General features: G+C 56.8%; 46 protein-coding genes and 2 pseudogenes (2 of these 48 cut by a window edge). 25 read left to right on the top strand and 23 right to left on the bottom strand.

What is annotated here, in order from left to right:
- A protein-coding gene (locus tag OZX74_RS01095) for an ABC transporter permease (RefSeq protein ID WP_277156767.1) crosses the window boundary here: on the top strand, positions 1-965 show its 3' end. It extends 2,287 nt beyond the left edge of the window; 965 of the gene's 3,252 nt are visible here — the last part of the coding sequence; the start codon falls outside the window, past its left edge; the stop codon is at positions 963-965.
- A 266-nt stretch (positions 966-1,231) separates the two neighbouring features.
- Here OZX74_RS01095 and rplI read toward each other — a convergent pair whose 3' ends face one another.
- The 4 genes from rplI to rpsF form a co-directional block, all read right to left on the bottom strand.
- Positions 1,232-1,678, bottom strand: coding sequence for a 50S ribosomal protein L9 (gene rplI, locus OZX74_RS01090; protein ID WP_277156766.1), 447 nt, complete (start codon positions 1,676-1,678; stop codon positions 1,232-1,234).
- A gap of 17 nt (positions 1,679-1,695) precedes the next feature.
- Positions 1,696-1,944: a 30S ribosomal protein S18 gene (gene rpsR, locus OZX74_RS01085; RefSeq protein WP_277143412.1), complete on the bottom strand. Its 249-nt coding sequence runs from the start codon at positions 1,942-1,944 to the stop codon at positions 1,696-1,698.
- Positions 1,945-2,017: 73 nt separating this feature from the next.
- Positions 2,018-2,659, bottom strand: coding sequence for a single-stranded DNA-binding protein (locus OZX74_RS01080; protein WP_277156765.1), 642 nt, complete (start codon positions 2,657-2,659; stop codon positions 2,018-2,020).
- Positions 2,660-2,741: 82 nt separating this feature from the next.
- Positions 2,742-3,038 carry a 30S ribosomal protein S6 gene (rpsF, locus tag OZX74_RS01075; protein ID WP_277146104.1) on the bottom strand — a complete coding sequence of 99 codons (297 nt, stop codon included), beginning with the start codon at positions 3,036-3,038 and terminating at the stop codon, positions 2,742-2,744.
- A 276-nt stretch (positions 3,039-3,314) separates the two neighbouring features.
- On the opposite strand from rpsF, the gene OZX74_RS01070 reads away from it, so the two are divergent.
- The 8 genes from OZX74_RS01070 (at position 3,315) to OZX74_RS01035 (ending at position 14,156) form a co-directional block, all read left to right on the top strand.
- Positions 3,315-5,366: a zinc-ribbon domain-containing protein gene (locus OZX74_RS01070; RefSeq protein WP_277156764.1), complete on the top strand. Its 2,052-nt coding sequence runs from the start codon at positions 3,315-3,317 to the stop codon at positions 5,364-5,366.
- Complete coding sequence (locus OZX74_RS01065; protein WP_277156763.1) at positions 5,276-6,451, top strand: hypothetical protein; 1,176 nt, start codon at positions 5,276-5,278, stop codon at positions 6,449-6,451. The genes OZX74_RS01070 and OZX74_RS01065 overlap by 91 nt, the downstream gene beginning before the upstream one ends.
- A 252-nt stretch (positions 6,452-6,703) precedes the next feature.
- Positions 6,704-7,717: a ribose-phosphate diphosphokinase gene (locus tag OZX74_RS01060; RefSeq protein WP_277156762.1), complete on the top strand. Its 1,014-nt coding sequence runs from the start codon at positions 6,704-6,706 to the stop codon at positions 7,715-7,717.
- Positions 7,718-7,973: 256 nt separating this feature from the next.
- Positions 7,974-8,939: a ribokinase gene (locus OZX74_RS01055; RefSeq protein WP_277156761.1), complete on the top strand. Its 966-nt coding sequence runs from the start codon at positions 7,974-7,976 to the stop codon at positions 8,937-8,939.
- A gap of 190 nt (positions 8,940-9,129) precedes the next feature.
- Complete coding sequence (locus OZX74_RS01050) at positions 9,130-10,179, top strand: LacI family DNA-binding transcriptional regulator (protein ID WP_277156760.1); 1,050 nt, start codon at positions 9,130-9,132, stop codon at positions 10,177-10,179.
- Between the two features lie 277 nt (positions 10,180-10,456).
- Positions 10,457-11,410: a nucleoside hydrolase gene (locus tag OZX74_RS01045; protein ID WP_277156759.1), complete on the top strand. Its 954-nt coding sequence runs from the start codon at positions 10,457-10,459 to the stop codon at positions 11,408-11,410.
- A gap of 23 nt (positions 11,411-11,433) precedes the next feature.
- Positions 11,434-12,840 carry an MFS transporter gene (locus tag OZX74_RS01040; RefSeq protein WP_277156758.1) on the top strand — a complete coding sequence of 469 codons (1,407 nt, stop codon included), beginning with the start codon at positions 11,434-11,436 and terminating at the stop codon, positions 12,838-12,840.
- 287 nt (positions 12,841-13,127) lie between these two features.
- Positions 13,128-14,156, top strand: a complete 1,029-nt coding sequence (locus OZX74_RS01035) for a YwiC-like family protein (protein ID WP_277156757.1) — start codon at positions 13,128-13,130, stop codon at positions 14,154-14,156.
- An 8-nt stretch (positions 14,157-14,164) separates the two neighbouring features.
- On the opposite strand, the gene OZX74_RS01030 is transcribed toward OZX74_RS01035, so the two are convergent.
- Together OZX74_RS01030 and OZX74_RS01025 are read right to left on the bottom strand one after the other, a co-directional pair.
- Positions 14,165-14,734, bottom strand: a complete 570-nt coding sequence (locus OZX74_RS01030; protein ID WP_277156756.1) for a DNA-3-methyladenine glycosylase — start codon at positions 14,732-14,734, stop codon at positions 14,165-14,167.
- A 12-nt stretch (positions 14,735-14,746) separates the two neighbouring features.
- Positions 14,747-17,215 carry a phosphomevalonate kinase gene (locus tag OZX74_RS01025; RefSeq protein ID WP_277156755.1) on the bottom strand — a complete coding sequence of 823 codons (2,469 nt, stop codon included), beginning with the start codon at positions 17,213-17,215 and terminating at the stop codon, positions 14,747-14,749.
- 345 nt (positions 17,216-17,560) lie between these two features.
- Between OZX74_RS01025 and OZX74_RS01020 the strand changes: the two genes are divergently transcribed.
- A complete protein-coding gene (locus tag OZX74_RS01020; protein WP_277156754.1) occupies positions 17,561-17,914 on the top strand; it encodes a phenylpyruvate tautomerase MIF-related protein in 354 nt (117 codons plus the stop codon).
- Positions 17,915-18,105: 191 nt separating this feature from the next.
- Here the strand turns inward: OZX74_RS01020 and OZX74_RS01015 are convergent, their stop codons facing one another.
- The 7 genes from OZX74_RS01015 to topA form a co-directional block, all read right to left on the bottom strand.
- Entirely contained in the window at positions 18,106-19,671 is a 1,566-nt protein-coding gene (locus OZX74_RS01015; RefSeq protein ID WP_277156753.1) for a formate--tetrahydrofolate ligase, read from the bottom strand.
- A gap of 261 nt (positions 19,672-19,932) precedes the next feature.
- Positions 19,933-21,549 carry a C69 family dipeptidase gene (locus OZX74_RS01010; protein ID WP_277156752.1) on the bottom strand — a complete coding sequence of 539 codons (1,617 nt, stop codon included), beginning with the start codon at positions 21,547-21,549 and terminating at the stop codon, positions 19,933-19,935.
- Between the two features lie 57 nt (positions 21,550-21,606).
- Positions 21,607-22,164, bottom strand: a complete 558-nt coding sequence (locus OZX74_RS01005; protein ID WP_277156751.1) for a YbhB/YbcL family Raf kinase inhibitor-like protein — start codon at positions 22,162-22,164, stop codon at positions 21,607-21,609.
- 126 nt (positions 22,165-22,290) lie between these two features.
- Positions 22,291-23,442 (bottom strand): DNA polymerase III subunit delta', encoded by a 1,152-nt coding sequence (locus tag OZX74_RS01000; RefSeq protein ID WP_277156750.1) that lies wholly within the window; start codon positions 23,440-23,442, stop codon positions 22,291-22,293.
- A gap of 230 nt (positions 23,443-23,672) precedes the next feature.
- Positions 23,673-24,299 (bottom strand): dTMP kinase, encoded by a 627-nt coding sequence (gene tmk, locus OZX74_RS00995; protein ID WP_277156749.1) that lies wholly within the window; start codon positions 24,297-24,299, stop codon positions 23,673-23,675.
- Between the two features lie 367 nt (positions 24,300-24,666).
- On the bottom strand, positions 24,667-25,029 hold the full coding sequence (locus OZX74_RS00990; RefSeq protein ID WP_277156748.1) for a hypothetical protein: 363 nt from the start codon (positions 25,027-25,029) through the stop codon (positions 24,667-24,669).
- 432 nt (positions 25,030-25,461) lie between these two features.
- A complete protein-coding gene (topA, locus tag OZX74_RS00985; protein ID WP_277156747.1) occupies positions 25,462-28,491 on the bottom strand; it encodes a type I DNA topoisomerase in 3,030 nt (1,009 codons plus the stop codon).
- A gap of 406 nt (positions 28,492-28,897) precedes the next feature.
- Between topA and OZX74_RS00980 the strand changes: the two genes are divergently transcribed.
- Positions 28,898-31,531, top strand: a complete 2,634-nt coding sequence (locus OZX74_RS00980; RefSeq protein ID WP_277156746.1) for a BspA family leucine-rich repeat surface protein — start codon at positions 28,898-28,900, stop codon at positions 31,529-31,531.
- Between the two features lie 902 nt (positions 31,532-32,433).
- On the opposite strand, the gene OZX74_RS00975 is transcribed toward OZX74_RS00980, so the two are convergent.
- Positions 32,434-32,577: a hypothetical protein gene (locus OZX74_RS00975; RefSeq protein WP_277156745.1), complete on the bottom strand. Its 144-nt coding sequence runs from the start codon at positions 32,575-32,577 to the stop codon at positions 32,434-32,436.
- Between the two features lie 711 nt (positions 32,578-33,288).
- On the opposite strand from OZX74_RS00975, the gene OZX74_RS00970 reads away from it, so the two are divergent.
- The 4 genes from OZX74_RS00970 (at position 33,289) to OZX74_RS00955 (ending at position 39,375) form a co-directional block, all read left to right on the top strand.
- On the top strand, positions 33,289-35,619 hold the full coding sequence (locus OZX74_RS00970) for a BspA family leucine-rich repeat surface protein (RefSeq protein WP_277156744.1): 2,331 nt from the start codon (positions 33,289-33,291) through the stop codon (positions 35,617-35,619).
- 185 nt (positions 35,620-35,804) lie between these two features.
- On the top strand, positions 35,805-37,196 hold the full coding sequence (locus tag OZX74_RS00965; protein ID WP_277156743.1) for an MATE family efflux transporter: 1,392 nt from the start codon (positions 35,805-35,807) through the stop codon (positions 37,194-37,196).
- 200 nt (positions 37,197-37,396) lie between these two features.
- Positions 37,397-37,948 carry a MarR family winged helix-turn-helix transcriptional regulator gene (locus tag OZX74_RS00960; RefSeq protein WP_277156742.1) on the top strand — a complete coding sequence of 184 codons (552 nt, stop codon included), beginning with the start codon at positions 37,397-37,399 and terminating at the stop codon, positions 37,946-37,948.
- A 17-nt stretch (positions 37,949-37,965) separates the two neighbouring features.
- Positions 37,966-39,375: an MFS transporter gene (locus tag OZX74_RS00955; RefSeq protein ID WP_277156741.1), complete on the top strand. Its 1,410-nt coding sequence runs from the start codon at positions 37,966-37,968 to the stop codon at positions 39,373-39,375.
- A gap of 248 nt (positions 39,376-39,623) precedes the next feature.
- Here the strand turns inward: OZX74_RS00955 and OZX74_RS00950 are convergent, their stop codons facing one another.
- Both OZX74_RS00950 and OZX74_RS00945 read right to left on the bottom strand, forming a co-directional pair.
- On the bottom strand, positions 39,624-40,181 hold the full coding sequence (locus OZX74_RS00950; RefSeq protein ID WP_277156740.1) for a type 1 glutamine amidotransferase domain-containing protein: 558 nt from the start codon (positions 40,179-40,181) through the stop codon (positions 39,624-39,626).
- Between the two features lie 128 nt (positions 40,182-40,309).
- Positions 40,310-40,870, bottom strand: a complete 561-nt coding sequence (locus OZX74_RS00945; RefSeq protein WP_277156739.1) for a hypothetical protein — start codon at positions 40,868-40,870, stop codon at positions 40,310-40,312.
- A 158-nt stretch (positions 40,871-41,028) separates the two neighbouring features.
- Between OZX74_RS00945 and OZX74_RS00940 the strand changes: the two genes are divergently transcribed.
- The gene (locus OZX74_RS00940) at positions 41,029-41,400 is read left to right on the top strand and encodes a hypothetical protein (protein WP_277156738.1); all 372 of its coding nucleotides are present in this window, start codon (positions 41,029-41,031) and stop codon (positions 41,398-41,400) included.
- Between the two features lie 207 nt (positions 41,401-41,607).
- Here OZX74_RS00940 and OZX74_RS09080 read toward each other — a convergent pair.
- Both OZX74_RS09080 and OZX74_RS00935 read right to left on the bottom strand, forming a co-directional pair.
- Positions 41,608-42,156: pseudogene (locus OZX74_RS09080) on the bottom strand (DUF6541 family protein); the annotation flags it as partial.
- Complete coding sequence (locus OZX74_RS00935) at positions 42,060-42,497, bottom strand: DUF6541 family protein (RefSeq protein WP_277156737.1); 438 nt, start codon at positions 42,495-42,497, stop codon at positions 42,060-42,062. The gene OZX74_RS00935 and the pseudogene OZX74_RS09080, both read right to left, overlap by 97 nt.
- Before the next feature lie 456 nt (positions 42,498-42,953).
- On the opposite strand from OZX74_RS00935, the gene OZX74_RS00930 reads away from it, so the two are divergent.
- Positions 42,954-44,363: an ABC transporter permease gene (locus OZX74_RS00930; protein WP_277156736.1), complete on the top strand. Its 1,410-nt coding sequence runs from the start codon at positions 42,954-42,956 to the stop codon at positions 44,361-44,363.
- The gene (locus OZX74_RS00925; RefSeq protein ID WP_277156735.1) at positions 44,360-45,736 is read left to right on the top strand and encodes an ATP-binding cassette domain-containing protein; all 1,377 of its coding nucleotides are present in this window, start codon (positions 44,360-44,362) and stop codon (positions 45,734-45,736) included. The genes OZX74_RS00930 and OZX74_RS00925 overlap by 4 nt, the downstream gene beginning before the upstream one ends.
- Positions 45,737-45,947: 211 nt before the next feature.
- Here the strand turns inward: OZX74_RS00925 and OZX74_RS00920 are convergent, their stop codons facing one another.
- From OZX74_RS00920 to OZX74_RS00915, 3 genes and pseudogenes are all read right to left on the bottom strand, one after another.
- Entirely contained in the window at positions 45,948-46,706 is a 759-nt protein-coding gene (locus tag OZX74_RS00920) for an HD domain-containing protein (protein WP_348519558.1), read from the bottom strand.
- Positions 46,707-46,784: 78 nt separating this feature from the next.
- A pseudogene (locus OZX74_RS09075) lies at positions 46,785-46,964 on the bottom strand (phosphohydrolase); the annotation flags it as partial.
- Positions 46,965-46,995: 31 nt separating this feature from the next.
- A complete protein-coding gene (locus OZX74_RS00915; protein WP_348519557.1) occupies positions 46,996-49,347 on the bottom strand; it encodes a KUP/HAK/KT family potassium transporter in 2,352 nt (783 codons plus the stop codon).
- Between the two features lie 828 nt (positions 49,348-50,175).
- Here OZX74_RS00915 and OZX74_RS00910 point away from each other — a divergent pair.
- The gene (locus OZX74_RS00910; RefSeq protein ID WP_277156733.1) at positions 50,176-50,814 is read left to right on the top strand and encodes a hypothetical protein; all 639 of its coding nucleotides are present in this window, start codon (positions 50,176-50,178) and stop codon (positions 50,812-50,814) included.
- Positions 50,789-51,049, top strand: a complete 261-nt coding sequence (locus tag OZX74_RS00905; protein WP_277156732.1) for a hypothetical protein — start codon at positions 50,789-50,791, stop codon at positions 51,047-51,049. Before OZX74_RS00910 ends, OZX74_RS00905 begins: the two co-directional genes overlap by 26 nt.
- A 153-nt stretch (positions 51,050-51,202) precedes the next feature.
- Here OZX74_RS00905 and OZX74_RS00900 read toward each other — a convergent pair whose 3' ends face one another.
- On the bottom strand, positions 51,203-51,466 hold the full coding sequence (locus tag OZX74_RS00900) for a hypothetical protein (RefSeq protein ID WP_277156731.1): 264 nt from the start codon (positions 51,464-51,466) through the stop codon (positions 51,203-51,205).
- On the bottom strand, positions 51,463-53,961 hold the full coding sequence (locus OZX74_RS00895) for a KUP/HAK/KT family potassium transporter (RefSeq protein WP_277156730.1): 2,499 nt from the start codon (positions 53,959-53,961) through the stop codon (positions 51,463-51,465). Before OZX74_RS00895 ends, OZX74_RS00900 begins: the two co-directional genes overlap by 4 nt.
- Positions 53,962-54,796: 835 nt before the next feature.
- On the opposite strand from OZX74_RS00895, the gene OZX74_RS00890 reads away from it, so the two are divergent.
- From OZX74_RS00890 to OZX74_RS00870, 5 genes are all read left to right on the top strand, one after another.
- Positions 54,797-55,270 (top strand): hypothetical protein, encoded by a 474-nt coding sequence (locus OZX74_RS00890; protein ID WP_277156729.1) that lies wholly within the window; start codon positions 54,797-54,799, stop codon positions 55,268-55,270.
- A complete protein-coding gene (locus OZX74_RS00885; protein WP_277156728.1) occupies positions 55,270-55,575 on the top strand; it encodes a hypothetical protein in 306 nt (101 codons plus the stop codon). The genes OZX74_RS00890 and OZX74_RS00885 overlap by 1 nt, the downstream gene beginning before the upstream one ends.
- A 57-nt stretch (positions 55,576-55,632) precedes the next feature.
- Complete coding sequence (locus OZX74_RS00880) at positions 55,633-55,896, top strand: hypothetical protein (RefSeq protein ID WP_277156727.1); 264 nt, start codon at positions 55,633-55,635, stop codon at positions 55,894-55,896.
- Between the two features lie 106 nt (positions 55,897-56,002).
- On the top strand, positions 56,003-57,166 hold the full coding sequence (locus OZX74_RS00875; RefSeq protein WP_277156726.1) for a hypothetical protein: 1,164 nt from the start codon (positions 56,003-56,005) through the stop codon (positions 57,164-57,166).
- 2 nt (positions 57,167-57,168) lie between these two features.
- A protein-coding gene (locus tag OZX74_RS00870; RefSeq protein ID WP_277156725.1) for a hypothetical protein crosses the window boundary here: on the top strand, positions 57,169-57,671 show its 5' portion. 160 nt of this gene lie beyond the right edge of the window; 503 of the gene's 663 nt are visible here — the first part of the coding sequence; its start codon is at positions 57,169-57,171; the stop codon falls past the right edge of the window.

Genomic DNA, 57,671 nt, shown 5'->3' with positions numbered 1-57,671 from the left:
CGCAGCGGCCCGATATCAAGCCAGACCAACAAACGGCAATCAATAAAAAGCTCCATAGCACCGCCGTCAAAAACTACAAGGACATCCACTACGAGCACACTACGATGAATGCAGGCCCGCGTGATTCCAAACAGGACATCACCCTCATCGCAGTACCGCCGAAATCTAATCTCGACGGCTTTGTCAGGCTCCAGGAACGTAGCAGGCACACGCCACTCGCACTTAAAAACACGGGTGCGGTTATCTCCGAGCACCTTTCCAAGATGACCGGAGCAGGCGTCGGCGACGACATCATCGTCAAAGACAGCGAAGGCAGCACGCATGTTATACCGATCAGCGGAATCTGCGAGATGTATATCGGACATTTCATTTTCATGAGTTCGAATGCCTATGAAAAGATCTTCCACGAAAAGTACGCAACGAACGCGACCATGACCGAGCTGAAGGACCGTAGCCCGGACAATGCACGGCATGAGGCGGCACAGTTCATGCATATCGACGGCATCGCTTCGGTCGCCCAGAATTCGATGTTCATCAACCAGACACAGGTGCTGGCCAATGCCCTGACGATTCTGATGGAAGTGCTGACACTGGCCTCGATACTGCTGGAAGTAGTCATCCTTTACAATCTCAACAATCTGAATCTTTCCGAACGATTGCGAGAATTGAGCACCATCAAGGTTCTGGGCTATTCGAACGCCGAAACGACACTGTACATTTACCGTGAAACCATAATGCTTTCCGTTCTCGGCATCGTCACGGGAATAGGCCTTGGCATGGGACTCCACCGCATCATCATCGGCCGAGTGGCGCCAGATACCATGATGTTCGACCCCAAGTTCACCTATTCGGAATTCATCGTGCCCCTCATCATCATCGTCCTGGTGGCCTTCGTTCTCGGACTTTATGTGATGCGACGCATACGCCAGGTCGACATGTTGAAGGCCTTGCAGGCCCGCGAATAAGTTTCCACGTCTCTTCCTTGAGAGCAGGTAAAGTACTGCCACGTTGAACGTCTGAATCGATAACACGGCTATTTAAGGTTTTATGGCAACGAATTCACTGAACACAGGCAAACGCCGAACAAAAGTACATAACGGATAATCAATAGAAAAGAGGCGGTTTCCAATCATCATGATTGGAAACCGCCTCTTGCTTAAGCCAGAATAATCAAGCTACATGGTCGTGCTGCGTTTGTGCGTCACAATCATACAGCTTTCTGTGTTTGAAATTACTCGGCAACGACCTTCACGGTGAAGTTCGCGGAGATTTCGGGATGCAGGGCCACGGTGGCGGGGAACTCGCCGGTGGTCTTGATGGTCTCGACCTTGATCGCCTTCGGATCGACGGCGGCCTTGGACTCGAGCGCGGTTGCGATGTCCATGGTGGAAATGCCACCGAACAGCTTGCCGGACTCGGAAACCTTGGCGCTCAACTCGACGACGGTGCCGTCGATGGCGGCCTTGGCGGCCACGGCGTCTTCACGGGTGGCTACGGACTTGGCCAGACGTGCGCGCTTCATCGCCTCGATCTGGGAGGCAGCGTTCTTGCTCCACGCGAAGGCGAGGCCCTGCGGGATCAGATAGTTGCGTGCATAGCCGGGCTTGACCTCGACAACATCACCCGAGTGACCGAGATTCGCGACGGACTTGGTAAGAATAACCTTAGTTTCAGCCATTTTCCTTGCCTTTCCTATCAGCGACCGTTGGTGGCGTAAGGCAGCAGGGCCATCTCACGCGCGTTCTTGATGGCGCGGGAAATCTCGCGCTGCTCCTGGATGGTCACGCCGGTGATACGACGAGAACGGATCTTGCCGCGATCGGAGATGAACTTGCGCAGCAGAGCGGTGTCCTTGTAATCGATCTCGGTGATCTTCGCAGCCTTGAGTGGATTCGGCTTCTTCTTAAACGGCTTTACCGGTGGTTTTGGCCTTTTACGTGACATATCAATGTCTCCTTAACACTTGTTTCAACGTCTATTGCTTGGCTTCTTGCGGTTTCGCGTTTCTAGCGGCTATCTAGAACTCGGGTTCGTCGGAATCCCCGCCGAAATCGGAGCTGCCTCCGAAGCTCGAGAATCCATCGCCCGAGTTGGCAGAACTGCCCCATGGGTCGTTGCCGGTGGCTGGGGACTGTCCTTGCTGGGATTGACCAGCCGAGGCACCTCCCGAGTAACCTGCACCGCCTTGGTATCCGCCGTTGCCGCCACGGTTATAACCGCCGCCATTGTTGCCGGCACCGCCGTTATAGCCTCCGTTGTTGCGGGAACTACCCTGGAACCCGCCGTTCGAAGAGGACTGGCGTTGCACCTGGGCGGTGGCATAGCGCAGGGACGGGCCGATCTCGTCGACCGTCATCTCCACGACCGTGCGGTTGCTCCCGTCGTTGGCCGTGTACGAGCGCTGCTGCAGACGGCCCTGCGCGATCACGCGCATGCCCTTGGCAAGGCTGGACGCGCAATGGTCCGCCATGTCGCGCCACGCCGAGCAGCGCATGAACAGGGCGTTGCCGTCCTCCCACTGCTGGGTCTGGCGGTTGAACGTACGCGGCGTCGAAGCGATCGTGAAACTCGCGACCGATGCCCCGCTGCCGATGGTACGTAGCTCCGGATCAGCCGTAAGGTTGCCGATAATCGTGATAACCGTATCTCCTGCTGCCATGACGTGCCTTCCTCACCAACTTTGCCTCAAATGCTCGAAGCAAAAACCAATAGACTAAAATTCAATATTCCCGCGCAGGGACTTACTTGACATCCTTGCGAAGAATCTTCGTACGGATTACGGACTCGTTCAGGTTCAGAACACGGTCCAGCTCGTCGCTCGTCGCCGGCTCGCAGCTGTAGTTGACCACGACGTAGTTGCCTTCGTTCTTGCCATCGATTTCATAGGCAAGCTTGCGGCGTCCCCAGATATCGGGGTCGGAAACGGAACCGCCCTCTTTGGTGACGATTTCCATATATTCTTGGGTCAGCTTCTTCAGGGCTCGTTCGTCAAGCTCCGGATCGGCAATGAACATCAGTTCATACTTGTGTGCAGACATCACCCACCTCCTTCGGACTACAGTCGGCCGCGGTCTTTCCGCGACAGGAGTGTGTATGCGTGCCATATCACGACGCAAAACCGCGTCAGACATAGCTTTTCTATAATAGTGGTTCCGGCCGACTTCACCGGCCAGTCAATCCGAACCGATATAAGCACACATTTTCCGATAAATACGGCCGAAAAGCCCTATGGTTGTTGGCCCTGCGACATATTGTTGACTAATAAAAGTAATACCCCGACAATGGGGTCAAGAACAGCAGAAGCGGGGAGAAAAATGATTTGCCCTCACTGTGGTGCAACAATATCGGAAAACGCCAAATTCTGTCCGCGTTGCGGGCAAAGCACGGCACCTGCCGGCTCACGGCAGCCGCAGAATCCCAATGCTCCGACGGGCAACGTGGTTCCCAGTGGTCAGACGCCCGGTACCCCGGCATCTTCCTCCTCGGTTCCTTTGCCAGGCGCGAACGGGAAGGTTTCCGGTTTTCCTGCGGCAACCGGGACTCCCACGGGCGGCCCGGGAATGCCTTTGCCTCAGAACTCAGGCCCGCAAGCGATGCCTTCCGGGCAGCCGACAGGAGCCATTCCCCCTTACGGCACAACACCCAATGCCACCGGCAACGTCCCGGTGGGGACCATGCCTACGGGCAATATTCCCACTGGCAGCATCCCGACCGCCGGCATTCCTACAGCGGCCATGTCCAAAGCCGGCCAACCCTCGCATGTTCAACGGCTTTACAAGGAAATCGTCACTCCCGCAAGTCTCAAGACGATGGGATCATCCTTGGGCTTCGGTATTGGCGCGGCATTCGTCTTCGCCACTCTCAACGCGGCGATGCTCTCGGCCATCAGCAGCAACGCGATCTCGTCGATGATGAACAATCTCGGTAATGCCTCCCAGCTGCTCGATGTCAAATCCAGCAATTTCTTCTATACCATCATCACCATGCTCATAGCAGGCGTTTCGGGGTCGTTCTCCCTGAAGGCCTCGGCGTTCGGAATCTCGACCGACGCCCTCGGAGCCAGTATCTCGATGTGGCTGCCGATGAGCCTTTCCGGCGTCGCGCTTCTGGTCGGGGCCGCGTTCGGCGCCTACTTCATCGCGCACCGCGTCGGCGTCCGCTTCAAGTTCACCGGTATGGTAAGCGCGGCTGTCGTGGGACTTGCCACAGGCTTGATCTACGTGATCCTCGGAGCTCTTTTCCCCATGAATTCCTCGACTTCCATAGGCATTCTGGAAGGCAAAACCGCACTCAACGGGGCCACGGCACGCACCTTCATCATGGCCTTCCTGATTTCCGCCATCGGCTCGTTGCTTGGGCTTGCATTGGCACAATACGCCTCCGACAGCACCAACGTGTTCGTCGCCGCTTGGCGCTGGGGCCACCGTTTGCGCGGCCCGGCACGCACCTTCGTAGAGGCTTTCTTCATCTACATGGTCAGCTATACGCTCATCGCGTTGATCGCCCTCATCATCGTTTCAATTGCCGCCAACGTGCCTTCGGCCATTGTGCTGATTCCTATTATTATGCCGTATCTGCAGTTTGTGCTGCTCTCCTTCTCCTCGTTCGGAGGAATTGCCACCGTAGGTGACAACGCGATTCCCATCACCTTCGGCAGCCTGTTCGCCGCCAAGCCATGGGTTTTCATCCTCGGGGCAGTCATATTCATAGCCATCACGCTCTATATCGCGTTGAGGGCCTCGGCACGCGCCCTGCAAGACAAGTACTACGCCCGTTGGGAGCACACTTGGAAAGCTCCGGTGGGCACCCTCGTCCTCTGGCTGCTGATCGCTTTCGTGCTTACCAGCATGGGCGCCTCAAGTTCAGGCTCCAGCTCCGGAGCAGTGACCATCGTTTCGTGGTATCCCCTGCTGGCCGCAGTCTGGGCATTTGCCATCGAGGTGGTCGCCATGACCTTCGGACCGGCAATGCTCACCTCCATCCCCGGCCTCTGGCAATTCGTGCGTGGAGGCTGCGTGGAACCGACACCACAAAACGTCAACGCCTACGTGGATGCCTGCGGGGCTCGGTTCAGGCATATCGGCGGCAATAGCGCCAACAGCGCCGGTACAACCGGGGTGCCCCGATGCTGCAAACCCCAAGCCAGAACGAGATGCCCGGTGCAGCCCCGGCTTCGGCTGCTCCGATGCCCGGTCAGGCCGCTGCCGGTGGCGCCCAACCGTTCCCGCAACCTGGCCAGAACGGAGCCAATCCCCAGGCTTATGCCACCGGTGAGGTGCCCGGAGGCGCATATCCTGCGACGAATCCTTCCGCACCGGCGTACGCAAGCCCTGACAATGCGGTCAATCTTGAAGACTTCAACGTAACGGCACCCGTCGCCCCTGTCTCCGGTGCCGCCGCAAAGCCGATGGATCCCAAACAAAAGCGAATCATCATCATTGGCTCGGCCATCGTCGGGGCATGCGTGCTTCTCGGCATCATCTACAGCGTGCTGAACGCGACCGTATTCAGCCCCAAAACGGTGGTCGACCAATACACCGCAGCCATCGCCGCCGGCGATTTCGATCATGCCAACGCCATTGCCGATCCGCAGGTAAGCGGCAAAAAAGCCGCGCTGCTCACCAATAAGGCCGCCAAGCAAGGCTCGACCATTTCCAACGCACGCGTGACCTCCACCGCGAGGAACTCCGACGGCTCGACGTCGGTGGCCATTACCTATACCCTTTCGGGCAAGACGCACAACGAAACGCTGAATCTGGCCGCCAAGAACCGGGAACTGCTCGTTTTCAACAAATGGACGATCACCACACCACTGGTCGCAAATCTACGAGTTTCCGGACCGAGCGCGGTCAAGGAACTGAATATCAACGGAATAGGCATCTCCGCAGAGAACTCGAGTGACACCGGCAGCTCAAGCTCGGACTCACAATCGATCAAGGCATACAATTTCAAGGCGTACCCCGGAACCTACACCGTCAAAGCCGCGGCAAACGAATATATGACCGGCAATACCTTGACGTTGGAACCGATTTCTTCCAATGACATGTCTTCTGTTTCAAGCTACGAAAACACCATTACGGTCAAGGCGACAGACAAGCTCAAAAATGCCCTGAACGAAGAGGTCAAGAAGAAAGTCGACGATTGCTCCTCATCCACAGATGCCGATCCTGCCGATTGCCCATTCGGCGATTCGTTCTATGAGGACAATTCGGATTATTCGAACTTCTCGTGGAGTGTAAGTTCCTATCCGGAAGTCGATGACGTCAACATGAGCGACTCATCATTCTCCACCGCATCCGACAGCGGCGAAATGGATCTCTATTATCAATACCGTTTCTTCTCTGGCGACGATTGGCAATCGGATAACGACAAACGAAGCATCTACGAAATGAACGGAACGTTCAGTATCGACGGCAACAAGGTGAATGTGAAGTTCGACGACTTTGACTGATGGGCCTTGCGTTCATACGACTTGAAGACGTCGGATCATGTCTGCTGATCGAAGCAGGTTGGTGCACTGATCTAGGTCTGATCCGACAAAGCCCATCGATTCCAACCCTGCGCAACCCGCCTTTGAGCAATTTGCTCGGGGTTGCTTGTATCATGGAGACGGTTTCTTGTATTTCCTTTGTCTCGATGCGCTCGAAACGTAAGATATGGAATCGACGTTCGAAGACAAAGCAAAACTATCGGAAGGCGAGATATGTCGGCGATTCTCGAAGGTAAGTCCAAAAAACGACTGGCGTTGGTGACAGGTCGGGCATACCCGGAGCAGGCGGCGGCTACGGCCGAGTGTCTTGGTACCGTACCGCTGGAGACCACAGCCTATGACTTTGCCAACGGCGAGATGTACGTGCGCTATACCGAACCGGTACGCGGCGCCGATGTTTTCGTGCTGCAAAGCCACACTGACCCGATCAACAAGTGGATCATGGAGCAGCTGCTGATGATCGACGCGCTGAAGCGCGCATCCGCCCGTTCCATCACCGTCGTGGCGCCATTCCTCGGCTATTCGCGTCAGGATAAAAAGGGCCTGGGCCGCGAGCCCATCACCGCCCGCCTGATGTTCGACCTCTTCCAGACCGCCGGTGCCGACCGCATCATGACCGTCGACCTGCACGCCTCGCAGGAACAAGGCTTCTTCGACGGACCTGTCGACCATCTGACCGCGATGCCGGTGCTGCTCGACTATGTCAAGAACTCAATGCCGCTTGAAAACGCGACCATTGTCTCCCCTGACGCCGGACGCATCAAGGTCTCCGAGCGTTGGGCCGCGAAGCTCGGCGGGCTGCCGCTAGCCTTTATCCACAAGACGCGCGACGTCACGCGTCCGAACCACGCCGTGGCCCATGGCATTATCGGCGAGGTGCGCGAGCGCGACTGCGTAGTCGTCGACGACATGATCGACACTGCTGGCACCATCTGCGAGGCCGTGCGCACACTGCGCGAAGCGGGCGCGAAATCCGTGACGCTCGTGGCGACCCACGGACTCTTGTCCGGCCCGGCTACAGAACGGCTGCGCGACTGCGGCGCCCGCGAAATCGTCTTGATGGACACTGTTCCGATTCCTGAGGAGAAGCGTCTGCCGAATATGACAGTGCTTTCTATCGCCCCGCTCCTGGCGGCCGGCATCCGCTCGGTCTTTGAATCCGGGTCAGTCTCGGGCCTGATGGACGGTCTGCCAGAAGACATGCACCCGCGCAACATGTACGCGTGAGCGCATTATCCGACTCTCCGATTCGTTGATAACAAATATGGCGTGGAATTGATAGGGAATAATTTCCAGAGATTTGTCATGTCTGTTGAAATTCCGAAATCGCCTCTTACAACAGCGGTTACGACAACCCGAAATATTAGGAAATTAACCTGATAGTTACTTCATTTGACTTCTTTGATAAAGCGTTTTACCATATAAGACAAGTCAAACGTTGTTGCTTATGAACCTATAAATTTTGACGCGAAACGAGGATGAGATGAACGCAAAACCCCTTTCCCTGCTGGACAGCATTTCCGGATCGATCAGCATTGTCGGATCGATGAACGCGGATTACACCGTCACAACCGAACGCCTGCCCAAGCCCGGCGAAACCATCAACGGCGGCCCGTTGCGGATCCTGCCTGGCGGCAAGTCCGGCAATCAGGCTGCAGCGGCCGCACGTCTCGGTGCGAAAGTCAATATGTTCGGGGCCGTAGGCAGCGATGACAACGCGGACTTCCTGCTCGGCAAGCTCAACGACGCCGGTGTCGATACCTCGCACGTCCTGCACGTCGAAGGTGCCAGCGGCACCACGGTGATCACCGTTGACGATAACGGCGAAAACACCATCGTCTACTCCGCAGGGTCCAACGGCAAGGTAAGCACCGACTACATCAACGCCCAGAAAGACGTTCTGCTGCAGTCCTCAGTGCTCGGCCTGTGCCTGGAAAGCCCCATCGACACCGTCACGGCAACGGCGAAAATGTGCCACGACGCAGGCATCAAAGTGCTCCTGAACGATTCGCCGTTCACCGATAAGCTGCCCGACGACCTGATCGAGTACTCCGACGTGCTGCTGGTCAACGAGCACGAAATGGCGCAGCTGCTCAACATCGCCGAACCCGGCAACGGAGACTGGCTGGGAATGGACTGGAACTACATCGCACGCTCGATGCACGAGTTCGGTTTCAAAGAAGCCGTGGTCACGCTCGGTGGCGACGGTGCCATGGTCATCGAAAACGATCGGACCTATCATGTCAACGCCGCCAAAATCGATGCCGTCGACACCACCGGCTGCGGCGACGCCTTCATGGGGACGCTGCTGGCCGGTCTGTCCTCAGGATTCTCGCTGAACGATTCCGCCTCTTTGGCTTCCTATGTGGCGGCCTACGCGGCGACGGATTACGGCGCGCAAGCCTCATACGGCACCAGCGATCAGATCGAGGCCTTCTTCAAGGACTAAGGACTAAAGTCCATCGTTTTCGCCATCAGGCGGATGTCCGTAAGGCAACGTTGTCTGCGGCATCCGCTTGGCGGCGATGGAACACAGACGGCACGGGACGGCTTGAGGCACACCTTTCCTTATACTCCCGGTTGTATAAAATGGTTGACGCTTGACAGCCAGACGCCGACGAAAGGTGAAACCAGAGAAGATGAACCGCAAAGTCACCCTCAAAGACATCGCCCACGCCGCCGACGTCTCCATCACTGCGGTCTCCCTGGTGCTCAACGGCCGTCCGACACGGATGACAGAAGAAAAACGACAGCTGATCCTCGACACCGCCAAACGTTTGAACTACATTCCCAACCAAGCGGCACGCAGTCTGGCCACCAACCGATCAATGCTTCTGGCATTGCTCGTACCGGATATCGAAAACATGTTCTTCGCCTCACTCGCCAAGGCGCTGGAGGATGTCAGCAGCGAAGACGGATATTCCCTGCTCATCGCCAATTCGGACGATTCGCAGCAAACCGAATTGCGTCTACTCAACCAGTTCGCCTCGCGTGGCGTCGACGGCCTCTTCCTGATTCCCTCACGCGAATCCACCGAAGATTCCACCGTGTTGCGCACAACGGTCAGCCATCTGGATTTTCCCGTGATACTCACGGATCGTCTGGTCAGCGAAGGCTGGTGCGATGCGGTCGGGTCGGATAATTTCAATGGCGGCATGCTGGCAGCGAAAACCCTCGTTTCGCAGGGGCACGTCCGAATCGGTTGCATTTCCGGAGGCGAACGCAGCGACAATACGGACAAGCGCATGGCGGGTTTCACCGAAGGTCTGCGTCAGGCCGGCATATCGCTCGATCCGGCACTACGCCGTAAGGGCAATTATCGCTTCGACGGAGGGTACCAACAGGCGGATAGCCTCATCGACGCCAATGTCACAGCGGTTTTCTGCGGCAACGACCTTATGGCGATGGGCTTCATGCAACGCCTCAGTGAACGCGGGCTGCGCTGCCCCGAAGATTGCTCGGTAATCGGGTATGACAATGTCTCCGAACGGTTCGGCTTCGACACGCAACTGACCACCGTGGACCAGAACATCGAAGCTGTGGCGCAAGCCTGCCATGACTGTCTGACACACCGCCTGCACCAGACGAACAACCGTATTTCGATACGCCCTTGGCTGGGAACTCCCGAACGCCGTTTCATCGAACCCGTGTTGATCGACCGATTGACCGTGACCTGCCCACATAGCTGACGGACGGCACGAAAGCTCCGGGGAATCTACAATCTGTACAAAGTGCGCTGTTCGCTTTTCCTTTGATGGCGTAAACGCGATACGCAATTGACACAGCCATCCTTTTTGCGTAATTTGACTCAGGAAATAAAGCGTTTTATCATGGGACTTGATGTTGATAAAACGCTTTATCGATATTTACAAATTAAGAAACGGTAACGCAAAGGCGCACAGCGCCCAGGGACGTTCTGGACACTGCCTCAACGATGAACCGTAGCGATTTGGAAAGGTACTTTCTATGAAAAAGGTTATCCTGGATCTTGATACCGGCATCGACGACACCCTCGCGCTGTCGTATATCCTGGGTTCCCCGGACGCTGAGCTTATCGGCATCACCGGAACCTATGGCAACGTCGTCGTCGAACAGGGCGTATCCAACGACCTGAACCTCCTCGCGATGTACCACCGGGAAGACATCCCCGTCTTCAGCGGCGTGCCCTACCCCACCGGGGCCACCAGTTTCCAGCCCGAATGGTTCGTCTATCACGGCGAGAACGGCACGGGCAACATCACCATCCCCGCGACCGCGACGCGTAAAGCCGAAGAGAAATCAGCTGTCGATTTCATCATCGAATCCGTGCGCGAATATGGCGATGACCTCGTGGTCGTACCCACCGGAGCTTCCACGACCATTGCCGCGGTCTTCGAAAAGGCGCCTGACATCATCGACAAGATCCACATCGTGCTCATGGGCGGATCGCTGACCCAGCCGGGCAACTGCAATCCTTTCCAGGAAGCCAATATGGGACAGGACCCCATCGCTTCGAACAAGATGTTCGCCACCGATGCCGATATCACCATGGTCGGCCTTGATGTCACCACCCAGGCGCTGATGAGCCGTGAAGACACCCAGAAGTTGCGCGACACCGGCACCACCAGCGGCAAGTTCCTCGCCGACATGACCGATTACTACATCGGCGTCAGCGAAAAGGACGAAGGCGCTCTGCCAAACGTATGCAATCTGCACGACCCGCTTGCCGCGGCCGTCGCCCTTGACCCGACGCTGGTCAAGACCTTCCCGATCAACATCAAGGTCGAGACGGAAGGCGTGAGCGTCGGCCGTACCATCGGAGACCCGAGCAGACTGCTGTCCCCGGTCAAGAACACCAAAGTCGCGTTGGAAGTGGATACCAAGCGTTTCACGGAACGTTTCATGGAACGTCTGCTTTCACTCGTTACCACCATCGGCTGAAATAGAGAGGAACAAAAATCATCATGACCGATTCAACCCCACAAACCGCGACCGCCGAGGCGGACGCCCTGTTCGAGGAGAACAGGCAAAAAACCAAGAAGGCCCTGCCCAGCCTGCTGATCGTCTTCACCCTCGGTACCCTGATGATCCAGGCCTTCAACCTGGTCTTCCAGAACATCGGTGACTCGCTGCATATGTCTTCCAGCGCCTCGCTGATCAGCACCCTGCCCGGCATTGTGCTCGGCGTGGTCTGCATGCTTTACGGCACGCTCTGCGATTTCATCTCCCCCAAGCGCATCACCATCGCCGGCGTCACCGCCCTCATCCTGGGCAGTCTGCTTGGCTTCTTCGGCGCATCGAACTTCTGGGTCATCCTCATCGCACGTATGATCCAGGTCGCCGGCGCACAGGTCGAAGGATCCGTGTTCCTCGTGATGGCCATGAAGTACCTGAGGGACAATGAAAAGGCCATCTATCTCGGCCTGTTCAACGCTGTGTATTACCTTGCGGCGGCCATCGGTGTCTTTGCCGGCGGCTTCATCACCTCCTTCGACTGGAAGTACCTCTTCCTCGTTCCCGCGCTCTCGATCTTCTGCCTGCCGTTCATCATCAAGAACACCCCGGATATCAGCGCCAAGGGCGAAAAGATGGATTACATCGGCATCGCCATCTTCGCCGTCTTCGCGGCGCTCATCGCGATCTACTTCTCCTTCCCGAGCGTTTGGTACATCGTGGGCATCGTCGTCTTCGCCGCGATCTTCGCCTGCTGGGTCATTTTCAGCAGCCACCCGTTCCTGTCCAAGAGCTTCATCACCAATGGCAAGTTCATGTCCATCGTGCTGCTGCAGTTCGTCTACTACTTCTTCAACTTCGCCTGCGTGCCGATCTATAACATCATCGGCGACAAGATCTATCACATGCCGCTCACCACGATTTCGCTGTGCCTGACCATCGTCTACGTGGTCGCCACCATCGTGGGTATGTTCTCCGGCCCGGTGATCAACAAGCTCGGCCGCACCACCACGCTGACCATTGCCTCGATCATGCTCATTGTCGGCTTCGCCGGTTCCGCCATCTTCATCAAGACGAGCTTCTGGCTGCTGACCGCTCTGGCCTGCATCTTCATCGCCGGCATCACCGCCGTCTACACCCCGCTCTACGACGCCGCCTCTTATGCGTTGCCGGTTGACGAGAACGGCCGCGGCGTGGGCATCCTCGACCTGGTGATGAACACCTCCGCATCCATCGGCATGGCCGTGTATTCCGCGCTGATGGCCAACCCGGCACTGTCAAAGGGAAGCCTCTTCCATGTCGGTACAGGTGCCGTCGCCGCAACCTCGAACATGTTCTGGATCATGGCCGCGGCCGCGCTGCTCGCCTTCATCCTGTTCCTCGTCTTCAGGAAGTCGGTCGCACCACAGAAGAAGTAATCGTCTGATTGCTCCCTGAATAGAAACAAGGTGTGCCCCGCTACTCATCTGGCGGGGCACACCTTTATGTATATAAAGCCACATACTGTATGGCCTATATCGTATGGACATAATATTTGGAACGTATACGATGACATCAGCACACCGACGCCAACCTTCAAAGTCGAAAACCTTCACGCGTAGGTTCGCTGTACAATCAGATGCATATAGGCGCGTAACCAAACAGACCGTACAGGACAACCAGCACATTGACTGCAAGTAAGCGCAAAATCCACTATGCTATAAGTATGATTGAGACTAAAAAGCATAAAAACGTCGCGAAACTCTGGCTTCCGGACCAGCCGGGGGCTTGGGTTATGGCGCTCTTCCCGGCACTCGGAGGAATCGTGGTCGGCGGGATTTCGTGGCGCAATGTCTGGCTGCTGGCGGCTTGGACGCTATGCTACTGCTTCCAATTCTCGGCCGCCCGCTGGCTCGGCGTGCGCTCGCACGAAGCCAAGGACGCCCGAAAAGCCGACGAAAAAGTCAAGGCCGGTTCGTCATCATCCAGCTCATCTGCCGACCGTATCCCCCAGCGCTCGGTTCGTAGCAAAAAGCGTCATTCGAATATCTACTTCGTTCCAGCGGCGGTTTATTTGCTCGCCACGGCAATCGTCGGCATCCCCGTTTTCATATTCGCACCGAGACTGCTCTGGTGGATTCCGGTCTACGCCGTACTCGCCATGCTTTCGTTCGTCGCAGCGTGGCTGAGACGCGAACGAACGCTCTGGGGCAACGCCGTCTCAGTCATTGCTGCGGGCGGGATGGCACTGCTCGCCACTTCGCTGGGCTCGAGGTTCTTCGTGGAAGCAACCCCGCAGGAAAGCCTTGCGTCCAGATTGTCACCAACCGGCCTTCACATTACTTTGATGACGCCATATTCGTCACGGTATCTCCTGGATTCGCCATTGCTGCCGGAAGCCGGCGTCGTTGCCGCGGCCGCATTTATCCTCACCGAATATGCTTCGGTCGTTTTCGTCAAGACCATGTTCCGCAAATATGGCGATTCCCGCTATTATGCACTATCGATTATCTACCACATCGCCCTTGCTGCGCTTGGTTTCGTCGCACCCATAGCGTTGCGAAACTTCGCCGGATTCATACCGGCTCGGGGCGTGACGGCCACCACCCTGCTTTGGGGCATCGCCGCCACCATACTGCTGCTAATTGCCATCGTTTTCCCACGCCTCAAGCGACTGAAGGCCATGCAGGTCGGCGGCATCGAGGCCTTCACCAGTCTGATGAACCTCGTCATCATCACCGTTGCACTGGCGTAAGTGACAGTTTAGCGCGAAAGATACGGGTTGCCAGCGATGATGAAACGACGCGGCCGGTCCTTGGCCTTGGTGATGCCGATACGCTGTGTGGTCTCGACACGTTCACCGGAACGCAACGAGCCCGCTTCCAGCTTGAGCGGAGGCGTGCGCAGGTCGTGGCCGTACAAATCCATGGTGATGCCAAGCGACTTGCAGATTTTGCCCGGCCCATTGAGGCAGTCCTTGATGCGCCTTCCACCACGGCGTTCTTCGATAATTTCAGCGGTTCGCATATCCATCGGTTCGGCGGCACGGATAAGCGCACCCGCGCCGAAACCCTCCTCGAATGCGGTGACGTTCATGCACAGATTCGTGCCATAGACCAGGTAGATATAGGCGTGGCCGGACGGACCGAACATCGCTCGATTTCGCTCGCTTTTCCCGTGGAACGTATGGCTCGCGGGGTCAAGCTGGTCGTAAGCCTCGGTTTCGACGATGCGAACGGTCAAAGTCTCGCCGTCGATCTCGCGCGCCAACGTGCAGCCGAGCAACCGCCGCGCCACGGTTTCAGCGTCCTCGTTCAGAAATGCAGGAAACATGCTTCTGCACCATCACAGCGAACGGTTCGCAAGAGCCGCCAAATCGACCCCCAGCAAACGCGCCTCTTCGGCGGTTTTGCCGGTGACCAGCAAACCGGTATGCCGCAAATCCGCAACGGTTTTTGCGCCGAGCAACGCCATCAGCGAGCGCACCTGACTCTTCCATCCGTTGATTTCGGCGATCAAGCCGTCTTTCCCGCCTGCGTTGAGCACCTGCAGGAAATGGCCGGAGACACCGACAGCCCGCGCCCCCAAGGCGAGCGCCTTCACCACGTCGAGCGGGTTGCGCACACCGCCGGAAGCAACCACGGCTACGTCGGCCTCGTTGAAATGAGTTAGCTTATTTCCAGCGTTATTCGCGTTATCGGCATTTAATGTATTGCTTTCAGCGGGCAACAGCGTTAGCAGGCATAAGGCCGTCGACTGACCCCAACCGGCCATATAGCTGTATTCATGACCCTGCCGACGCGCGTTTTCGATACGCGCAAAATCGGTGCCGCCGCGACCACTGACGTCAACGGTCTTTACACCCAGCTCAGCAAGCCGCTGTACAGTTCGTGCGCTCATGCCGAAGCCGACCTCCTTGGCCATCACCGGCACCGGCGAGGCCTTGACGATGGCGGCGATACGCTCCGGCCATGTCTCGAAATCGCGTGCGCCCTCGGGCATCACCAGCTCCTGGGCGGCATTGATATGAACCTGCAGGGCATCAGCCCCAATCATCTCGATAGCACGCAGAGCTTGCTCGACGCTCACGGAAAGCCCGACATTGGCGAAGACAAAGCCAGAGGGGTCATGCTTGCGGATCGCAGTGAACGTCGGCTCGAGCTGCGGGTCACGGATGGCGGCATGCTGTGAACCGGAGGCCATGGCCAAGCCGGTCGCGGCAGCGGCACCGGCGAAGGCCGCGTTGATGACACCGGTTTTCGCCGACCCACCGGTCATCGCGTTGATATAGAACGGCACGTTCCAGGTCGCGCCGCAAACTCGCGTGGACAGGTCGACATCACTGACGTCCACACTGCCCAGGCTGTGATGGACAAAGGCCAGATCGTCGAAAGCGTTGCGCTGGCTGTCACCGTGCTCGGCGAGAGCGAGACGAACGTGGTCATCCTTGCGATTCGAGCCGGCACCGGAAACCCGCGAATCCGCACCGAACAACCGGCCCACACCGCCGGCAGCAATCGAATTCGAAACCGCCAAATCACTTGTTGCGCAGTCGCCGCCCGGGTTGACGCCGACTTTACTTTGAAAATTTCGATAGGACCCCACACCGCCGGCACCTTCACCAGGCACGAAATCCCCGGCTCCACCCATCCAATCGGCAAGCTGAATCCGGGGGGCCTGCACCGACAAATCCAGCGGAACGATGCTTTGCTCCTGCCAACCACGCGTGACGGCGGCCCTGTCAGCACTGGGCCCAGCAATCGCGATGCCGCAGTCGCCGCCGCCCGCACCGGAGCTTTTCGCCGCAGCTCCATGGTTTTCGGCCACTTCGACCAAAGTACGCAAGGCCGGCGTCTCGATGGTCACGCCGGTGAACGATGAAAGGTTCTGCAGCAGCTTGCGAGCCTGACGCACATGCGCGATGACGGCCTGCTCATCATCGGCGACCAACGCCTTCGCCAACGCGTCGACGCACGCATCGCTGCCGTTCAAAAAGTCCTGATACAACCGTTCATGTTCGGCCGCGCTCTGTTGCTGGACATGACCGACCAGCGACGGCGTGGAAGCCGGGTTCCCGGTCCATCCGATCATCAGATGCAGGTTGCTGCCGGGCTCGAACGCACGAAGCCGCGCAATGCTCAGCCCGGGCCAGGGCATGTTAATCAGGTCGCCCAACGCCGTGTCCTGCAATCGATTGGTGACCCACTGACGGTCGACCGCTGTGAAACGGATGCAACCACCGAACAGGCTCGCAGCCAAATCGCCGCCGGAGCCGACTTTCTGCGCCCGGCTGGCCGAGACAAAGGCGAGTTTATATTGCTGCATCGGCTCGAGCTCAAGTCCATAGAACGCGGTCAGCGCCTTCATCATGGCCACCGTGACCGCGGCTGACGAGCCGAGGCCATACTTGCGGCCGGAAGCGTCGTCAAGCTCGCTTTCGATATTGACGTCGTAGATTTTGAGGTCTTTGCCCTGTTGTTGTGCCAATTCCTCGACCGCGTGGATGACGGAAAGCACGAACGCCGCACCCGGCTGCTCCACGTCGGGCACCGCGCGTCCGGCCCGACGCCGCCACGTCACCGACGCTTCGGGGTGGCCCGCGGAATGGATACGGCCGACGGGATCGACGCCGAAGGGCTGAAGCTGGGCGGCGGAAGTGTCGTGTTCGGTGATGCGGGCGGTCAGGAGCCGATTAACGGCGATGAGGATTGCGGGATGGCCGTGCTCGACCACGGCATATTCGCCGGCGATATACAGCTTCCCAGGGGCCGTCGCTACGCTGCTGCCTGGTTCCTGGGCTCGCCTACCGCTCATCGTTATGCCGTTCCTTCCTCTCATCATTCGTCGACTGCGTTCCTGCAGCGCAATTGGCCTTCCAAAGCTCGAATATCGTCAATTGATGCTTTTCAGTACATTGCGACATGCCATCCAAAGCCAACAACTTCAATGTACGCATAATACGGCCGAAAATGGCCGCTGCGGGCATACTCTGCACCAAATACCCCGATAATCTGCGCAGCACCACCACATTACCGACAGCTATTGCGCCGTAAACGCAACGAACCAAACCCGGAAATGGAATACTGACCGGTCATTGCGCGGCACCTGTCATAAGATACCAGTGACGATAATGAATCATCGCAGAACGAAGGAGCCATCATGCCAGTCATCCATACCCACGTTTCCGTTTCCACCACTCCCGAGCAGCGCGAGGCGTTGAAGGCCGCGTACGGCAAGGCCATCACCGCCGTCCCCGGCAAGACCGAGAGCTGGCTGATGTGCCCGTTCGAGGACAACATGCCGATCTATTTCGGCGGAACCAGCAGCTTGCCGGCCGCCTACGTCGAGGTCAACGTCATGGGAGAGCCGGGAAGCGTCGACCGCGCTGTTTGGGAATCGATGTCGAAGCAGATCATGACCGCGCTTCACGATGAGCTCGGCGTCCCGGAAGACCGCACCTACATCCGCTATACGGCCACCGGCGACTGGGGATGGAACGGCGGGAATTTCTGATACGCTTCACCGCAGCTTAACGCTACCGGCAACAAAAACCAAAGGCGATAAACCCATCTGATTTCATCAATCGGATTCGGTTTATCGCCTTTTTATTGGCTTCGCTTTTAGGCGCCGTCGTATTTATCGCTTCTGGCTACACGACAGTCTCTGCCATCTCTGTTGTATGACGGCTCTGACCGCACAGGGCTTCAGACGATCTTGGGCATCGGGGTCGTGAGCGAGGTGGTGAGATTGACCTGCACCACGCCGGCGCCGAAATGCGGCTCGACTTTTTTGAGCGTGACAGTGCGCTCGTCGGCTGCGGCGGAATCGTTGTCGGTCATCGTGGCCGGGGATTTCACCGCCACCACCGCAAGGTCGTCGACGCTCGTGCCGACGCCGTTGCAAAGCTCGGTCGCGGCGGCAAGGGACTCGGCAAAACCCTCTTTGAACAACACACGGTCGGCCGGCACGCCGTAAGCGTTGTCGGCAATCCACTTCACGTCCTCGACCAGGCCCATGCCCTTGTGGCTGGCACGGTTATTGCTCGCTTCAGGGTCGTTGGCATCGGCAGATGCGTTGATCGCGTCGGCGGCATCATTCGCGCCATCAAGCGCACCTACAAACGCATCGAGCTGCGGGGCCAGCGCCTCGCCGCCGTCGCGGAAGAGGTTGCCGATGATGGGCTCACGGAAGTCGAGCGATTTGGCCGTATCGCGCAGTGAAGCGATCTGATCGTCCTCGCCGTCCCAGAGGTTGACCAAGGGGAAGGTGGGGATGCCAAGGCTTTCAAGGCGATGGACATGGAAGGGATAGCGCCAGGCGAGCTTCGGGTCGTCGCGCCAGGTCGAGGCGCGGGTGACCACCACGGCGGCGGCGGGCCATTGCGCTCCATACTCGCGACAAGCGATATCGAGCCATTTTTGTGCGCCGGCGTCGGCACCGTACCCGGCCTCAACCACCACCACGTCATGCAGGGCGCAGGCCATCTCAACGGAAATCAGGCTGGGGATGCCCAGCGACACGTTGGCGAACGGACCGCAGTGCACGTAGACGGGCGAACCGTTGACCGTCTCGGTCTTGGCGGGCTTCACCGCGTCGGCAAGGATGCCGGTGATGCGCCACAAATCGATGAACTCTCCGAAGGTAACGGGGCTGCCTTCCTTGGTACCGGCGACCATCTTGGAGACGCGTTCGGCGATCTCATCCATGGAATGCGAAAGCACGACGATCTGCATCAACTCGCAGGTCGGGGTCAAAACGACGCGCTCAGGTACGTTGCCCTTATTGCGGTCGACGGTGATCTGGCGCAGCGAGCGCGACGGCACTTCGGAGACGCGCGGGACCAGAATCGTGTCGATGCGTCCCTCGTCCACGGCCTTCTCCGCGAAGGAAACCAGCAGGTTCTGCGCGTTTTCGATGGCGGCCATCTCCCCGCACAGCCCCCAGTCGATCAGCTCAGGGTGCGAAAGCGAGGACTTGCCGCCGCCTGAGGCCCCACCTTTGGAACCGGCCGCGGTGATGCCCATGCTCGGCTGGCGCAGCACGGCGGTCGCATCGATGCCACGGGCACGCAGCGCATCGATCAACGCGATGGTGGTGGTGGTCTTGCCTTCACCGCGCGAGGCCTTCAACGGGGTGTCGGCGGTGACGAGAATGACCTGCCCGCGCTTGCGCGGTTCGTCGGCGTGGTTTTTCAAATAATCGAGGTACCCGAACGCGTCGATTTTCTGGACCAGCCCGTACTGGGTCGTGAATTGATCAATCAATGCCATGCCATACCTGCTTTCAATGCGCGTATAGATTATCTCAAGTTACGAGATTGTATCGTTACTTATTTCAGCTATACCAACCAATGAACCGTGCCGATAAACCCGCAGCCAATACTGTAAGCCTATCAGCAACCGCGTCCGCAGATGTCAGAGCCGTCAAAAGCAGAGACCTCGAAGATAACAAAAAGGTCGGTCAATAGAAAAACGAAAATGGCGGATTCATGCCGTTCATCGATTTCTATCGACCGACCTTTGGCTGATGCCTCAGTTGTCGGAACGGTCGAAGCCGTTGGACATGCCCATCGAGACCGTGTAGAGCACCGTGTCCAACAGCGAATCGGTCTCCTTCTTGATCTGGTCGGCCATCGACTGGTTGGCGGCGCACAGGATCTCGCGCACCTCGGCGTTGCGGGTGGCGGCGATGACCTGGTCGGGCTCCATCGGCTCGACGTCGCCGTCCGGATTGCCGGCGTTGAGTTCGGCCTGGGCCATCGATTCGGCAGTGGCCTCCTTGTCTCCGCCGAGCTTGGCGACCTGCTCGTCGGTGGCGGCGACCATGCGATGCGCCATGCCGCCGGTCAGCTCCTGATAGCGCTCGATGGCGTTGGCGGTCTTGGCGAACGCGGAATCGCAAAGCGCCGCGATGATGCGGTTGGCCCAGTAGAAGTTCTCACTGGTCACGCGGGTGGTGGTGGCCTCAAGATAGGCCGGTGTGGTGTCGACGTTCGGATAGAGCGGCACCAGCGCGTTGAACGGATTGGAACCGTAGGAAATCCACTGGATGGCGCGGTCGGACTGCGGACGGTACGGGCGAATCTGAATCACCGAAAGCTGCGACTGGCGGTTGATGCCGATGGTGCGGTACATGTGGCGCGTGTGCTCGTCGCCGCGGTGGCCGTACGGATCGTAGGGCGTGCCCTGATAGTGCGAGCTCAGCACGTACTTGACATCCTCGATGGTCACCTTGCGCTCAGGCTGGCGCGCCCACGGAATGTCATCGGACTCCGGGGTATGGTCGGCTTCGGGGCCGTCCCAGACCTCGTCGTAGGGGTTGAGGAAACGCTGCATGAACCAGGCGCGCGGGGTGTTGTAGACGTGGTCGGAATCGGAGTGCGAGCCGAAGGCGTCGCGTGGGTTGAACGGCGTGGTGGCCTCGACGGCGAGGTCGAGATGATTGGCCTCGATGAACTCGTTCAGGTCGGCCGAGCACATGCAGTTCTCCTGCTCGCCCAAGGCATCCTCAAGATCGAATTCGTCGATGCCCAGCTGGTTCGGCATGGTGACGTAGGCCTCGTCCGGCACACGCTTGGCGATCCAATGGTGGCCGCCTACGGTCTCAAGCCACCAAATCTCGTTCGAATCGCTGAAAGCGACGCCGTTCATCTCGTAAGTGCCATACTGCTCAAGCAGGGAGCCCAAGCGTTTGACGCCTTCGCGGGCGGTCTTGATATAGGGCAGGACGATGGTAAGGAAGTCCTCTTCGCCGATGCCGCCGGCGACTTCGGGCACGTAGCCGTCTTCGCCCTCCTTGCCTTGGGCTTTGGCAAGTTCTACGAACGGGTCGGCGCCCAGCACGCGTTCGTTGGTGGTCAGCGTCTCGGTGGCGCTCATGGCCACATTCGCCTCGTTGACGCCGGCCTCGCCCCAGATGCCGTCCTTGGTGTCGGCGTTGGGCATGGAGGTATATTGCATCGGGTTGCTGGGAAGCTCGACCTCGACGTGGCTCAGCACGCTGCGGTAATGGCGCGGCTGGTCCTCGGGCTTGATGACGACGAAACGCTTGGGGTTGAACTCCCCGTTCGCCGAATCCTCGTTGCGGGCGATGATGGTCGAGCCGTCATAGCTCGCATCCTTGCCGACCAGAATGGTGGTGCATGCCATATTTACAGTTCCTCTCAATCACTAATCAAAATAAGATAAAAATACGAATACCGACAGTCACTTGGCAAGATTGCCGACGAATGTGATTTCGGCATCATCAACGGGACCGCTGTATGCAAGGACCTTATGGTACAAGTCGTTGAGCCAGAAGCCCTGCCGCATATCCGGCAACGGTTCAGGTGTGGCCCAGACGTGCAGAATGTAGCCGTGAGGCTTGTCGGGCGGCGTCGGACCGTTGTAGCGCATAGTGACTGCAGGATTATCGGAACCGACGAATTTGCTGGCCGCGCTGGTCCGGCCCTGCGTTGCCTCCGGAATCATCGCCGGAAGCGTGCGTGAGAAGTCCGGCGGAATCTGCAATGCGTGGGAATCATTGAAGTCGAACATCAATGCGTCGACCGGCACATTGGCCGCCGACCAATGAATCCATTCGAAACCGCAGACCGGAATCGAATCCGGATCGGTCACTTGCCAATGCAGGTATTGCATACCTTCGCGCAACTCATCGATGTAGAACGGGAATGAAACGATCGGCGTGCCGTCGACTTTGTTTTCCGGCGCCGCCGCCCCGGTGAAATCATCGGGAATAGTCGTAAAATCTGCTGAAATCTTCATGCTTCAAGTATCGCTCGGGCTTGTGACGAAGGATGTGTCAATGGGCGAGCAGAAAACATAGCCGATGAATCCACAACCCAGAACGTAGCGACAGACACTCAGCAAGCCGACAACCAATCAGTCGAATCACACCAGCAACGCGCAAAGCAGGGCCTCGAAGAGCAGGGTCTGGTTGCCGTTGCCATTGAGACGGCGACGGGCCACCGATATAGCTTCGAGGCGATCAACCACACCCTGCCGCGTCAGGTGCTCGGCGAGGTTGACCAGGGACGAACGCTTCTCCTTGTTGATCAGCCCGGCCGACTCGACCGCATTGTTTTGGATCACGGAGACATCACGATAAATGCTGGCGATCGTGTTGAGGTCACGGTCGAGTACGTCGCGGCTGCGTCTGGTGGCCCGACGTTTGATGTCGGCCTTTTTGCCGATCTGGTTAAAGGCACCGCGAAGTTGCGGCGGAATCCGGTCCTTCTCGCCCAAGCCATTGACGCGTCGAAACTCGGCTTCCTGCTCCCCCGCCTTTTCCTCGACGTCGTTTTGTGCCTGGACCTTGGCATTGTCGATGAGTTGGCCGGCGAGTAGTACGGCGTCCGACGCTTTGCTCATATTGAGCACACCGGAGACCAGCTCGGCTCGATCGCTGCGCACGCGCTCGTTGGTGGCGTAGAGCTTGGCCACGCCGATATGCCCCTCGGCTAGACGTGCACATTGTGCGGCCAGTTTGGGCTCGATATGCGCATCGGTTTCCAAGAATTTCGCCACCGATTCAGTCGTCGGCACCGCAAGATTGATGACGCGCGTGCGCGAACGGATGGTCGGCAACACATCTTCGGCACTCGGTGCGCACAACAGCCAGATGGTGTGAGGGCTCGGTTCCTCGATTTCCTTCAAGAGCACGTTAGTGGTGCGTTCGAGCATGCGATCGACATCTTCGATGATGATGATTCGCCAAGGTGCGATGCTCGGGGTCTGCTCAGAGGTCTCAATCAGGTCGCGGACCTCGTCGATGCCGATGGTCACCTTGTTGGTTGCCAATATGGTTACGTCAGGATGCGTTCCGGCCAACACCTGCTCGTCGGAACGTTCCGGTTCGTCACTCAGTCCATGGCTTGGGCTTTCTAGAGCAGCCGCAAACGCACGCGCCACGTTGGAACGGCCGGATCCGGGAGGGCCGCAAATCAGCCACGACTGGGCGATGGCCCTGGGATCGCCTGACGCGACGGCACACAGCTGCCCAACCACTTGCTCCTGGCCGACGATCGAGTCCCATACGCTCATTGTTCCTCCACTTGCGTTCTTGACTTCAGCTTATTGCCCGGCAACGATAGATGACGACGACGGCATGACGCCAAGCTCCCATATGCCCCGCTCGGAGTCGACGTAATCGTCTGCACGATAGCCGCTACACGACAAATTGCCGCGCACCGGCTCAGCTTGGTCAATCACCTGCAAAGCGTAAACCACACATCAAGCATTGCCGCGTCAATAGCCAAGCCTGCACACCTGCCTTACAGCCCACACGACCAATCCGCCAGCAGGCCATCGGCATCAGCCCGAATTTGGCTCCATACCTCATCAATCGGCTTTGCCGCGTCAATGACCTTGAAACGCGAGCGCTCGGCAGCCGCCAGATCAAGAAACGCCTGACGCGTACGCTGCTGAAACCCGTCGCCGGCCGATTCCATACGATCCTCGCTGTGATCAAGACGGTCGTGTGAAACCGCAGGATCCATATCCAGCAGATAGGTGCGTTCCGGCAGCAGGTTGTTCGTCGCCCACAAACTCAGCTTGCGCACTTCCTCCTGCGTCAGCTCGCGTCCGCCGGCCTGATAGGCCAGCGACGAATCGATATAGCGGTCGGAAATGACCACGGCCCCACGAGCGAGTGCCGGTCGGATGATTTCGGCCACATGCTGGGCACGGTCGGCAGCGAACAGCAGCGCCTCGGTACGCGGTGCGATATCGCCGCCATGCAGCAACAGCTGTCGCAAAGCGACCCCCAACTCGGTACCTCCCGGCTCACGGGTGACCACAACCTCGCGCCCCAGCTCCTCGACATAGTGCTTCAGTCGCTCGACCTGCGTGGTTTTACCCACCCCGTCGACGCCCTCAAACGAAATAAACACCCCGCTCATAATCCTCAATCCCCACTAACGATTGTCTCAACCACTTCAATTATCCGTTACGACCATACTTTAAAGACAGCAACACTACTAAACGACCAGCAATGATTCATGTCTATTTATCAAAATGGTAATCGTTGCCAAATTGGTAAGTCCCACGATCAACAATCTTTTTGTATCGGCCTTCGATCGCATCCTGAATCTTGGAAATCTCATAGTCGGAAAGACCGCCCCGATTATGCGCCAGTGAAACATGACCGTCTTTGGTCAGAATAAATTTTCAAGGTCGCGTTTTCGTCCTTTTCCGACATGAACGTGAACGCCATGGTGCATATCTTGGGAGCTGAAAAACACGGAATAACCCATCACACGAAACAGTTCAGTCATGACCATACTTCCGATCTATCGACCGGGCACGCTCAATCATATCGTAGTTCTGTCGGAAATACCGATGAACAAAATCCAAGCTATCTTTCGGAAAAGTCGACGAAAGAATATTCCCCTCATTATCGAGCACCGCTTTTCTACCATACCCGATTTCGGTAATGGTCACCGTGTCGGTGTTATACCCCAAACGAATGCCGTCTTCTTCAAGGAAATCATCACATCGCATTTCGCACCTCCTTTCCTCCTGCAATACCGCCAATTGTAGCGGAAAAGCGGGAGGACGCGAGGTGGCGCGAGCGCGACGGGAACGAGGAACCTTGATATTCGCAGGCTTGCGTTTGCCGTTACCTGCCATAGACCGAGCCGGCATATTCTGCTCCTTTCGTTTACTCGAAATCGTCTTTGATTCCATAGAAGCACAAAACGCAAGATTACCGCGGCAAAACAGGGCACTGTGGTCGAATGATAGGGGTTATCCACATTTGAGGCGTGTCACCGGCTACGTCAGCCAGTTGTCCACAATCAGTAATCATGGCCAACGTTTATCCACAATGGCATTGCTCAATAACACAAATCACTGATACATACATCGTCGTTTTCCGATACCGATACCGTGGGAAACCGGCCGACTTTGCAACAAATGCATCACAAATTCCCGCATCGGCATCCGTCCAAGAAGAAGAGACAGACAGGCATGGGCCAAAATGAATTACATAATGATTTATCCCGTCTCCACAGAACAGAAACGGGATAAACGCAACGTTGACCGGTTATACGGAACGGCCTTCTACTTCTTGGCAGCCATCTTGTGGGCCGAGGTCTTCTTAGCCGTCGCCTTTTTAGCGCCCGCACTACGCGTTGTCGACTTCTTGACGCCGGTTTTGCGGGTAGCGGTCTTTGTCGTCTTGCGACGACCACGGCGCTTGGACGGACCGGCCGCGCGCTTCTCGCTCAACAGCTGGAAGGCAGTGGCCGGGTCGATGGACTCCGGGGTGTACTGCTTGGGAAGCGTGCGATTGGTCTCGCCGTCGGTGATGTAGGCGCCGTAGAAACCGTCCTTGATGGTCACGTTCTTGCCGTTTTCCGGGTCGGCGCCGAGCTCGCGCAGCGGCGGTTTTGCCGCTCCCCTGCCACGCCCGCGGCCATATTTGGGCTGGGCGAACAGTTCCTTGGCCTTCTCCAGGTCGACGGTGAACAGCTCCTCTTCGCTGCCGAGCGAACGCGTCTCGGATTTGCCGTCCGCGCCCTTCTTGGTGAGGTACGGGCCGTAACGCCCGTTGGACGCGGTGACCACGGCCTCGCTGGTCTCGCCGGTTTTGGCATCGGTCTCGTCGTACTTGCCGACTTCGCGCGGCAGGCTCAACAGCTTCAAGGCATCGGCGAGCGTGACCGTATCAGGGCTCATCGTCTTGAACAACGACGCCATCTTGGGCTTGGGAACAGTGGACTTGGCGGTCTTCTTGGCGCGGGTCTTGGCAGCGGGCTTGGATGTCTTGGAACCCTTGCCATCGGCGGAATCAGCGGCATCCCCGGCCTTTGCAGCCTTCGCCGCAGCAGCCTTGGCCTCGTGTTCGGCCTTCATCTCCGCCTCGGCCTCCGGCGAAATCAGCGCGACATACGGTCCGAACCGGCCGGTACGAACTTCAACAGTGCCGCCGGTCGCGGGGTCACGCCCGAGCACGCGCGGCCCACCAGCATTGTTCTTGATGAGCTCGTGGCCGGACTCGACGGTCAGCTCGTCAGGAGCCATCGTTTCCGGAATCGAGGCACGTTTGGAATTGCCCTCGGCGTCCAGATTCTTCGTATCCTCGAGATAGGGGCCGTAACGTCCGACGCGCACCTGCAGGCCGTCACCGATCTCGATAGTGTTGATGGCGCGCGCGTCGATGTCGCCGAGCTGCGCGACCTGCTGTTGCAGGCCCTCATGCGCCTCGTCCTGCGATTTCGCCGTACCCTTGCCGTCACCGAAATAGAAACGGGTAAGCCATTCCTTGCTGGTTTCCTTGCCTTGGGCGATCTTGTCAAGCCCGTTTTCCATATCGGCGGTGAACTGATAGTCCACATACTTCGGGAAATTCGTTTCAAGCAGCTTGGTCACCGCAAAAGCCAGCCAAGAGGGAATCAGCGCGCGGCCGCGCTCGTAGACGTAGCCGCGGTCGATGATGGTAGAGATGATGCTGGCATACGTTGACGGACGGCCGATCTCCTTGGCCTCGAGCGTCTTGACCAGCGATGCCTCGGTATAGCGGGCAGGGGGCTGAGTCTCGTGGCCATCGGCGGTCACCGACGTGGCGTTGAGCACCTCACCGGTCTTCATCGGCGGCAGCGCCGCGTTCTCTTCGGACTTGTCCGATTTGCCGGAAGCCTTGGAAGTCTTGGCTTTCGCCGTGGCAGCAGACGAAGCGCCAGAAGCGGAAGTCGACGACGATCCCGAAGAACGACGCGGCCAGCCGGAGGCCTTAAGGAATCCAGGGAATTCGATGACGGTGCCGGAAGCCTGGAAAATCGCTTCACCGCGCTCACCGGCAGGTGCGGAAAGCCGCACGGTGGCGGTGAAACCGGTGGCATCGGCCATCTGCGAGGCAAGCGTGCGCTGCCAGATCAACGTATAAAGCTTCAGCTGGTCCGGCGGCACCTTGGCGGCCAGTTCGGACGGATCATGGAACGTCGAACCTGCGGGACGGATGCATTCGTGCGCTTCCTGCGCACCGGCCGTCTTGGTGGCATACTGCTTGGGTTTGTCCGAAAGATACTCGGAGCCGAAATGCTCGGCGACCGACTGGCGAGCGGCGGCGATGGCCTCCTGTGAAAGCGTCACCGAATCGGTACGCATATAAGTGATAAAGCCGTTTTCGTAGAGTCCCTGCGCAGCCCTCATGGTCTGACGCGAGCTCATCGAAAGCCGGTTGCCGGCGGCCTGCTGCATGGTTGAGGTGGTGAACGGCGGCACCGGACGACGGTGATACGGCTTGGATTCCATCGACACCACGGTGAACGGCGCATGCTCGAGCGCAGCCGCGATGGCCTTGGTCTGCGCCTCGTCAAGCCGGCAGACATGATCTTTCTGTGCGACAGCGGTCAGCTCACCGGTAGTGGTGAAATCGCGGGAATTAGCCAAGCGGGAACCACCCAGCGAGACCATACGCGATTCGAAATCGACATACTCACCCTGCGCGTCAGGAGCGGAAAGCTCAGCGATGACGTCCCAATACGGCGAGCGCACGAACGCCATACGTTCCCGTTCGCGCTCGACGATCAGACGCGTGGCCACAGACTGCACGCGCCCTGCCGAAAGCCCCGGGCCGACCTTGCGCCACAGCACCGGCGAAAGCTCGTAGCCGTAAAGCCTGTCGAGCACGCGACGCGTCTCCTGGGCGTCGACCATATTCGCATCGACGTCGCGCGTCTTGCCCACGGCTGCCTTGATGGCGGTGGGGGTGATCTCGTGGAAAACCATGCGATGCACCGGCACCTTGGGCTTGAGCGTCTGCACCAGGTGCCAAGCGATGGCCTCACCCTCGCGGTCCTCATCAGTCGCCAGGTAGAGTTCATTGGCATCCTTCAGCGCGCTTTTGAGCTGCGCGACGGTTTTCTTTTTTTCTGGCCCCACAATGTAATACGGCTCGAAACCGTTGTCGACGTCCACGCCGAAACGTCCGAATTTCTCTTTCTTGCTGGCCGGCACCTGGCTGGGTTGCGCCAGATCGCGAATATGGCCGACGGAAGCCATGACCGTATAGTCCTTGCCTAGATATCCGCCGATTTTCTTCGCTTTGGTCGGGGATTCCACGATGACAAGTTTCTTACCAGTCGCCATAACCGCTCCTTCACGTTTCGAGGTTACGTTTGACATACTACCCACAGCATACAGCGGACAACCACTGTAGCGCGTGGCACAACATAATAATAAGGACTACCATACCGCATTCATACCATCGCACCAAACAGTGGCGTTGCAAGGGATATCACGAGATCTCCAATCGCAATTCGCCCGATACCAATGTAACATCCGTACCCCGATTTTCAGCTTCCTCGCATTTTCGAACCATTCGACAGATAAAGCAAACGATAGAAATTAATGGATAAAATAATTTTTCTGTCGGTTAAATCGGTTATTTATTTGTCTAATGTACGTATTACCGTATTTGTCGAAGGGAACGTAATACGGCGCTTGTGTCTCAGTTGCCGTATTTTTTTGCTTGCTAAAAAATGGAGGGAAAAATATGCGCAAGGATATGAAAACTGCGCTTGGTATCGCCGTGGCTGCTGCGCTGCTGATGGCACCAGTGCTTGCCAACGCCGATGACGCCAGCGAGAACCAGCCGCAAACGGATCAGACATCACAGACTGCGACGCCAAGCCAAACGAATCAGAATCAAAAACTTCCATCACAAACTTCAGCAGCGCCAGACCAAAAAACGCAGACGCCGCAATCGCAAGACCAAAGTTCCGCAACAAAGTCGACCTTGGCGGCGCCAAGCGTCTCCGCTGCACCGGCACCAACGTCATCCAAGCCAGCGACGACCGTCGGCCCGCAGGATGAATCCACCTGCAACGACAATGGCGCAGCACAGGGCAATCTGGTAGGCGGCAGCTGGGAGCTTTCAACGGCCTCCGGCACCTGCACCCTCACCATCAAGGCCAAGTCAGGCCAAGAGGCTCAGATACCCGACAACGCGTTCTTCAGGAACATGTATGCCGAAGGCCATGCCGTATACACCGATGTTGATTTTGCCGGCAAGACCCAGCTACCCGCAGACAGCAGCAATCTGTTCAACGGTATTTCCGGTCTCAGGCATCTGCACCACACGGATAATGTGGACGCGAGTCATGTCACCAACATGTCCCAGATGTTCAAAGACAGCGATTTCGAGGAGCTCGATCTGAGCGGCTGGGATGTCAGCAATGTCACACAAGCAGACGCATTCGGTAACCTGCGCAACTGCAAGAGCCTGAATCTGGGCGGATGGAAGCTCAGCAGCCTCCAATCCACGCTTGGACTGACAAACGCAGGAGATTCGCTGGAAACATTGATTCTCGACGACGTCTCCGCGCCTCAGCTCACCAGTCTCAGGTCTCTGATTACCGACGAGCCCAATCTGAAGACTGTCAGCATGCGCAACTTCAGCGCGGCAAGTGCCACAGATATACGGCACTTGTTCGATTCACCGCGTCAGAGCCTTGAGAAAATCGACATGAGCCATGCCACTTTCCCCAATGCCACGGATCTGATGGGCCTGTTCTCCGAAAGCCCCAAGCTCACCACGCTCGATATCAGCCATTTCAGCGCGCCGAAGGCCACAGACATGAGCTACCTGTTCGAAAACCTGTATGCCCTGAAGAATCTCAACGTTTTCAAACTCGATACTAAAAATGTCACGAACATGTCGCACATGTTCGACAACTGTGCCAGCCTGACCAGCCTCGATCTGAGCAGCTGGAACACCGAATCGGTCCAAGAGATGAGCGCTATGTTCCGCCAATGCCAGCATGTGACCTCCATCGATATGAACAATTGGGACACCAGAAACGTGACTATGATGGATAGGCTGTTCAGCGGTGACGACATGCTCTCCGCCATAGATATGAGCACGTTCATCACCAACAACAGCACCTATATGGATAATCTGTTCGAAGGCGACCTCGCTATCAAGCAAATATCCATCGGCCCGCATACCCAATTGAGTGGCTGGCAGCCTCCGCTATTCACCTCGTTCAATGCACCGTACACCGGCAAGTGGGTGAAGGTCTATCAGCCGGGCAGCGCGTTGAGTGCCGAAGAGGCGGCCGTTACCTACGATTGGAACGATATCCAAAACGAAAGCTGCACCGATAGCGCCCAGGCTGCCGGAACTTACGTTTGGCAGGAAAACCGCACGTTGACGCTCCAGCCCGGAACGCCAATGCCTACCGGCACCCATCTCGCCGACACAACCGCCAAACAATACCACCTCAGTGGAGGCCATGCCACCGGCATTCACGTCGACGGCAAGTCCACTCCCCAGGATGCCAGCACCTTGGCAAAGACTCTGCCTGACAGCCCGTACAAGCTCCTGGATGCCGACGGTTCCAACGCCAAGGACTATACGTTCAAGTGGAACACCGCGGCGGACGGCAGCGGCACCGCTTATGATCCGACGGATAGCGTCAATCTTGCCAGCGGCGATACCACAATCTATGCGACATGGAAAGCTGTGCCGAAGCCGCAACCACAGCCGAGCAAGCCCGCACAACCCTCAGAACCCGTGCAAAAGCCTAACAAGCCTGCAACGCCAGTACAGAAGCCCAGCAAGCCGGTACAGAAGCCAAGCAAGCCCGCTTCGCCCTCCTCGAGTCCTTCGGCTCGTCCAGAAAACAAGCCGGACAAGCAGGAAAGCCACAAGACTCCTGCGGCCTCAAGCACGACAGGCGTTGTCATCATTACTCCGTCTGCATCCGGTCCGAATGCTCCCGCAGCTCAAGCTCCGGCCCAAACTCACGCAACCGGTTCTGCACGCCATGCAAAAGCGAACACGAACCGCCGTAACGCTTCCAGCCTGGCAGTAGCCGGCCCGCAATTGCAGATGCCCAACGATCAGGCACTCGGCAATGGCAGCAATGATCCGAAGACTACAAGCCCGAAGAAGACGCAAGGGGCTTGTGAACCAATCGCGTACCTTCAGGGTTCTAGCTCTCCGGTCGCTTACAGGTGCAATGCTCAAGATAAGGCTCCAAGCGCCATGGCACAGTCCAATTCGAAGGGAATCGTACCGGTCTGGCCTTATATCCTGCTGGTTGTAATTGCCATTTGCGCGATGGTTTACGCCTACGAACGCAGAAAAGGCACGATTAGTTCGCAACACCGCGCCGAGCAATAACCATAAAGGAGCACCACTCGCTGTAGCTCAACAATCTCCAGAGAGGCCGCACACCAATCTATTGGCGTGCGGCCTCTCTTTATGCCTTTAGAGTTATAGGCCAGAATATTTGATCGATAACCGTGATTCAGGCTTACGAAAGTAAGTGCTTCCTCCCGTTGTTTTTTCTCCAAGCTTTTAGGGCTTTCCGGTAACCCTGAGGAGCATTCGCAGCGAGCATCAATGCACGCACACCGCTACAGCTCGTATCGTTGCCGCGGCTACGCGCCAACATCTTGCAGTCGCCGAACGACAAAATCATGTTCTTGACGTTGCTGGTATTGAAATTGTGGAGGTCAAGTGCTTCAAAGTTCCGGCAATACAATCGAAAAAATCTGCCGAGCTTCTTATGCCTACAGCAGAAAATCTTTGGCAGTATCCAAACATAAACCAATTGCAAAGATAAAACCCGTACCAGCCCTTTAAACTGGGAGCAGGTCCATATTGGCTGAGATCAAAAAGAACGATCCTGCACTAACACAGAACCCGCAAATCGGCAAAATAAAATACTTGTCCGGAATGATGGCTTGCGCCGACCACCCAACAAACGCAATGCAACATCAATGTACGATTTTTTATTCTTGCACGAAGATTCAATGCGTCAGACCAAACGGTAGAAAATAACGGGTGAAGCCACATTTATCAATACTTAAATCGTTTATTTATCCGTCCAATGTGAGCATTATTGTCTTTGTTTTGGGGGATAAATACGGCATTTATATCTTAATCGCCGTATTTTTTATTACTCCAAAAATGAGGGGGAAGAGGATGCGCAAGGACATGAAAACCACGTTCGGCATTCTCGCAGCTGCGAGGATTCCGATAACGCCGAGGCATGCCAATGCCAAAGACACCGGCGAGGGCTAAACCGAAACAAAATCAGGCTTCGAAGGTTCCACATCCCCATCAATCAGAAGTGCGACATCCAAGACAAAGGCCATGTCGAGCACAGCCGTACCAACCGGCACGGCGAATGCATCTCGACTTGACCGTTCATCCTGCTTCACTGAGCTCGTTGCCCCGTTATGACTTACGGCCACCAACGCAGGAAACGAGACAGTCCGGTCGCGCAAAGTACCAACCAATAAAGGAGCTGCCAATAAGAGCCATAACTCAATAATCCGAGAGGAGGGCCCCGTGGCGTCAGACGCTGCGGGGCCTTTCTTTAATAATTGTGCCAGAAAGAACCGAATGAACGGTGACGCTTCCTCTCTGTACCGTTACGACGGCAATCGAAACACTCGAAAACCAAGAATCCAGAGAAGCAGCATCGTAATCAAAACGCCATCGACAAATAAAAACGATCGGAACAGCCGCACTGACCGATACAGCCAGGCAACAGACGAGATGACGACCGACAGCCAAACTGCTGACAACACGTCAATTGACGGGCAATCTAGAGACAGCGCCCAGACTTCGGAACAAGCCGTTGATCGCGGCGAACAAACCTACGACAGCACCGAACACTCGTGCCCTACTACAACACGAACCACCACTTTTCATTTCCTACAGTTATCACGATATATTTATACATATACTTTATTCACGTCATTTAATTTATATATTTATTGAAAAAACGTCTAATAACGTTGAAAAATCAACATTCGTGTTACTTATTTGTTTGGTGACATGTTATGATAACTATGCAATTTATACAACACAAAATACAGAGAAATCTGGTTAGGGATGTCCATCATTAGACAAAAAAGAAAAAAACCATGCAGACAAACGTAAAACTTGCAATTGGCACGGCACTCGCTGTAACCATGATGGTTACACCGACCATCGCCAACGCAGACGACATTGCCAGCTCGCAAACCGCGCAAAATCAGACAAGCCAGTCCCCAACGCAGCAGGACAAAGGGCAGCAACAACCATCAGCGGGGTCACAGAGCGACGGCGCATCTTCATTGGTCAAGTCCAATCCAGTCAACTGCAATCCTAGTCACCAGCCCATAAGCGGCGTCTTAGATGGCGGCAGCTGGGAATTGACCACACAAAACAATACGTGTACGATCTCCTTCTACGCTTTCAACGACGAGGAAGCCAAAATACCACCCCACTTCTTTGAACGAGACACATCTTTTCATGACACCGTCACCGATATTGACTTCGTCGGGAAGACACAACTGCCAGCAGACAGCAGTCACTTATTCGATGGGATTCTGAACCTCAAGCATCTGCATCACACTAATAATGTGGATGCCAGCTATGTCACCAGCATGTCGGGAATGTTCGAAGACAGTTATTTCGAAGACCTGGATCTTAGCGGATGGGATGTTAGAAACGTTACCGACATCGGCTCTGCATTCTGCTATTTACAAAATCTCAAAACTCTGGACCTCAGCGGATGGAAGCTCGATAGCCTTCAAGATGGTCAGCTCCAAAATTCCTTGTATGCGATAGACGGTGATGACCTGCTAGAGACATTGAATCTCGATAACATTTCCATGCCGCAAATCACCAGACTCAGTGGCTTAATCAATGCGTCGACCATAAAAAGCATTAGCATGCGCAACTTCAACGCGCCGAATGCCACCGACGTCAAAGATCTATTCGGTTCCTCACGGTTTATCTCAGACGACCATACACGCGACGGCTTTGAAAAAATCGACATGAGCCACGCCGACCTTTCCCAAGCCACTGACTTGTCAGGCATGTTCTCCGATATGCCCAAACTCACCTCTCTAAATGTCGACGGTCTCGCCTCGCCCAACGCCACCAACCTCAATCATGCGTTCAGCAATGATCCGAAACTGACCGACCTTGATTTGAGCAGCTGGGATACCAGCCAAGCTAACGACATGGGAAGCATGTTCGAAAACGACGCAAGCCTGTCCGTCCTTGACCTGGGACAGAAATTCAACACCCGCGCGACACCGACAATGCCCAATGCGTTCGCAGGAACTCACATCCAACAACTCACTGTCGGCCCTGACGCCCCGCTTTCGGGTTACCAAGGAACATTCGACAGCGCGTTCGGCGATAATGATCCGTCAACGACTGCCCCATACACTGGGAAATGGATCAAAATCGCAGGAAACAGCACCCGCAGCGTACCTACCTACACGTCCGACCAACTGCAAAGGTTGACCTGCACCGTAGAGGCCTCTGGACCACACGGTTCCCAGTGCTCGACAAATCCCGGCTTTGCCGGAACCTACGTTTGGCAGCAGCAGCGAAGCCTGACACTCAAACCCGGAACAGCATTGCCGAGCGGCACCCATGTCACGGATGACAGCGCCAAGCAATATATCGTTACCGGCGGCGAAGCCAAAGGGGTCCATATCGCAGGAGAAGCCAATCCACAAGATATCAGCACCCTCAGCAGCAGCTTGCCAAGCAACCCATACGAGCTCGTGCATGCTGACGGCTCCGCGGTAACCGACTTTGCATTCCAGGGCTGGAACACTTTGTCGGACGGCACTGGCACCCTATACGCTTCTGGTGATGACATGGACCTCACCACAGGAGACGCTACCCTCTATGCAGTCTGGAGAGCAGGTTCGCCACTTCTGCCGACTCCGGGCAACCCGTCTACCCCGACCCCTGGCACCTCGCCGACTCCCGGCACCTCGCCGACTCCCGGCACCTCGCCGACTCCCGGCACCTCGCCGACTCCCGGCACCTCGCCGACTCCCGGCACCTCGCCGACCCCTGGCACCTCGCCGACCCCTGGCACCTCGCCGACCCCTGGCACCTCCGGCACGCCGGCACCGGCCCCGAGTAATCCGTCGTCAGCCCCTGGAACCGCAATCCAGCCTGTTTCCGCCAGCTCGCCAGCTCTGGGCACGCCTAATGCATCACGTCCAGTTGGTAGCATTGACCCGCAGGGGAACGTAAACGGCCACAATGCGGCAAGAGATTCTCAGGAAGCTTACAACCGTCGTCCAGCCGCAATGGCATCAACTGGTGCGGAGTTGACGCCGGTATGGTTGACTTTGCTGCTTTTGCTTACAGCCGCAATCATCATCCTTACTATGTCGTCCGTCATTAAACGCAAGAATGAGCGTCTCGCTGCGCACCTGCCGAAACATATCCAACAATAAATCAACAAAATAAAGAAAAGTGCGCCACGGTATTTGTTTACTGTGGCGCACTTTTCTTATAATCATTTACATCAAATGGCATCGTTTAAATAATTCAGAGAACGATTGCTAGTGTTCCATCCCCCATCTCGTTACAATAACAACCGAATACACGCAAAGACAATCAGAAAATCAGAGATTAAACAGTGGCAGAAACACCAACGACAACCGAGCACGACCAAACCACAGATAACGGAGGCGTACGCGACCGCGCCGAACGCAGGCGCGTCAATCGGCAGATATTGGCTCTGGCGATTCCGACGTTCGGACAGCTTATCGCCGACCCGCTTTTCGTCCTGATCGACACGGCCATCGTGGGCCACATCGGCGACACCGCACTGGCCGGACTTTCTATCGGCTCCACGGTGCTCTTGACCGTAGCCGGGCTATGCAATTTCCTCGCCTACGGCACCACTTCGCGCGTCGGCCAGCTGATGGGAGCCGGGCGCAAACGCGAGGGACTCGAGACCGGGGTCGACGGTCTGTGGCTGGCGCTGATCATCGGAGTCATCATTTCGACGGCATTCTTCGCCACGGCCCGCCCGCTGTGCTCGCTGATGGGGGCTAGCGGCGACGTGCTTAGCAACGCCGTCATCTACCTACAAGCCGTCATTTTCGGGCTCCCCGGCATGCTGCTGGTCTACGCGGCCAACGGCATCTTCCGAGGGCTCAAAAAAGTGCGCATCACGCTGGTCGCCGCCGTTCTGGGGGCAGCGCTCAATACCGCACTTGATTTTCTGTTCGTCTTCGGACTCGGCATGGGCATCCGAGGTTCCGGGTTGGCGACGCTGATCGCGCAATGGTTCATGGGCATTTACCTGGTTATCCCCTCGCTCAAATGGTCGCACGACGCGGGAGCCTCGCTCGCGCCGCGTATTTCCGGCATCACCGCCACAGCAGCCGACGGACTGCCGCTTTTCATCCGCACCCTTGCCCTACGCATCTGCCTGGTGGCCACCGTCGTGCTCGCCACGCACATGGGCACGCAGGTGCTTGCCGCCTATCAGGCCGTCAACTCCAGTTGGAACTTCGTTTTGAACATCCTCGATGCCATCGGCATCTCCGGACAGGCGCTGGTCGCCACGGAAATCGGAGCGAAACGTTACGGCCGCGCCCGCGAGATGACACGGATTTCAGCCAAGGCCGGTTTCTATGGCGGCATCGGCGTCGGAGTCGTCCTCATCATTTTCGGCTTCCTTGCCGCCCCGATGTTCAGCCCCAACACCGCCATCCAGCACCTCATCGTCATCGGAACCATCGTCGTGGCGATTTTCCTGCCCCTTGCCGGCTGGATGTGGGCACTCGACGGCATCCTCATCGGGGCCGGCGACTACAAGTACCTCGCCGTCACCTGCTCGATCGTCACCATCGTTTACCTGCCGCTCGTCCTTGTGCTGAATTTCATCGACAGCACCTGCAATCCTGGTGCCGTCATCCGCATGGTGCTGCTCTGGGCCGTCTTCAACGTCGTCTTCATCGGCGGGCGTTCCATCTTCAACGGCCTGCGCGCCCGCGGCGACAAGTGGATGAGGAAGTAAACCTCACACACCCGAACCGGGGTATTTAATACAGGAACCGCCATTTTCCGCCATTGTTTTTTAAATACCCCACTTTGGGTGTGCCACCATCGCAATATCTGCTTACCAATGTCCCTACCTTCGATAGTATTTGTTAGTTAGCTAACGAATTAATTTTCGGGTCGTTTCCAAGATCCGACCGTTGAGAAGGCAAGTACACAATGACCGATACACCGGACGGACGCCCGGAGAACTATGGACGTCTGCTGCAGCAAGCGTCAAGCAGTATGGGGCAGGAACTCGGAAGATTCGCCGCAAGATACGGGCTTACGGAAGTGCAAATGGCCGTCATCAACTTCATGAGCTCCCAGCCGGACGGGCAAGTGGCTCAGCACGCCATCGAGGAGGAGTTCCACATCCAACGCTCCACCGTCACCGCCACCTTGCAACGTATGGAGGTGCGGGGACTACTCACCCGCGAACAGGCGCCGGATGACGCACGGCGCAAAACCGTTCGCCTCACCGCCCGCGCCACGCGTGACGTCGAGGCCATCCACAATTACATCGACCATGAGCAACGCGAGTTCGAGCGCCGCTTCTCACCTACACAAATCGCGAATTTCGCGAAATGCTGGCGTTCTTCGCCCGCGAGCGCGACGGCGACCCCGGCACCGAGCAGCAACCACCGCGATAATCAAGTCGCCAGTTCCCGCTCGTCGGGCAGCTTCAATCTGAAATCAATATCAATCAACCGTCAACAACACAAGAAATAAAAGGACTACAACAAGCAATGACCTCGCAAACAGCAACATCAACGGCTGCACCACAGCAGTCGGGGAAGATCCCCGGCAAAGTCTTCGGCGCCATCATCGCTGCCGGCCTGCTTTCGCTGAGCGGCGTGACCGTCGAAACCGCCATGAACGTCACGTTCCCGACGCTTATGAAGGAATTCGGCATCAACACAGAAACCGTGCAATGGGTGACGACGGCCAACCTGCTGACCATCGCCATCGTCGTGCCCCTAAGCGCGATGCTCAAGGCGCGCTTCCGCACCAAGTCGCTGTTCCTGGTCGCAAACCTTTCGTTCCTCGCCGGCCTGATTCTCGAAATCGTCACTCCGAACTTCGCGCTTCTGGTCACGGGCCGGGTCATCCAAGGCATCGGCGCCGGCATCGCACTGCCACTGATGTTCAACATCATCCTGGAGACAGTGCCACCGCAGCGCATCGGCCTGATGATGGGCTTCGGCACGCTGCTGACCGCTGTCGCCCCGGCCATCGGCCCGACCTTCGGCGGCGTCATTGTCTCAAACACCAGCTGGCGCGTCATCTTCGCATGCCTCATGCCCGTCGTCATCATCTCACTGATTCTCGGCATCACCTGCATCCAGCAAATCAGCGAAATCCGCAAGATCTCCTTCGATATTCCGAGCATCGTCCTCATCGCGCTGACCTTCGGTGGCCTGATCTATGGCTTCAGCTCCATGACCACCAAGCCGATTCTGAGCATCCAGGTCGGCGGCGCCATCGTCGTCGGGCTCGTCGCGCTCGTGCTCTTCTGCACCCGTCAGTTGAAGATTACGGCCCCGATCATCGATATCCGCACCCTGCGCAATCTGCGCTTCTCCGGCTTCGTCATCGCGTTCTTCCTCCAGCAGGTCGTCTCGCTCGGCCTCTCGTTCATCCTGCCGAACTACCTGCAGCTGGCCGACCATTCCTCCGCACTCGTCGCAGGCCTTACGCTGCTGCCGGGCGCCGCGCTCGGCGCCGTGTTCGCTCCTCTGGGCGGACGCATCCTCGACGCCATCGGCCCGAAGCCGCCGCTGATCTTCGGCGGTGCCTGCGCCATTATCGCCGTCATCTGTATGTTCGCTTTCGGTCACCATCTGTCCGCTCCGGTCGCCGCCGCCATCTATCTGCTTTACATGTTGGGCATCGGCATCAGCTCGGCCAACATCATGACCACCGGCCTTTCGCACTTGAGCGGCAAAGAGCAGAGCATGGGCAACGCCATCTTCAACACCGCCCAGCAGTTCGCGGGCGCGGTCGGCACCTCCATCGCCGCCGCCATCCTCGCCGCCGGTCAGGCCGCCACCTCCGACATCGCGGCAGGCACGGCAAACGGCGCGACGATGGCCTTCGGCGTACTGCTCGTCGCCCTCGTCATCGAGTTCGTCGACATCCTCCGCGCGCTGTTCTAAACGCACAAGTCCAGCGCCTAATCAATCAGCACATAGCAATAACGGCTGTGATGACGTCATCTATCCGTCATCACAGCCGTTATATATCCGGCGCTGGCTCAATCCAGCGGTTTAATCTTCAGAAATGCCGATTTCATTATTATGCAATCACATCTGCCAAGTCGAGCACGCTAATAGTCAAGCCAATAGTCACATTCCAGCAATGGTGATATTCCACCATTCTTGGAATCGTACCTACCGCCTCACGCTCAGTCTCCCAGCGCATCCTTGATCGCGCCAACGAACGCGTCGAGGTCGGCGGGCTTGCGCGATGTGATGAGCTTGAAACCGTTGGCATCGTCGACATGGACCTCTTCGTCGACGTACTTGCCCCCGGCGTTCTCGATGTCCGCCGCGATATAGCGGCAGGCGGTCAGTGTCTTGCCCTTCAGCAGCTCGGAATTAACCAGAAGCCACGCGCCGTGGCAGATCGAGGCAACGGGCTTACCAGCGGCAGCAAAGTCCTGCGCAAGCTTTTGCGCGGCCGGATCGACGCGCAGACGGTCGACGTTGCAGGTGCCGCCGGGCACGACGAGCATATCGAAATCGTCGGCGGAAACTGAAGAATAGACGGTATCGGGCTCGACGATTTCGCCGACATACCGGTCGTGCCGCACGGTCTCGATCGGCGCGAGCTCCGAGGCAGCCAATGTCACCTGCGCCCCCGCAGCCCGCAAATCGCGTAGCGGCCGGGTCATCTCGGTCTCCTCAATCCCCCAGTTTCGTACAATAATCAGCACTTTCGCATCGCTCACCGATGTAGTCATAATGCCGTCTCCTTATATCTGCATATCTGCCAAATATCAACATTCTCATTGTATAGATTGCATAGAAAAGAGCGCTGAACCCGAACCGAATCGGAAGGCAGAATTCATTATCCTGCCTCCATCCGCGTTCATTGCCCGCATTTGATGCGGTAAAGCGCCCAACCTTTGGCATAAGGACCATAAGAGCTGAAATCACGCACCTTGACGAGTGTACCGGCCTTCACATAGCCGTCAATCAGATCCTGCCGATGGAACGTATCGTACTGCTGACGGAATGTGAACATCTGCAAGCTCGGCGCCTGCGGGCCCATCGCCAGGAAGTATTTCGCCACCTTGCCGTCAACGGGGCAGGTGGTGGCGGTGAGTTTCGCGGGATCACCGGATTCGAACGACGCCTCGGTAGCCGAGAAGATCGCGCCGTTCTTTTCGTGCATCGCGTTGTAAATCGGATAGAGCATATTGGCATCGAACATCGCCGAACCGTACATGGAGCCGTTGAGCGGGTCGGATATGACCACCGAGGCATCACCGGTAATCTTGACGGTCTGCCGGAGCACGTCATACTTGGCTCGAGTAAGCTGCTCCTTTTCGGGCTTGCCCGCCAAAGTCGTATTGGACACCAGCGATTGCTCCAACACTTCGCGCGTGGTGTTACCGAACTGGCAGGAAACCGCGAGCGCAGCCAGCACGATAACCGAAACCGCCCTGCCGCCATTATGTGAAAGACAGTCCTTAAACGCACTGCCGACCGTGCGTTTCGGCCTTTGGCATGTCGCCGAGACTTGCGCGTCCTATCAGTGCCAATACGTCCCGCTTCAGAGCCGATTCGTGCCTCGAACGCAACAATATGTTCCTCACCGATACCATCGACCAGGTGAGCTGTTGCACATGCCGCAAAGACCAGCAACGGTATAACGGCAAACGGAATCATAGTCAATGGGCGGGTTTCGGCGCGATACCACGCGGCCGCCACGATGTTGGGGAACCAACCGGTCAAGGAAGTCGAGCAGACATAAACCAAGCAGACCAGCGCAAAGGCCAGAATCAGGGACATGGCGTCTTTGGCCATCATTGGCGTCGGCGTGGCGAAACGCGATATTCGAGCGTGGCCATGGGCAAGGTCATACTTGCCGCCGGGAGCTGGATGGTGGGCGAAAGCCTTCACATCGACGGCGACCTTTTCGCCATCACCATCACCGGCGACCTGCGCTTGCCTTGAAGCCGATGCCTTCGCAAGGGCATCGCCGAACGAAACATCAATCGGCCCCTTGGTGCCCTCGGAAACATCCCGCACGTTTTCGTTGCCGGTTTGCTTGGCTAGCTTCGTGACCGCAAGCTTCGATCTGAGATAACCAACTATCACGGCAACCGCGACAGCCAGACAGACCGTGACCGCAACGGCCATGAACCATCCGGACACGCCGCCGACATTGTCGGTGAACAAGACGCGCAGGGCATCCGGCACAGTGCGGTTGGGCTTGTAGGTATGGAACCAGCTGGACGGGTCGAAATAGCGGGAGGAATGATAGTGCCCAATCATATAGAAGAAGAACGCGACCGCGCAGACCGCCACAGCCGCAAGAATACCAAGAATGGCTTTCCATGGCAGGCGCACCAGCATGAACGGGGCCATCAGCAGCAGCCAGGTGAAAGCGATGCGGGGGTGAGCGAAAATGCAGAGCAGGCCAAGCAGTACGGTCCAAATCAGCCATGGCAGGATGTGGCAGCGGCCGGCGATGGCGTCGAAAAGACGCAACGTCGCGTAAAGCCAGAACGGCAGAAGCGTGGTGGCCAGGCCGAACGCAATCAGCGGGCCGGAGACCAGCATCAGGAAAGGATGGCTGGCCGAAGCGACCGCGAGCACGGGTACCATCAGCATCATCGCACACGAAAAAGGCCGCCAGGAAGGCGATTCCCCATCGACCTTGCGCGTGAAATAACTGGCCCACAGCGAGACCCCGGCAGGCCAGACCAACCCGGAAGTCGCCAGCCAGACGATGTTGAAGGCGGCATAGATGTTGATCCTGATATGCAGGCGTTGCAGAGGGAAACGAGCGCAGCCGCAAGAAGGTGGAACAGCGGCGGGTAATACGCATCGTTCGGCCACAATCTGGTTGCCGCCCCGACCCCCTGATGCAGCAGCTTGCGGATGAAATAGTAGTGGGCCGGCGCGTCGATTTCCTGCAACGGCAGGTTCCACGCGTCCCAGGTTTTCGGGAACCATGCCAGGACGATGCCGAACGCCGCCAGCACGCCCAGAACCGAACATATCGGCAATGCGGCACGGCCTATGCGCTGTTTCCATTTCGTATTCATTACCGGTAATCCTACCTGCATATCAAACGGTTTATCCACAGGCGACACAACACATACCAAATTCACAACATGACCAGAGAAGCTTTCGCAGCGGGTCGCTTTAGCCGACGCCATGTCCGCAAATATCCTCTCGTGCGAATTCCCGTCAATCCGCGCTGAAGCGGCGTGACAGTGATTTTATCGAAGCAAAATTCCCAGAAAACTTTCAACATTTCTCTAGGTTTCGTTCGTCTCATCCAAGCTTAGTCACATATACTGGTGTCTGTTGCCCATGCTGCGGCCTAGCATCGAAAAGGTGCAAGCCTGAAAACGGCAGGAAACATGTGGTACCTGATTGTCGCGCTCGGCAGGATAGCTTTCAACGCGGCAAACTACAGGCCTCAGACACAGGAGAAATAGATGTTCGTGCTTACCAATGCTTGGTCTTCAGTGATACGTCATAAATGGCGCAGCATCATGATGCTCCTTGTCGCCGGAATCATGATATTCGGCGTCGTCTTCGCCACCGCCGTATCCGCCGCCAGCGGCAAGGCACATGGTGAAACGTATCAGGCACAGGCGCCGATCGCCGTTATCCGGCCAAATGCCGCAACGGAAAGCGGACTCAAGGGTGACGACGTTTCCAGCGTGAAGAAATACATGTCCTTCGACGAATACGGAACTTACGCGATGTCGATGCAGCAAATCGGCGTGCAGCAGCCGCAATTCTCCATAGGCGTGTCGTTGCCGATGCGCCAGACCGGCTCGGTCAAGGCCATCGCAGGCACCAACGACGAAAGCGCCAAGAAAACCGGCGGAGAGACCACGCTTTACGGCTACTTCGACAAAGACGGCATCACCATCAACCCTTGGGGCACCTTCAAGACAGCACAGGGGAAATCCTTGGACTACCAAGCCAAAGACGGCAAGAGCGTGCTGGTTTCCGAGGCTTTCGCCCACAAGAACAACCTGCATATCGGCAGCACGTTCAAACTCGGCAATCCTGAAACGGCCGACACCTACCAACTCAAGGTGCGCGGCATCTACACGTATACCGAACCCGCACCGGCCGGCCACGGCAGCGACGCCAAGCTGGCCAAGGACAATCGCGACAACGCCATCTACGCCGAACCGGCGGTCCTTACCTCGAACAAGCTGCTCGACGAAAAGCCCAAAGGCTGGCTGAATCCACGCTATGATGTCGGCTTCAAACTCGAAAACGTCGACCAGTACAAGGCTTTCGCGCAGGCGGCCAAATCGATGAAACTGCCGAAGGGCTACGAAATCAGCTCCCCCACGCTCGAGCGTTACAACGACAGGCTCAAGCCGCTGGACTCGCTCAACAACGTGATGGGCACAGTTCGTATCGGCCTCTATGCGGGCGGCGGAGTCATCCTGCTGCTCCTCCTCGGACTTGCGCTGCGCCACAGAAGCGATGAGATCAAGATGGACATGATCATCGGCGTCACCCGTGCCCGTATAGGCTGGCAGCTCTCTTTGGAGACCTTGCTACCGACGATTCCGGGACTGCTGATCGGCGGCATCGCCGGCGCACTGGCCGCCAAACCTTTGGGGAAGGCATTGGCCGGAGGAATTGCCACACCCGCCGTATCCGCCTGCTGGATGGCGATGTGGTACTCCATCGCCATAGTGGCGGCGCTGGCCATCATCGCGTTCTTCAGGGCCGTGTTCGCCAGGACTTCACGGGTCTTCGATGAACGCCGGGCAGACCTTGAAGCGGCGCAATCCCTGTTCGCAGACACAATCAAGCAAAAGGCGCCAAACACAAATGACGCCGATAACGGAAAATCCAACGACGGCAAACCCAACGCCGACAAAATCCACGATGACCATGCATCCGAAGACGATACGGAGGCTCAAGCATGAGCAAGCACACCGATTCGAACGATGAAGCCCTGAGCGACATGCCAGACAAGAAGCCGGAGAACACGAAAGACACCTCGACGGTCAAGTACGATGTCGTCTTTGACGATGACGACGACGCACTTGATTTCAGCAGTTTGGCGGTTTCCGGCCAGGTTCCCGCCAATGGCAGCGACGATAACGAAGCCGAAGATGCCGAAGGTACTGCCGATACTGACGGCGCAAACGGTAAAAGCAACGCAAAAGAATCGGGCTCGGCAACGCCACAGGCACACGAGAGCAAAACCGGTCATATCGGTGAGCAATCGTCGACAACCCCAAAAAGCAACGCCTTAAAAGCCCCGGACAAAACCTCGAATGACGAAAGCTCAGCGGACGCCGACGAGGAAAGCGGCGATAGCAGCGACAAGGCAAGTCCCGACATCGCCGCCCGCGCAAATGCCCAACGCGTCAACGAGACGCTCGGACTGGCTGTGGCGGAAGAAGACGAACTGAGCGCACACGTTGCGAAGTCCCCCGTTGTCGAACCGGCCACAGCGCTTTCCTCGCGCCTCGACAAAGAGACCATCGCCGAAGTCGACATCCTGCTGAAGCCGAATCCGACCTTCGCGCTCGATCATGTCACCTTCACCAATAACAAGACGGGACGAAACGTCTTGGACAATATCGATTGGGGCTTCTTCGCCGGATCGCTCTACGCCATCACCGGAGCCGATGACGAGCAGCGACGGACGCTTCTGGAGGTCGCCGCCGGATTCTATCGGCCGAATAGCGGCCAGGTCATGGTGAAAAGCCAGAGCCTTCTGGAGCTTGAAACCAACGAAATCCGCGGACACCGCATCGGCCTGATCACCCAACGTTACAGCCTGCGCGACGACCTTGACGCGCTGACCAATCTGACCTTCACCATGCGCGCCTCCGGACGCACGTTCCTCAAGCCGATTCCCGTAGTGGCACGCGATGTATTGAAATATGTCGATTTTGCCGAAGCGGCCACGGGCGTAAAGGTAGCCGATCTCAAACCGGTCAACCAACGCCGTCTGGCCATCGCGCGGGCCATCTGCTGCGAGGCCACCGTCATCCTCGCCGACGATCCGGTCGGCGGACTCGGGGCCGATGACCGCGAGACCATCCTCGATCTGCTTTCGCGTATCGCGCACGCTCAGGATCCGAAGCGTTGCGTCATCGTTCTGGTTCCCGATTTTGAAAATCCCTATACTGACGGCGGCCACAGCAGCGGTGACACGGCAGATGCCTACGACGAGGACGACAGCGGCGCGAAAGCCAAAGCCGACACCGTTGCGGACGCGGATTCAGACGAGTACAGCGGCGCAACGGACTACGAGGCGAAGGCCGATAAGGTCTACTCGTTCTGACCGATTCTTGCAATTACCGTTATCTCAGGATGCGTGGCCGCAGGTTATATTTAGGAATTTAAGCACATTTTCAGTCCGTTTTTATGCTTAAAATACTGTCGAAAGTCAGCAATAGGAATTTAAGCATAAAATTCAACCATTTTTGTGCTTAAATTCCTATTTTACCGTTGCCTGTATGGTGTCTAAGCAACGGCACAATCAACAATCTCGACTACGCATCCAGCTTCATGTCGAACTTTTTGGCGAGCGCCGGAATGTCCGGGACGCCGTACTTCCTGACGAGATCCAGCCACGCCCGCTCGTTGTCGGCCCCAAAGCGCCGTGCCTTGCGAGCGTAGGCCTCAGCGGTAAGGAAGCGCGGCGGAATCGACTTGCTGTTGTATTTGTCGGCTACCATCACCACCTCCTGCTCCAGGTTCATCGGCACGTAATCGGCCGGCGGCAAGGGAAGCCCCTGCGCCACCACCTGCTCACGGGTCAGCCCCACGCCCGTATGGTTGCGCGCGAATTGCGCAATGGACTCGTCCACGCCTTGACCAATCAGCCAGTCGTAGCCGCGCAGCCCGTGCAGGATATAGTTCGGCCCGTCGAATTGCAGCCTTTCGCCGTCCGAACCGTCATGTTTGAGCACGAGGTAGGTGCCGATATCATGCAGCATGGCCCCTACCACCGCAAGGTTCTCATCGAGCAGACGAGGCGGCACCAAGCCTCCGTTCACCCCATCGCTCGGCGGAACAGTTGCGTGGATAGCCTCTAAGATGTTGGAATTATTACGTTTCTGGGCGAGTGTGGCAGGCGTGACATGGCCATCTCGGGCTGGCCTCGCATTATCCGAATGCGCTGTATCACAGGCCGCATCACTCCCGCCACCGGCATAGCCGTCTTCGACATCACGGCTTTGGGGGAACCGTTTGTTTCCGCCTTTACCAGAACTCGCGGAAGTCTCGCCAGCAGCATCGCAAAAGCCCACGCGTCCAGCTTCGGCGGTTTCGTTCTCTCCCCTGGCCGCAGAGGAGCCGTCAACCCCGTATTTCCCTGTGAGCTCCGGCGCGTCTTTGGGCAGCGTGCAGCGCCGTACAAACAGGGCGTTCTGCCGCCGAACCAGCTGTCGGGTGATCGTGGCGATGATGACGCAATGGGTATGGATCAGGTCATAGGCGGCCTTGGAGGGCGCGATGGTATGATGCAGCTCGTCCGTCTGAGCAAGCGTAGGAATATATCCAGTCATGGTTTCCATTGTAGGAAGCTTTCGTTACCATCTATGCGGAAGTACGCGCGGAAGGCCCGGCAAGCTCGTTCGGTGCCTTGGCGGGAGCCTGGCGCGAAGCATCCCGAGCCTGTTTCGCGCTTTCGCTGTCAGCCACTTGTGGAGAAGTTGGCTTGCGGCGCACAGGCTTACGGAACTCAACGCGCTTGAGGCGAGGGGGTCGGCGAGTGGAAACGAAGAGCGGCTGCACCTCGGCCACCGGATTGTAGGGAGCGAGGCCGAACCACTTGACCGGCGAACCGGCCACATGACGGATGGCGTACTTCATCTTCAGACTCAGCGCTTCACGGCCGGTGATCTTGGACTCCGGCATCAAGGCCTTGTGGACGAGGACGTAACGGACAGTGCCAATATCGGGGTCTGCGTCCACCTTCGGATAGACCGACTTCTGCTCCGGCAACTCGCCGGAAGCGGACAAATCATGCATCACCTGATGGATATAGGCCGGAATGGACTGTGAAACTTTGAAACCAAGCCTGATTCGCACGCGGAAGATATAATCCGTGCCGAAATTCTCAACCGAGTACTCACGCGTGAACGGCTCGTCGGTCGTGACCACCGACACCGCCCACCAAGCGCGCGCACGCTTGGGATGGTCGGCGAAAATCGAGAAGAAAATGTCGGTATCAAGCCGGCGCAACTCGGAGTCGGAAGTGAGGTAGACGATGTTATCCGCGAAATAGGGGATGCGGAAATCATCATGCAATTTCGCGAGCGCAGGCTTGAAATCGCGCGGCTTCATATGCCGACGCTGGCTGCGTTCAATCTTCGTGCCATCGTTCCACGTGATCATGATCAGCAGAATCATCGCGGTCAAGAGCATTGTGAACCAGCCGCCGTGCAGGAACTTCGCCATGGAGGCAACGAAGAACAGCGAGTCGGTGGTGACGAACAGCGCGAAGAAGCACACGGCGCCAACGCGATGATGGTGATGCCAGACGTATGTGGTCAGGAGGATCGTCGTGGCCAGCATGGTGATGGTCAGTGCCAGGCCGTAGGCGGCGGAAATGTGCTCGGAATCCTTGAAAATAGCCAGCACTGTAAGGGTTGCTACACACAGCACGACGTTGACCGTCGGAATATAAAGCTGGCCGCGCGTACGTGAAGGGTAGCGCACCTGAAGATGCGGCATCCAGTTGAGGCCCGTGGCCTCGGATACCATCGTGAACGCTCCGGTGATCAAAGCCTGCGAGGCGATGACGCCGGCCGCAACGGAAAGAATGACGCCAACATAACGGACGTTCGGGCTCATCATCTGGAAGAACGGGTTGACGGTGACGTTCGCCAACGACTTGTCTCCACGGTTATTGAGCATCCAAGCGCCCTGCCCGAAGTAGTTGAGCACGAGCGCGACGTTGATGAAGGGCCAGGTGAAATAAATGTTGCCACGCCCGACGTGCCCCATATCGGAATAGAGCGCCTCGGCGCCGGTGGTCGAAAGGAAGACCGTGCCCATCAAGGAAAGACCGGCGACGTTATGAGAGCTGAAGAGGAATTCGACGCCATAAACCGGGTTGATGGCTTCGAAAATGGTCCAGTCACCGCTCAGATTCACGATGCCGACCAGTGCGAGGAACGCGAACCAAACCAGCACGACCGAGCCGAAGACCTTGCCGATGCTTTCGGTGCCGCGCGCCTGGACGGAGAAGAGCACGACGATGATGACGATGGTGATCATCAGCGTCAGGCTCGTGTTCTCTTCAAAAGCGTGGGTAAAGGCGGGAATGGTCTGAAGGCCTTCCACTGCCGAGGAAATCGAGACGGCTGGGGTCAGCACGGAATCAGCCAGAAACGCGGCGCCGCCGACCATAGCAGGCACGACCAACCATTTGCCATAACGCCTGACCAGCGAGAAAAGCGCGAAGATGCCGCCCTCGCCTTTGTTGTCCGCATGCATGGCGACCAGTACGTACTTGACGGTGGTGATCAGCAGTAACGTCCAGAAAATCAGCGAAAGCATACCCAGAACCGCAGGCCGGTCGATTTTCGCAAGCCCGCCCTGACCGGCGATGAAGGTCTGCGAAGTGTAAAGCGGGGATGTGCCGATGTCGCCGTAGACCACGCCGAGCGCGACGATGGCCATGCCGAGCGAGACCTTGTCAGGGCTGGCCTGCACCTTGCGCCACCAACGGCCGATCGGGCTGCGGGAGGTCTTGGTCAGCTTTTCGGCTTCCTCGCGCTCCTCCTTGGCATGCTTGGCGATTTCCTCGCGCTCCTCTCGGGTCAGCGTATCGCGCGAAACCTTGGGCGCATTGGTAAAGGTGTCCGCACGCAAAAGCGCCCTTTTCTCAGCTTGCGCAGCCCGTTGCTCGGCGGTCAGCGCTTTCTTTTCCGCACTGGCCACCTTCCTTTCGGCGGCTTTGGCCTTGCGCTCCGCGCTGGAGACCTTTTTATCGGCGTTCACTGCTTTCTTTTGTGCGTGAACGGCGGCTTTCGCGACTTTTGAAGCCGTTTTGCGAGTTTGCGAAGAGGCCTGAACCGACACGTCCAACGGAGTTTTGGCTCGCGCTGTCTTCCCAGTGTCATCGGCTGTGTGCTCATGCTGGGAACCTGTATGAACCTTCTTATTTTGCTGATTCTGCTCTTCTTGACGATTTCGGGATTCACTTGACCCACAATGTTGCGATTGCGCCATGATTTGCCCTCCAGAAACGGAAACCTTGATGCGCTTTGTCTTCTTCTCGAACCCGATACCAGGTGCTCTCGTTGACAGACCAACGGGCAAGTGTAGCCATCTATTTGTGAAAACCAAAATCGAGACGATACACCGTGAAACAACCGAGATTTCAACGATTATCGAATCACACAAATCATTAAAAACGTATTAATTACCGGCCAGATAAAGCCCCGGTAACCATGGTGACCAGACACTTGATGTCGCAACCTCGATAATCATCGCTCAGAATGTCATTATATTGGAATGAATTTAAGCATAATTAATACTCTCATCATTTGCCGTGCTATGGCTTGGGCACCACTGCAAGGAGGACATCAATGGCCATCGGATGTCAGCCCGACACGATGTCAGGAGCACAAAGAAACAGACGATCTCAACACTCCATCACCGGAGGGAAAGCGATACCCCAGAGGTGATAGCAGCAGATGAAGCAATCCTCACCGCAGACGGTGTGAGTAAAGAAGAAATAACCAAACTAGTCTGGGTACGGGCCGCATGAGGAAGACAACTCGCAACCACAAGCAGGCTTGGCGCGGGCCGTTGCTCGTCCTCACGGCCGTCCTTTGCTGCTTGGCCATCGCCATACTGGCAACGATATGGGCGACACGACACACTCAACCCAAGCCCCAGTCGAAGCCCGAAACCGTCAAGATCGTCTTCCCTGCCAAGTTCATGAAAGGCTTCCTCGAAGAAGGGCAAACCACTGAACAATATGTCAGGAAATACAGAGACAACGTAGTGCCGGAATGGTATACGGACTTCTATGCCACGAAGGACGGCAACGAAGTGATTGTTGTAACCCACAAGCAACTTCAGACCCGTATCAAAGACAATGAGCAGGATGCCAAGGACACCGTCAACAGGTTCCTCGCCCTCGATCCCGCCTACCGTTGCGAGATCGACCCCGACGGGCGCGAAATGACCATATGGGCCGACAAAAACCTCTCAAGCGCCGGCTTCGGCGACTTGATGCTGAACATCCCCCAGAACTACGGACTCAACCACTATCTCAAGGGCGGGCACGGCGACTGGGACATGCACATCACCATCCGCAACTGCCACACCAACCAACTCATCACTAGTTTCTATAATTCACAAGGATTCAGCTATGATCAGCAAACTTTTTGGAACTGACACCACAAAACCCACCGGCACCATCGGTGTCCTCCAATTCACCTATACCTCGGTGCGCAAAGACTGGTTCGCCAATTTGTTCGTCTTCCCGGTTCACGGCTCTACCGCCATACTTTTCATGCACTGCACTTGGGACAACGCTTTTGTCCGCGCAGGTCAGTTTATGGACATCGCCGAATCTATTCAACTCGTCGATGACAGACCAAATGGGAAAGGCTCGCACGACGAAGAATGACACCTGGCACAGGTCTCGTATCATTCTTTTCTGTCGTTCAATCGGCAGAAACAGGTTATCTCATATTGTTTTTGCAGCAATAGCAAGGGGCACCATCCGCACTGAAACGGATGGTGCCCCTGTTAGTTGCCTGCTTAATTACCCAACCTCAAGCTATGACTGCTTTTCGGATCCGGTGCCGGAAGTGTCGGGACACTGCATAATCTTGGTCTGCTCGCCGGTATCTTCCATCGACACCGTACCTTTCTTGGCGAGATCGGCCAGCTCCTGTTTCGCGACCTGGGAGACACGCAACGCCTTGTCGGCCTGAACCGCGCGGACCGCCTTCAACGTTTTGGCGGCGCGCAATGCCTTGGCCTTTTCGCTTTCACTCAACGTCTCGTTTTCGGCTTTGGCCTTCACTTCATTAAGCGTCACACGCTTGGCGGTTTTGGCGGAAGCGCCGGATTCGCCCTTTTGTTTTTCATGGCCGTATCAGTACGCGAATCCTTGGATTCGACGCGACGCTTGCCGGTGCTGGCACGCAGCGAGACGCGCTTGAGGCGAGGGGGTCGGCGAGTGGAAACGAAGAGCGGCTGCACCTCGGCCACCGGATTGTAGGGAGCGAGGCCGAACCACTTGACCGGCGAACCGGCCACATGACGGATGGCGTACTTCATCTTCAGACTCAGCGCTTCACGAGCAGTCAGCTTGGACTCCGGCATCAGGGCCTTGTGCACCAAGACGTAACGAACGGTGCCGATGTCCGGATCGGCGTCCACCTTCGGATAGACCGACTTCTGCTCCGGCAACTCGCCGGAAGCGGACAAATCATGCATCACCTGATGGATATAGGCCGGAATGGACTGTGAAACTTTGAAACCAAGCCTGATTCGCACGCGGAAGATATAATCCGTGCCGAAATTCTCAACCGAGTACTCACGCGTGAACGGCTCGTCGGTCGTGACCACCGACACCGCCCACCAAGCGCGCGCACGCTTGGGATGGTCGGCGAAAATCGAGAAGAAGATATCGGTGTCAAGCCGGCGCATCTCCCAATCGCTGGTCAGGTAGACGATGTTGTCCGCGAAATAGGGAATGCGGAAATCGTCATGCAGCTTGGCGAGCGCAGGCTTGAAATCGCGCGGCTTCATATGCCGACGCTGGCTGCGTTCAATCTTCGTGCCATCGTTCCACGTGATCATGATCAGCAGAATCATCGCGGTCAAGAGCATTGTGAACCAGCCGCCGTGCAGGAACTTCGCCATGGAGGCAACGAAGAACAGCGTCTGGATGGCGATGAACACCACGAAGAAAATCCCGGCGAGCACGCGATGGTGCTTGTACCAGATATAAACCGTGAGGAGAACCGTCGTGGTAATCATCGTGACGGTCAGCGCCAGACCGTAGGCGGCGGAAATATGCTCGGAATCCTTGAACAGGGCCAGCACCGAAAGCGTCGCCACGCACAGCACGACGTTGACCACAGGAATGTAGAGCTGGCCACGGGTACGGGCCGGGTAGCGCACCTGAAGATGCGGCATCCAGTTGAGGCCCGTGGCCTCGGATACCATCGTGAACGCTCCGGTGATCAAAGCCTGCGAGGCGATGACGCCGGCCGCAACGGAAAGAATGACGCCAACATAACGGACATTCGGGTTCATCATCTCGAAGAACGGGTTGACGTTGCCGAGTGCGGTGTTGCCCTGGTTACGCAACATCCACGCGCCCTGTCCGAAGTAATTGAAGACAAGCGCCACGAAAATGAAGGGCCAGGTGAAGTAGATATTGCCACGGCCGACGTGGCCCATATCGGAATAGAGCGCCTCGGCGCCGGTGGTCGAAAGGAAGACCGTGCCCATGATGGCCAGACCGGCGAGGTTGTGCTTGCTAAAGAGGAACTCGATGCCATAGACCGGATTGATGGCTTCGAAGATACTCCAGTCACCGCTGATATTCACGATGCCGGTGAACGCAAGGAACGCGAACCAGACCATGACCACGGAGCCGAATACCTTGCCGATGCGCTCGGTGCCACGTGATTGGACACAGAAAAGGATAACGATGATCACGACGGTGATCACGAGTGTCAGGCTGGAGTTTTCACGGAACACCGGCTCGAACAGCGGAATGGTCTTAAGACCTTCCACTGCCGAGGAGATCGAGACGGCCGGCGTCAGCACCGAATCCGCAAGAAACGCCGCGCCGCCCAGCATTGCGGGAATCACCAGCCATTTGCCGTGGTGGCGAATCAGCGAGAACAGCGCGAAAATGCCGCCCTCGCCCTTGTTGTCGATACGCATGGCGACCAGCACGTATTTGACGGTCGTGATCAGCGTAATCGACCAGAATACCAAAGAAAGCAGGCCAAGGATGGCAGGGCGATCGATATTGCCGAATCCGCCCTGACCGGCGATGAAGGTCTGCGAAGTGTAAAGCGGGGATGTGCCGATGTCGCCGTAGACCACGCCGAGCGCGACGATGGCCATGCCGAGCGAGACCTTGTCCTGGCTGGACTGCATCTTACGCCACCAGCGGCCGATCGGGCCGTGCGCGGAGGCTTCGGTCAGCTTCTTGGCTTCTTCCTGTTCCTCCTGCTCGTGTTTGGCGATGACCTGGCGCTCTTCGCGGGTCAAGGTGTCGCGCGCGACCTTGGGGGCATTGGTGAAGGTATCAGCACGAAGCAACGCTTTCTTCTCTGCGCTTACCGCACGTTTTTCGGCTTTAAGAGCCTTTTCTTCGGCGCTGGCGGCATGCTTCTCCGCCTTTGATACGACCTTGCTGGCCTTGTCGGTTTCCCGGACGAGCTTACGAACGGCCTTCTTCTCCGCCGGCTGTTTGTCTACGCCGCTATTCTCGGTCTGATTCTTGCCGCGACGTCGTATTCTTTGATTTTGAGGCTGCTTTGACCCACGATCCTGCGATTGCGCCATGACCTGCCCTCCAAAGCGGAAAGCCGAAGCCTTCCCGCGTGTACTTTCTTCCCGAAGCCCGGCTTGCGGGCGCTCTCGTTTATAAACCAAAGCGCAAGTTTAGCCTTGTCACCTCAATAAACCAAAATCAACCCAGAAGAAAGAACGTGAGGAAACTTGCAAAATCAGGCCAAATTCATATAAAGTTCCGCAATTGCATATTTTTCACCAAAGTTGCGCAAAAATCGCTGTAGCTTAGCTTTATACTCCGTACACGGCCCTCGTTGTTTGGCGCGTCGCCTTTGCAACTTCACCTACCGGCAAATCAAGGGTGTACAGCACCAATTTCGACTCATTCACCAACCAAAATAGTCCAAAACATTCGCCCCCCATTTTCGCAAATCCGTCCCGCACGAAGCTGCTTACCGCAGGAAACCAGTCAGTTCTGTTAGATGACGTATACTTTTTAGCCTTCAAACGTACGTTTTATAACAGAATCGACCGGTTTACGACAGGACAAACCCAGCGGCACGAGTCTGGTCGGCCGGCTCAGGACGAGACTAGCCAGGCTAGCATGCAAACGGACCGATACGTCCCTTGCATGCAACGCAGTCGGAACCGATCAAACGTCATACACAACCTTTGGGATTCGGCCCTTCGCCGAACCCGGCACCACACCGATCGCTGACTGGCGACGATGGCATTCGGACTTCACATGGAACGCAAGGCAGCGATCGGATATAGACCATCACTCACGTAATACAAACGACTGCAGTACGCGTATGTAGATAATTCTAACTTGATAGTTTATACTCGTATATATGAAATAATATAGCGACATTTAAAGGTAAAGGCGATGTTGTATTCAGAAAAACTCACAACTGATATCGACGGACTCAACCGACGTAGAAACAAGGTCCTCGAATCGCTTGACGCAGCCAAACGACGTCTCGCGGAGCTACAAGACCTGCAGACGTATACCAACAACAAATACAAGAATTTCGACGAAGTGCAACGCGACCGGCAACGTGCTGTTTGGCGCATCCAGCAAAGCGGACTGCGCAGCAGAACAGTCGAGTCGTACGGCGACATGATGAACATTCAAGCTAACCAGGAGCCATACGAGAACGTCGTCAGCGGTTTTCAGGAATCGCTGCACGCCATCCATAACGAAATCATCAAAGCAGAACTGGAAATTCAGGAATATGGTCGTCAGATTTCCCTGATCAACGACGACATCAAAATCTATGAGCAGAAAAGACAAGTGGCCCTGACCGACGAACGGATAGATCGCGAACGCGCCGAGGCGAGAAGGAACGGTGATTGGTGATGGCGGAAGACGCAAACCTGGTGGTAGTCGACGACTACCTTACCAACGTGGGCAACACATGCACCACATACAGCGTTCAACTCAACGATCTGCTAAATAAGTATCTGAAGGAGCTTGACAACATCGCCAACGACGCTCTGCCATCGGGGAAGCTCCATGACGCCATTGTCGCATTCAGAGACGCGGTGAGCAGCCTATACGGCGGCAAAGGCACAGGCAAGCTCACGGAAATGGGAAAATCACTGGACCACAGCTGCCGCGATTTCATAGGCACAGTCGACAATGACGATAAATTCATCTACTGATATCGGGAAACACCGCCACCCCATGAAGGGAATACAAATATGAGCAAGAGCATACACATGAACATGGCTGCCATGGATAAGTCAATCAGTCAATTTCGAGGACTTGCCAAGGTCTGCGACACTTACAGCGACTCTTATAAGGTCGTCGACAAGGAGGGATCGGGGCAATCCATCGATGCGGCGCATGGCGACGACAAGGCGTTTCACGATCTGGCCAGGCAAATGAAAGCGTTGTTCTCGGGCACGGCCGATTTCTTTGAGCGAGCGAAAAAATCCTATAAGCAGAGCGACGACAAGGCCGCTTGGCAGTTTCGTGGATGAACCCCGCAGCACCACGCGGATTCCTAGACGGCAATCGAAGACAGAAAGGACGTGACACATGGTTTATCGAGATTTCCGAACCTCAACCAGAGACAAACTGATGCGTATGGCCGACGAAGTGGGGCAGGACCGGCGAACGGGACCCCATCACGGCGATGACTTCGCCGACTATATCAGCAACATACGCGACATCAAACCGGTGCTCAACAAGGCAATCGAGACCTTCGCCGGTCAGGACGCCTACGAAAAGCATCTTCTGGACATGAACAACACCTCGAAAGACCAGATACGAAAAATCTGGGAGAACGTGAATACGGACGCGAATACCTATCTGACCAAATTCTCGGCAATCGGCGCTGATCTGGAAGGCTTTACTCAGCAGCTGGCCAATCTGACCAGCACCGTCACGGGCTCGGGCACGTTCGACACGGACAACATCAAGACTCACCTCACCGCAGAAATAGCCTCCTACAATACCATCAGCAAGTATTACGAAGATATTTCCGGCGCTGGTCTCACCGCCGAGGAAATCAGCAAGAATCCAAACGCTGCAATCGACGCTTTCAAGGCCGTAGCCCAGTTCGCACTGGACAACGCACCCACCCTGAAAGCGAACGGCTCATGGTCAATGCCCATTGGCCCCGGGCTGCTGTTGACAATTGCTCTGCACGAGGAGGCCGATGGCAACGGCAACCTGACCATCACGATTCCGGAGTCCGTGTTCAAGGGGCAGAAAACGCTGCTGAAGGACATGCTGTCATGGAACGAGAAAGGCGTGAACGTCAACAAAGACGGGGTGATGGACACCGAGGGGTGGGTGTTGGATACACCAATGAGTAAGGTAATGCAAGAACTCAAAGATAATGGCCACATTACAGAAGCATGGCACAAAACAGTAGACGGCGTCACCGAGACACTCTCCCTTGATTTGAATGTCAAAAACCAACAGGTAAAGGCCACAGCCGGTGTCAAGCAGGATGTTACAAACGGTTCCGCCTCCACTGACATAACGTTGGAAACAGTCGAAAACTCGGGTTGGCGAGATCCCCGCCTGCCCGCACCCGCGTATGCTGTGGCAAACGAAGCGGCAGTTCAGGAGTGGTACCAACTACTAAGGAACCAATTCCCTCAAATCAATCCCGACTTCATTCTTGGTGTCATAGTACTTGTGCGCATGGGCGCCATTGCCGCGATGGATATCGGCATCATCTTCGAGATTTATTACCACATCAAAGTTCCCGCATTCCCCCTTTACGCGTTGGAATGGTAACAATGAGCAGACTAAGAAACCGTATCATCGGGCTGCTGGCCGCACTCGCCCTGACCACCACGACACTCGGAGCCTGCGGCGGCACCCAACCCGTCACCCCGCAGTCCTCGCACGCCAACACCAACCAGCCGCAACAGCACAAGGATGGAAACAAGACCACCGACGTCGTCATGGACCCCACATTCGTCCAACACTTCATGACCTACAAAAACGCGACCACGGCGGAGCAAGTGGCATCAGGCATGCAGAACCGCGTCCCCGATGACTTCCTGAAAGTAAAAGGACGCGATGACGGAGCCGTCATCATCACCGTCACCGAACAACAACGCCAAAAAGAAATCAAGAGCGAAAAGGACGACATCGCCCGTAGCCGCAAGACCTTCCTCACCGGATGCACCACCGGAACACCCTGCGGATACCGACTCAACCTCGCCAAGAACGGGAAAAGCTTGTCAGTCTGGCTCGACAAACACCTGACCGTCGAAGCATACACCGCCTCCCTCAT

Source organism: Bifidobacterium sp. ESL0798, assembly GCF_029395415.1.
In the GTDB taxonomy this organism is placed as follows: domain Bacteria; phylum Actinomycetota; class Actinomycetes; order Actinomycetales; family Bifidobacteriaceae; genus Bifidobacterium.
Note: the sequence above shows the minus strand (reverse complement) of the source record. Positions and strands in the feature narration are given on the sequence as shown.

Excerpts from the sequence above, each read along its gene's own strand:
- rplI (WP_277156766.1), bottom strand. The coding sequence starts at position 1,678 with ATGGCTGAAACTAAGGTTATTCTTACCAAGTCCGTCGCGAATCTCGGT.
- rpsR (WP_277143412.1), bottom strand. The coding sequence starts at position 1,944 with ATGTCACGTAAAAGGCCAAAACCACCGGTAAAGCCGTTTAAGAAGAAG.
- OZX74_RS01080 (WP_277156765.1), bottom strand. The coding sequence starts at position 2,659 with ATGGCAGCAGGAGATACGGTTATCACGATTATCGGCAACCTTACGGCT.
- rpsF (WP_277146104.1), bottom strand. The coding sequence starts at position 3,038 with ATGTCTGCACACAAGTATGAACTGATGTTCATTGCCGATCCGGAGCTT.
- OZX74_RS01070 (WP_277156764.1), top strand. The coding sequence starts at position 3,315 with ATGATTTGCCCTCACTGTGGTGCAACAATATCGGAAAACGCCAAATTC.
- OZX74_RS01060 (WP_277156762.1), top strand. The coding sequence starts at position 6,704 with ATGTCGGCGATTCTCGAAGGTAAGTCCAAAAAACGACTGGCGTTGGTG.
- OZX74_RS01055 (WP_277156761.1), top strand. The coding sequence starts at position 7,974 with ATGAACGCAAAACCCCTTTCCCTGCTGGACAGCATTTCCGGATCGATC.
- OZX74_RS01050 (WP_277156760.1), top strand. The coding sequence starts at position 9,130 with ATGAACCGCAAAGTCACCCTCAAAGACATCGCCCACGCCGCCGACGTC.
- OZX74_RS01045 (WP_277156759.1), top strand. The coding sequence starts at position 10,457 with ATGAAAAAGGTTATCCTGGATCTTGATACCGGCATCGACGACACCCTC.
- OZX74_RS01040 (WP_277156758.1), top strand. The coding sequence starts at position 11,434 with ATGACCGATTCAACCCCACAAACCGCGACCGCCGAGGCGGACGCCCTG.
- OZX74_RS01035 (WP_277156757.1), top strand. The coding sequence starts at position 13,128 with ATGATTGAGACTAAAAAGCATAAAAACGTCGCGAAACTCTGGCTTCCG.
- OZX74_RS01030 (WP_277156756.1), bottom strand. The coding sequence starts at position 14,734 with ATGTTTCCTGCATTTCTGAACGAGGACGCTGAAACCGTGGCGCGGCGG.
- OZX74_RS01025 (WP_277156755.1), bottom strand. The coding sequence starts at position 17,215 with ATGAGCGGTAGGCGAGCCCAGGAACCAGGCAGCAGCGTAGCGACGGCC.
- OZX74_RS01020 (WP_277156754.1), top strand. The coding sequence starts at position 17,561 with ATGCCAGTCATCCATACCCACGTTTCCGTTTCCACCACTCCCGAGCAG.
- OZX74_RS01015 (WP_277156753.1), bottom strand. The coding sequence starts at position 19,671 with ATGGCATTGATTGATCAATTCACGACCCAGTACGGGCTGGTCCAGAAA.
- OZX74_RS01010 (WP_277156752.1), bottom strand. The coding sequence starts at position 21,549 with ATGGCATGCACCACCATTCTGGTCGGCAAGGATGCGAGCTATGACGGC.
- OZX74_RS01005 (WP_277156751.1), bottom strand. The coding sequence starts at position 22,164 with ATGAAGATTTCAGCAGATTTTACGACTATTCCCGATGATTTCACCGGG.
- OZX74_RS01000 (WP_277156750.1), bottom strand. The coding sequence starts at position 23,442 with ATGAGCGTATGGGACTCGATCGTCGGCCAGGAGCAAGTGGTTGGGCAG.
- tmk (WP_277156749.1), bottom strand. The coding sequence starts at position 24,299 with ATGAGCGGGGTGTTTATTTCGTTTGAGGGCGTCGACGGGGTGGGTAAA.
- OZX74_RS00990 (WP_277156748.1), bottom strand. The coding sequence starts at position 25,029 with ATGGCAGGTAACGGCAAACGCAAGCCTGCGAATATCAAGGTTCCTCGT.
- topA (WP_277156747.1), bottom strand. The coding sequence starts at position 28,491 with ATGGCGACTGGTAAGAAACTTGTCATCGTGGAATCCCCGACCAAAGCG.
- OZX74_RS00980 (WP_277156746.1), top strand. The coding sequence starts at position 28,898 with ATGCGCAAGGATATGAAAACTGCGCTTGGTATCGCCGTGGCTGCTGCG.
- OZX74_RS00970 (WP_277156744.1), top strand. The coding sequence starts at position 33,289 with ATGCAGACAAACGTAAAACTTGCAATTGGCACGGCACTCGCTGTAACC.
- OZX74_RS00960 (WP_277156742.1), top strand. The coding sequence starts at position 37,397 with ATGACCGATACACCGGACGGACGCCCGGAGAACTATGGACGTCTGCTG.
- OZX74_RS00955 (WP_277156741.1), top strand. The coding sequence starts at position 37,966 with ATGACCTCGCAAACAGCAACATCAACGGCTGCACCACAGCAGTCGGGG.
- OZX74_RS00950 (WP_277156740.1), bottom strand. The coding sequence starts at position 40,181 with ATGACTACATCGGTGAGCGATGCGAAAGTGCTGATTATTGTACGAAAC.
- OZX74_RS00940 (WP_277156738.1), top strand. The coding sequence starts at position 41,029 with ATGTTCCTCACCGATACCATCGACCAGGTGAGCTGTTGCACATGCCGC.
- OZX74_RS00935 (WP_277156737.1), bottom strand. The coding sequence starts at position 42,497 with ATGAATACGAAATGGAAACAGCGCATAGGCCGTGCCGCATTGCCGATA.
- OZX74_RS00930 (WP_277156736.1), top strand. The coding sequence starts at position 42,954 with ATGATGCTCCTTGTCGCCGGAATCATGATATTCGGCGTCGTCTTCGCC.
- OZX74_RS00925 (WP_277156735.1), top strand. The coding sequence starts at position 44,360 with ATGAGCAAGCACACCGATTCGAACGATGAAGCCCTGAGCGACATGCCA.
- OZX74_RS00910 (WP_277156733.1), top strand. The coding sequence starts at position 50,176 with ATGAGGAAGACAACTCGCAACCACAAGCAGGCTTGGCGCGGGCCGTTG.
- OZX74_RS00905 (WP_277156732.1), top strand. The coding sequence starts at position 50,789 with ATGATCAGCAAACTTTTTGGAACTGACACCACAAAACCCACCGGCACC.
- OZX74_RS00895 (WP_277156730.1), bottom strand. The coding sequence starts at position 53,961 with ATGGCGCAATCGCAGGATCGTGGGTCAAAGCAGCCTCAAAATCAAAGA.
- OZX74_RS00890 (WP_277156729.1), top strand. The coding sequence starts at position 54,797 with ATGTTGTATTCAGAAAAACTCACAACTGATATCGACGGACTCAACCGA.
- OZX74_RS00885 (WP_277156728.1), top strand. The coding sequence starts at position 55,270 with ATGGCGGAAGACGCAAACCTGGTGGTAGTCGACGACTACCTTACCAAC.
- OZX74_RS00880 (WP_277156727.1), top strand. The coding sequence starts at position 55,633 with ATGAACATGGCTGCCATGGATAAGTCAATCAGTCAATTTCGAGGACTT.
- OZX74_RS00875 (WP_277156726.1), top strand. The coding sequence starts at position 56,003 with ATGGCCGACGAAGTGGGGCAGGACCGGCGAACGGGACCCCATCACGGC.